This is a genomic window from Massilia sp. CFBP9012 (assembly GCF_034045115.1).
Classification (GTDB): Bacteria; Pseudomonadota; Gammaproteobacteria; order Burkholderiales; family Burkholderiaceae_D; genus Telluria.
On sequence record NZ_JAXCWM010000009.1, the window covers coordinates 1 to 57,671 of the forward strand.

46 protein-coding genes (1 of these 46 running past the window's edge) are annotated in these 57,671 nt (G+C 66.9%); 23 read left to right on the forward strand and 23 right to left on the reverse strand.

The features are described 5' to 3' along the window. Positions 1-488: 488 nt before the first annotated feature. Positions 489-2,966, reverse strand: coding sequence for a PAS domain-containing protein (locus SOM61_RS15965; RefSeq protein WP_320474992.1), 2,478 nt, complete (start codon positions 2,964-2,966; stop codon positions 489-491). Positions 2,967-3,392: 426 nt separating this feature from the next. Between SOM61_RS15965 and SOM61_RS15970 the strand changes: the two genes are divergently transcribed. The 17 genes from SOM61_RS15970 (at position 3,393) to SOM61_RS16050 (ending at position 22,568) form a co-directional block, all read left to right on the forward strand. After that, positions 3,393-4,997, forward strand: coding sequence for a methyl-accepting chemotaxis protein (locus tag SOM61_RS15970; RefSeq protein WP_320474993.1), 1,605 nt, complete (start codon positions 3,393-3,395; stop codon positions 4,995-4,997). Between the two features lie 2 nt (positions 4,998-4,999). Beyond that, positions 5,000-5,353, forward strand: a complete 354-nt coding sequence (locus SOM61_RS15975) for a hypothetical protein (RefSeq protein ID WP_320474994.1) — start codon at positions 5,000-5,002, stop codon at positions 5,351-5,353. Between the two features lie 247 nt (positions 5,354-5,600). After that, a complete protein-coding gene (locus SOM61_RS15980; RefSeq protein WP_123070176.1) occupies positions 5,601-5,810 on the forward strand; it encodes a cold-shock protein in 210 nt (69 codons plus the stop codon). A 303-nt stretch (positions 5,811-6,113) separates the two neighbouring features. Then, positions 6,114-7,385: an MFS transporter gene (locus SOM61_RS15985; protein WP_320474995.1), complete on the forward strand. Its 1,272-nt coding sequence runs from the start codon at positions 6,114-6,116 to the stop codon at positions 7,383-7,385. Between the two features lie 32 nt (positions 7,386-7,417). Then, positions 7,418-8,794, forward strand: a complete 1,377-nt coding sequence (locus tag SOM61_RS15990) for a NarK family nitrate/nitrite MFS transporter (protein ID WP_320474996.1) — start codon at positions 7,418-7,420, stop codon at positions 8,792-8,794. A 130-nt stretch (positions 8,795-8,924) separates the two neighbouring features. Next, positions 8,925-12,680, forward strand: coding sequence for a nitrate reductase subunit alpha (locus SOM61_RS15995; RefSeq protein ID WP_320474997.1), 3,756 nt, complete (start codon positions 8,925-8,927; stop codon positions 12,678-12,680). Continuing rightward, positions 12,677-14,233, forward strand: coding sequence for a nitrate reductase subunit beta (gene narH / locus SOM61_RS16000; RefSeq protein WP_320474998.1), 1,557 nt, complete (start codon positions 12,677-12,679; stop codon positions 14,231-14,233). Before SOM61_RS15995 ends, narH begins: the two co-directional genes overlap by 4 nt. A 20-nt stretch (positions 14,234-14,253) precedes the next feature. Beyond that, on the forward strand, positions 14,254-14,913 hold the full coding sequence (narJ, locus tag SOM61_RS16005; RefSeq protein ID WP_320474999.1) for a nitrate reductase molybdenum cofactor assembly chaperone: 660 nt from the start codon (positions 14,254-14,256) through the stop codon (positions 14,911-14,913). A gap of 13 nt (positions 14,914-14,926) precedes the next feature. Continuing rightward, positions 14,927-15,610 carry a respiratory nitrate reductase subunit gamma gene (gene narI, locus SOM61_RS16010; protein WP_320475000.1) on the forward strand — a complete coding sequence of 228 codons (684 nt, stop codon included), beginning with the start codon at positions 14,927-14,929 and terminating at the stop codon, positions 15,608-15,610. 11 nt (positions 15,611-15,621) lie between these two features. After that, complete coding sequence (locus SOM61_RS16015) at positions 15,622-16,374, forward strand: peptidylprolyl isomerase (protein ID WP_320475001.1); 753 nt, start codon at positions 15,622-15,624, stop codon at positions 16,372-16,374. A gap of 15 nt (positions 16,375-16,389) precedes the next feature. Then, positions 16,390-16,794, forward strand: a complete 405-nt coding sequence (locus SOM61_RS16020; RefSeq protein ID WP_320475189.1) for a ribonucleotide reductase subunit alpha — start codon at positions 16,390-16,392, stop codon at positions 16,792-16,794. 75 nt (positions 16,795-16,869) lie between these two features. Further along, complete coding sequence (gene ubiU / locus SOM61_RS16025; protein ID WP_320475002.1) at positions 16,870-17,907, forward strand: ubiquinone anaerobic biosynthesis protein UbiU; 1,038 nt, start codon at positions 16,870-16,872, stop codon at positions 17,905-17,907. 5 nt (positions 17,908-17,912) lie between these two features. Continuing rightward, a complete protein-coding gene (locus tag SOM61_RS16030; RefSeq protein WP_320475003.1) occupies positions 17,913-18,812 on the forward strand; it encodes a U32 family peptidase in 900 nt (299 codons plus the stop codon). A gap of 32 nt (positions 18,813-18,844) precedes the next feature. Then, complete coding sequence (gene ubiT / locus SOM61_RS16035) at positions 18,845-19,333, forward strand: ubiquinone anaerobic biosynthesis accessory factor UbiT (RefSeq protein WP_320475004.1); 489 nt, start codon at positions 18,845-18,847, stop codon at positions 19,331-19,333. A 9-nt stretch (positions 19,334-19,342) separates the two neighbouring features. After that, a complete protein-coding gene (locus SOM61_RS16040; protein ID WP_320475005.1) occupies positions 19,343-19,714 on the forward strand; it encodes a putative zinc-binding protein in 372 nt (123 codons plus the stop codon). 89 nt (positions 19,715-19,803) lie between these two features. Beyond that, the gene (locus tag SOM61_RS16045) at positions 19,804-22,293 is read left to right on the forward strand and encodes an adenosylcobalamin-dependent ribonucleoside-diphosphate reductase (RefSeq protein ID WP_320475006.1); all 2,490 of its coding nucleotides are present in this window, start codon (positions 19,804-19,806) and stop codon (positions 22,291-22,293) included. 29 nt (positions 22,294-22,322) lie between these two features. Then, on the forward strand, positions 22,323-22,568 hold the full coding sequence (locus tag SOM61_RS16050) for a hypothetical protein (RefSeq protein ID WP_320475007.1): 246 nt from the start codon (positions 22,323-22,325) through the stop codon (positions 22,566-22,568). 12 nt (positions 22,569-22,580) lie between these two features. On the opposite strand, the gene SOM61_RS16055 is transcribed toward SOM61_RS16050, so the two are convergent. Beyond that, complete coding sequence (locus SOM61_RS16055; protein ID WP_320475008.1) at positions 22,581-23,171, reverse strand: nitroreductase family protein; 591 nt, start codon at positions 23,169-23,171, stop codon at positions 22,581-22,583. A gap of 267 nt (positions 23,172-23,438) precedes the next feature. Here SOM61_RS16055 and SOM61_RS16060 point away from each other — a divergent pair, with 267 nt between their 5' ends. Next, positions 23,439-24,230 (forward strand): cysteine hydrolase family protein, encoded by a 792-nt coding sequence (locus SOM61_RS16060; RefSeq protein WP_475439530.1) that lies wholly within the window; start codon positions 23,439-23,441, stop codon positions 24,228-24,230. 3 nt (positions 24,231-24,233) lie between these two features. On the opposite strand, the gene SOM61_RS16065 is transcribed toward SOM61_RS16060, so the two are convergent. The 3 genes from SOM61_RS16065 to ilvB form a co-directional block, all read right to left on the reverse strand. Next, entirely contained in the window at positions 24,234-26,624 is a 2,391-nt protein-coding gene (locus SOM61_RS16065) for a sulfite reductase flavoprotein subunit alpha (RefSeq protein WP_320475009.1), read from the reverse strand. Further along, the gene (locus SOM61_RS16070) at positions 26,621-28,726 is read right to left on the reverse strand and encodes a TonB-dependent siderophore receptor (protein ID WP_320475010.1); all 2,106 of its coding nucleotides are present in this window, start codon (positions 28,724-28,726) and stop codon (positions 26,621-26,623) included. Before SOM61_RS16070 ends, SOM61_RS16065 begins: the two co-directional genes overlap by 4 nt. Before the next feature lie 66 nt (positions 28,727-28,792). Next, positions 28,793-30,559 (reverse strand): biosynthetic-type acetolactate synthase large subunit, encoded by a 1,767-nt coding sequence (ilvB, locus tag SOM61_RS16075; RefSeq protein ID WP_320475011.1) that lies wholly within the window; start codon positions 30,557-30,559, stop codon positions 28,793-28,795. 86 nt (positions 30,560-30,645) lie between these two features. Here ilvB and SOM61_RS16080 point away from each other — a divergent pair, with 86 nt between their 5' ends. Further along, positions 30,646-31,122 carry an Lrp/AsnC family transcriptional regulator gene (locus tag SOM61_RS16080; protein WP_320475012.1) on the forward strand — a complete coding sequence of 159 codons (477 nt, stop codon included), beginning with the start codon at positions 30,646-30,648 and terminating at the stop codon, positions 31,120-31,122. Between the two features lie 154 nt (positions 31,123-31,276). Here the strand turns inward: SOM61_RS16080 and SOM61_RS16085 are convergent, their stop codons facing one another. Next, entirely contained in the window at positions 31,277-32,422 is a 1,146-nt protein-coding gene (locus SOM61_RS16085) for a glycerate kinase (RefSeq protein ID WP_320475013.1), read from the reverse strand. A 10-nt stretch (positions 32,423-32,432) separates the two neighbouring features. Further along, positions 32,433-33,767, reverse strand: coding sequence for an MFS transporter (locus tag SOM61_RS16090; protein ID WP_320475014.1), 1,335 nt, complete (start codon positions 33,765-33,767; stop codon positions 32,433-32,435). A 213-nt stretch (positions 33,768-33,980) separates the two neighbouring features. Between SOM61_RS16090 and SOM61_RS16095 the strand changes: the two genes are divergently transcribed. Beyond that, positions 33,981-35,135, forward strand: coding sequence for a sugar diacid recognition domain-containing protein (locus SOM61_RS16095; protein ID WP_320475015.1), 1,155 nt, complete (start codon positions 33,981-33,983; stop codon positions 35,133-35,135). Between the two features lie 54 nt (positions 35,136-35,189). Here SOM61_RS16095 and SOM61_RS16100 read toward each other — a convergent pair whose 3' ends face one another. The 4 genes from SOM61_RS16100 to SOM61_RS16115 form a co-directional block, all read right to left on the reverse strand. Next, positions 35,190-36,524 (reverse strand): MFS transporter, encoded by a 1,335-nt coding sequence (locus SOM61_RS16100; protein WP_414675010.1) that lies wholly within the window; start codon positions 36,522-36,524, stop codon positions 35,190-35,192. Between the two features lie 112 nt (positions 36,525-36,636). Next, positions 36,637-38,184 carry an aminomethyl-transferring glycine dehydrogenase subunit GcvPB gene (gene gcvPB, locus SOM61_RS16105; RefSeq protein ID WP_320475016.1) on the reverse strand — a complete coding sequence of 516 codons (1,548 nt, stop codon included), beginning with the start codon at positions 38,182-38,184 and terminating at the stop codon, positions 36,637-36,639. Further along, positions 38,174-39,580 carry an aminomethyl-transferring glycine dehydrogenase subunit GcvPA gene (gcvPA, locus tag SOM61_RS16110; RefSeq protein WP_320475017.1) on the reverse strand — a complete coding sequence of 469 codons (1,407 nt, stop codon included), beginning with the start codon at positions 39,578-39,580 and terminating at the stop codon, positions 38,174-38,176. Before gcvPA ends, gcvPB begins: the two co-directional genes overlap by 11 nt. Before the next feature lie 36 nt (positions 39,581-39,616). Next, positions 39,617-40,753, reverse strand: coding sequence for an ATP-NAD kinase family protein (locus tag SOM61_RS16115; RefSeq protein ID WP_320475018.1), 1,137 nt, complete (start codon positions 40,751-40,753; stop codon positions 39,617-39,619). A gap of 147 nt (positions 40,754-40,900) precedes the next feature. Here SOM61_RS16115 and SOM61_RS16120 point away from each other — a divergent pair, with 147 nt between their 5' ends. After that, positions 40,901-41,575 (forward strand): TetR/AcrR family transcriptional regulator, encoded by a 675-nt coding sequence (locus SOM61_RS16120; RefSeq protein WP_320475019.1) that lies wholly within the window; start codon positions 40,901-40,903, stop codon positions 41,573-41,575. Positions 41,576-41,626: 51 nt separating this feature from the next. On the opposite strand, the gene SOM61_RS16125 is transcribed toward SOM61_RS16120, so the two are convergent. Beyond that, positions 41,627-41,998, reverse strand: coding sequence for a DsrE family protein (locus SOM61_RS16125; protein ID WP_147934131.1), 372 nt, complete (start codon positions 41,996-41,998; stop codon positions 41,627-41,629). Positions 41,999-42,138: 140 nt separating this feature from the next. Further along, entirely contained in the window at positions 42,139-43,038 is a 900-nt protein-coding gene (locus SOM61_RS16130; RefSeq protein WP_320475020.1) for a LysR family transcriptional regulator, read from the reverse strand. A gap of 118 nt (positions 43,039-43,156) precedes the next feature. Here SOM61_RS16130 and SOM61_RS16135 point away from each other — a divergent pair, with 118 nt between their 5' ends. Continuing rightward, positions 43,157-43,507 carry a hypothetical protein gene (locus tag SOM61_RS16135; protein ID WP_320475021.1) on the forward strand — a complete coding sequence of 117 codons (351 nt, stop codon included), beginning with the start codon at positions 43,157-43,159 and terminating at the stop codon, positions 43,505-43,507. A gap of 3 nt (positions 43,508-43,510) precedes the next feature. On the opposite strand, the gene SOM61_RS16140 is transcribed toward SOM61_RS16135, so the two are convergent. The 4 genes from SOM61_RS16140 to SOM61_RS16155 form a co-directional block, all read right to left on the reverse strand. Beyond that, positions 43,511-43,843 (reverse strand): winged helix-turn-helix domain-containing protein, encoded by a 333-nt coding sequence (locus SOM61_RS16140; RefSeq protein ID WP_320475022.1) that lies wholly within the window; start codon positions 43,841-43,843, stop codon positions 43,511-43,513. A 223-nt stretch (positions 43,844-44,066) separates the two neighbouring features. After that, entirely contained in the window at positions 44,067-44,546 is a 480-nt protein-coding gene (locus SOM61_RS16145) for a nuclear transport factor 2 family protein (protein WP_320475023.1), read from the reverse strand. A gap of 31 nt (positions 44,547-44,577) precedes the next feature. Beyond that, a complete protein-coding gene (locus tag SOM61_RS16150; protein ID WP_320475024.1) occupies positions 44,578-45,513 on the reverse strand; it encodes a PDR/VanB family oxidoreductase in 936 nt (311 codons plus the stop codon). A gap of 2 nt (positions 45,514-45,515) precedes the next feature. Then, a complete protein-coding gene (locus tag SOM61_RS16155) occupies positions 45,516-46,442 on the reverse strand; it encodes a pyridoxamine 5'-phosphate oxidase family protein (protein WP_320475025.1) in 927 nt (308 codons plus the stop codon). 250 nt (positions 46,443-46,692) lie between these two features. On the opposite strand from SOM61_RS16155, the gene SOM61_RS16160 reads away from it, so the two are divergent. Continuing rightward, positions 46,693-49,455 carry a TonB-dependent receptor gene (locus SOM61_RS16160; RefSeq protein WP_320475026.1) on the forward strand — a complete coding sequence of 921 codons (2,763 nt, stop codon included), beginning with the start codon at positions 46,693-46,695 and terminating at the stop codon, positions 49,453-49,455. Between the two features lie 74 nt (positions 49,456-49,529). Here SOM61_RS16160 and SOM61_RS16165 read toward each other — a convergent pair whose 3' ends face one another. The 6 genes from SOM61_RS16165 to SOM61_RS16190 all read right to left on the reverse strand — a co-directional run. Further along, entirely contained in the window at positions 49,530-51,305 is a 1,776-nt protein-coding gene (locus SOM61_RS16165) for a serine hydrolase domain-containing protein (RefSeq protein WP_320475027.1), read from the reverse strand. 121 nt (positions 51,306-51,426) lie between these two features. Then, positions 51,427-52,707: a sugar MFS transporter gene (locus SOM61_RS16170; RefSeq protein ID WP_414675012.1), complete on the reverse strand. Its 1,281-nt coding sequence runs from the start codon at positions 52,705-52,707 to the stop codon at positions 51,427-51,429. Between the two features lie 31 nt (positions 52,708-52,738). Continuing rightward, the gene (locus SOM61_RS16175; RefSeq protein ID WP_320475028.1) at positions 52,739-55,219 is read right to left on the reverse strand and encodes a GH92 family glycosyl hydrolase; all 2,481 of its coding nucleotides are present in this window, start codon (positions 55,217-55,219) and stop codon (positions 52,739-52,741) included. Further along, positions 55,219-56,124, reverse strand: a complete 906-nt coding sequence (locus SOM61_RS16180) for a carbohydrate kinase family protein (protein ID WP_414675017.1) — start codon at positions 56,122-56,124, stop codon at positions 55,219-55,221. The genes SOM61_RS16175 and SOM61_RS16180 overlap by 1 nt, the downstream gene beginning before the upstream one ends. A 10-nt stretch (positions 56,125-56,134) precedes the next feature. Further along, entirely contained in the window at positions 56,135-57,352 is a 1,218-nt protein-coding gene (locus SOM61_RS16185) for an AGE family epimerase/isomerase (protein ID WP_320475030.1), read from the reverse strand. A gap of 22 nt (positions 57,353-57,374) precedes the next feature. After that, a protein-coding gene (locus tag SOM61_RS16190) for a LacI family DNA-binding transcriptional regulator (protein ID WP_123069310.1) crosses the window boundary here: on the reverse strand, positions 57,375-57,671 show its final stretch. The gene runs 690 nt beyond the window's last position; 297 of the gene's 987 nt are visible here — the last part of the coding sequence; its start codon lies beyond the right edge, outside the window; it ends in the stop codon at positions 57,375-57,377.

The following is a 57,671-nucleotide window of genomic DNA, read 5'->3' on the forward strand; positions in this document are numbered from 1 at the left end:
GCCGGGCACACTTGGGTTCCCGCCTCCGCGGGAACGACGTGGTTTTTCCTATGAAGCGGGCTTATTCAAGCGCCCGAAATTATTCCGGACACCAGAGCGCGAAGGCGGGAATCTAAGTCTTATGCTTCACTGCCGCCCTTCCACGGAGCGGCTGCGCTACGAACTTGGATTCCCGCCTTCGCGCACTAGCGTCCGGAATATTTATACGCAACGTATGCATCGTCATCCCCGCGGAGGCGGGGATCCAAGTGAAGTCACAGAATGTTCATGCTCTTGCGCGACCCGAACGTTCATCGGAGGTCGATTTTTAGGCCACTGGCCGTGCACACTTGGGTTCCCGCCAAGGCGCCCGGCGAGGGCGGGAACGACGTGGTTTTTCCTATACAGCGGCCTTTTTCAAGCGGCCGAAATTATTCCGGACACCAGTGCGCCTTCGCGGGAATGACTTGCTGAGGCGACGCGACTGAGCGGGGCCGGGTCGGCCCGTCTCACTCGCCGTCGAGCGCCGTCCTCGCCTGGCTCGCCAACTGGGCCAGCGTAAACGGCTTGGCCAAGGTCCGCGCCCGCTCCGGCATGCCCTCGACCGCCTCCACGTCGCGGGTATGCCCGCTGGTGAACAGCACCGGCAGGCCGGGGCGGCGCTGCAGGGCGCGGGCGGCGAGCTGGCGACCGTCGAGTTCGGGCATCAGCACGTCGGTGAACAGCAAGTCGATCTCGGGATGCGCGTCGAGCAGGCGCAAGGCCGCCGCGGCGCCATCCGCCATGTGCACCGTGTAGCCCAGCATCTGCAGCATCTCGGCCGACAGGCTGCGCACCGCCGCCTCGTCGTCCACCACCAGGACCACTTCGCCGTCGCGCGCGCGGACGATCTCCGGCGCCGCCGCCGGCTGCACGGCCGTGCTGGCTGCCTCCAAGTGGCGCGGCAGGTACAGTTCGACCCGCGTGCCCGCGCCGGGCGTGGACACGATGCGCACCTGGCCGCCGGACTGCTTGACGAAGCCATACACCTGGCTCAGGCCGAGCCCCGTGCCACGCCCCACTTCCTTGGTGGTGAAGAAGGGCTCGAAGGCCTTGTCCAACACCTCGCGCGGCATGCCGGCGCCGGTGTCGGCCACCACGATCATCACGTAGTCGGCCGGGGCGGCATCGCCCAGCTCCACGAAGTCGAACCGGTCGAGCACGCGGTTGGCGGTCTGGATCAGCAACTGGCCACCATGCTCCATCGCATCGCGCGCGTTCACCGCCAGGTTCAGGATCGCATGCTCCAGCTGGTTATGGTCGGCGTGCAGCAGCCAGGGGGCGCCGCCCAGCTCCAGCTCGACGCGGATGCTGCCGCCGAGCGAATGCCGGATCAGCTCGGACATGCCGGCCACCAAGTCGTTGGCGGAGAACGATTCAGGCTGCAGCGGCTGCTGGCGCGCGAAGGCCAGCAGCCGCTGCGTCAGCTGGGCCGCGCGCCGCACGCCGCCCTTGGCGATGGCCACGTAATGCTGGGCGCGTTCGTCGCCCTCGCCCAGGCGCCGGCCGAGCAGCTCCATCGCGTTCGACACCACCGCCAGCATATTGTTGAAATCATGCGCGATGCCGCCGGTGAGCTGGCCGACCGCCTCCATCTTCTGCGACTGGCGCAGCGCTTCTTCCATGCGCGCGTGGCGTTCCAGTTCGCTCGCCACGCGGCGCTCGAGGGTGTCGTTCATGTCGCGCAGCGCCACCTCGGCGCGGTGCCGCTGCGTGATGTCCTGGAACAGCACGGCGACCTGGCGCCGCTCGGGCGGCTCGATGCGCAACGCCGCCAGCTCGAGGAAGCGTCCGGTGTGTTCGAGCTCGCGCTCGAAGCGGATCGGCTGGCCTTCGAGCAGCACCTGGCGGTAGATCTCGATCCAGCCCTCGGCCTCCAGCGGCACCATGTCCCGGACCCGTTGCCCGACCACGTCATCGATGCCGGCATTGGCCGCATAGGCGGGGTTGGCCAGCACGTGCACATAGTCGCTCATCGGGCCATGGGGGCCGTCCAGGAACTCGATCACGCAGAAGCCCTCGTCGATCGATTCGAACAGCGTGCGGAACAGGCGCTCGCTTTCCTGCAGCGCCGCCCGGGTCGCCCGCTGCTCGCTCAGGTCGAGCATGGCGCCGATCATGCGCCGCGCGCGGCCTTCGGCGTCGCGCAGCACGGTGCCGCGGTCGAAGATCTCGGCATAGCTGCCGTCCGCGCGCCGGAAGCGGTATTCGCCCGACCAGCTGCTGCCCTGGCTGTCGATCACCGCGTGGATGGTGCTGTCGATACGCGGCCGGTCCTCGGGGTGGATGTGCTCGAGCCACCAGTCGGCGCTGCTCGCGTCGAACTGGTGGCCGAACAGCGTCTGCACCGCCTGGTTCCAGATGACGTGGCCGTCGGCCATATTCCAGTCCCAGATGGCGTCATTGGTCGACAGCAGGGCAAGCCGGTAACGCTCCGCCGTCTCCTGCGTCTGCGCGGTGCCGCGCGCGGCGGCCGCCTCGCTCTCGCGCAGGCTGCGCCGGGCGGCCACCGTCGCGCTCACGTCCTGCACCGTACACAGCAGGCCGTGCACGCGACCGGCATCGTCGCGTAGCGGCGCGAACGCGAACGTCGCCCAGGCCGGCGCGGCGCCACCGGCGCCGCGCAGTTCCAGTTCATCGATGCGGCCGCCCTGGCCATCGAGCGCCCGCAAGGCCGCAGGCCTCAGCGCATCCCAGGCGTCGCCCCAGGCTTCGGCGGCGGGCGCGCCGGGCCGCCGGTCGCCGGGCGACGGCAGCAAGGCGCCGCAGGCGTCGTTGGCGAGCAGCGCCAGCGCATCGCCCCAGGCCAGCCACATCGGCGCCGGGGATTCGAGGACCAGCGCCGCGGCCAGGCGCAGTGCGGGAGGCCATTCGCACGGGTCGCCCAGCGGCGAATCACGCCATTGCTGCTCGCTCATCCCTGCCTGGCGTAATACGGATGTGTTCATTCAATCGGTGCGGAAGTTAAGAGAACGGCTCAATGGCGAATACCGCGAAGAATAGTACAGGAAGAGGATACAGTTGTCGCTCGGGAAAGTATGCACCTGCGCCGCCAGACGCCGGCCCGATATCGCAACGCGCTACCTCTTCGCGTAAGATATTTCCATAAAGCATCTTAATTTGATCTAGATCAACTTTTTATCCGGATGCCGTTTGCTACACTGCGAGCACGCAGCCAAGCCCCCGCTGCCACTCCTCGTCGACGGGATCCGCGCATTGCAACGATGCGCACAAGCCATGCGAACCGACCGTCCGCGCCTCTCCCGGCAGCACACGACATGTCGTTCCACATCCCGGCCGCGCCGCCGCGCATGACGCATGGCGGCCCGCGTCACAACCCGTATTGCAGTACCCGAAACACGAAGAAGTCGACTATGAAACTAGCAAATTTATCGATTGGAAAACGGCTGTCCGCCGGATTCGGCCTGGTAGGCATCCTGCTCCTCATCATGATCGCGATCGGCAGCACGATGCTCGGCCGCGTCAAGGCCAGCACCGACGAGATCATCGGCCAGCGCATGCCGCGCATCGAGGCCACGCAGCAGCTGCTGTCCGACGTGAACGATATCGCGATCGCCCTGCGCAACCAGATCCTCACCGACCACGCCGACGACCGCGCGGCCCAGTCCCGCGCCATCCTCGCCGCCCGCGACGCGGCCGAGCGCACCTTGCAGTATTTCGACCGCACGCTCGACCGCGCCCGCGGCCGCGAGCTGCTGGCGCAGATCCGCAAGGAGAACGCCCTGTACGTTGCGGGCCAGGACAAGCTGATGCGCACCGTGGAAGGGGGCGACCTGCCTGGCGCGCGCGCGATCCTGACCGACGAGCTGCGTCCCATCCTGGCGCGCCTGAAGGGTGCGGCCACGGCGCTGATCGATTACCAGAAGACGCTCACCACGCAGTCGGCGGCGGCGGCCGACGCGGCCTATACACAATCGATGCTGCTGTCCTGGTCGATCGGCGCCGCGGCGCTGCTGCTGTCGGCGCTCACCGCATGGTGGATCACGGCATCGATCGTGACACCGGTGCGGCGCGCGCTGGAGGTGGCCAATACCGTGGCCGCGGGCGACCTGACCAGCACAATCGACGTCTGCGGCCAGGACGAGACGGGCCAGTTGCTGGCCGCGCTGGGGGCGATGAACGACAGCCTGGCGCGCACCGTCGGCACGGTCCGCGCCGGCACCGAGACCATCGCCGTGGCGGCGGGAGAAGTGGCGGCCGGCAGCCAGGACCTGTCGAGCCGCACCGAACAGCAGGCCAGCGCGCTGGAAGAAACCGCGTCGTCGATGGAAGAGCTGACGTCGACCGTGCGCCAGAGCGCCGACAATGCGCGCCAGGCCAATGCGCTGGCCCAGAGCGCGTCCGGCATCGCGAAACAGGGCGGCGCCGTGGTCGGCCAGGTGGTGGCGACCATGGACGCCATCCGCGCCTCGGCCGAGCGTATCGGCGCCATCATCAACGTCATCGACGGCATCGCCTTCCAGACCAATATCCTGGCGCTCAACGCGTCGGTGGAGGCGGCGCGCGCCGGCGAACAGGGACGCGGCTTCGCCGTCGTTGCCAGCGAGGTGCGCAACCTGGCGCACCGCTCGGCCTCGGCCGCCAGGGAAATAAAGGGCCTGATCGGCGACTCGTCGGCGCGCGTGGCCGACGGCTCGGCCCTGGTCGCGCAGGCCGGCGCCACCATGGACGAGCTCCTGCGCAGCGTGGAGCGGGTCACCGACATCATGGGCGAGATCACCAGCGCTGCGATCGAGCAGTCGGCCGGCATCGAGCAGATCAGCGAAGCGGTGGGCCAGATGGATGCGGTCACCCAGCAGAACGCGGCGCTGGTCGAGCAGTCGGCGGCGGCGTCGGAGACGATGCGCGAACAGGCGGCGGGGCTGGCGCAGGCGGTGGCGGTGTTCCGTCTCGGGGACGCCGCCAACGGGGCGCTCGCGCGGCGCGCGCTCACGCGATCTGGCGTCGCGGCAGCGTGAGAGTGAAGGTCGTGCCGTTGTCCGCGGTCGAGGCGCGCTTCGGCGTGGACTTCGGCTGCGGTATCGGCGCGCTCGCGCTTGCCATGGCCGCGCGATCTGGCGCTGCGTTCGGCCTTGTTCTGCGGCTGAGCCAGGTATTTGGCAAAGGCCTGCAGCATCTAATTGGCGTGGTCGCGCAGTTCAACATCGTCCATGGTCAGTGCGGGCGGCTCGATGGTGCGCGCAAAATCTTCCCAGGCTTGCAGGATAGGTTCCAGATTATCCCGGATAAAATCCCCAAGGCGATTTTTTGTCATTATTATTTTCCCATTTCCCGACGTTGCGCCAATCGCATCGCACCAGATTTTTCATCATAACAGCCACCCTTGATTTGCGTAAAAACCACTCATCATTTACGGCCAATTAAATTCAGAAACAATTAGGACATTCCACCGAAGTCGTGTATCTTTCATTTCTGCACTACATCAAGTCGTTGTTATTGTTGGATTTTCTCTCCAGTCTCGCCGTTTGGCATTCGCGTTTGATTCCCTCCCGTTACACCTTTTCTTGGTCGAATGTGCATCCGAGCAATCTTGCTCAATTTAATGCAAAAGGAAATATCAAATGACTACCCAAACCGGCACCGTAAAATGGTTCAACGATTCCAAGGGCTTCGGCTTCATCGCTCCTGATGCAGGCGGCGCCGATTTATTCGCGCATTTCCAGGATATTCAATCCGAAGGTTTCAAGAGCCTGTCCGAAAACCAGCGCGTGTCCTTCGTGCGCTCGACCGGACCTAAAGGCGATAAAGCAGGAAACATTCTCGCCATCTGATCTGAAAAGCCCGGCGGCGGCGCGCACCACGCAGATAGCGTGGGCGAGGCTGCCGCAGGCTGCAAGCACCTGAGAGCCCGCCATTTTGGCGGGCTTTTTGCTTGGCGCCGCCCATCGCACTGTTGCTTCAGACGCAAACCGCATCTACGCCCAAGTATCTAGCCTCCCTCCCGCCTTATAGTCCATCCGGCCGACCTTCCCTAGGTCGTTGTTGCTCCCGCCAGCCGACCTCCGGCGAATGGCCGCGCACGTCCGCAATCCCTAACCTTGGTGGTAATCGTCCCACCACCCAAGGAGAAAAACATGGGAACCAATAACCATCGTGACAGGCGGCCGCTCGCGGTCCTGGTCAGCAGCACCTTCGCCTTCACGATCTGCTTCGCCATCTGGATGATGTTCGCCGTGCTGGGCATCCCGATCAAGGCCCAGCTCGGCCTCAATGAAACCGAATTCGGCCTGCTGGTCGCCACGCCCGTCCTCACCGGCTCCCTGATCCGCGTCCCGCTCGGGATCTGGACCGACCGACATGGCGGGCGCATCGTGTTCTTCCTGCTGATGCTGGCTTCCGTACTGCCGATCTGGATGATCGGCTACGCCACCGAATTCTGGCACTTCCTCGTCTGCGGCCTGTTCGTCGGACTGGCCGGCGGCTCGTTCTCGGTCGGCACGCCCTATGTGGCGCGCTGGTTCAAGCAGGAGCGGCGCGGCTTCGCGATGGGCGTGTTCGGCGCCGGCAACTCCGGCTCGGCCCTGACCAAGTTCGTGGCCCCGGCCATCATCGCGGCCTGGGGCTGGCAGGCGCTGCCTCACGCCTACGCCGCCCTGATGCTCGGCACCGCCCTGCTGTTCTGGTTCTGCTCCTACTCCGATCCGGCCCACAAGGCGCCCACCGGCGTCAGCTTCGCCCAGCAGATGCAGGTCCTGAAAGACCCGCGCGTGTGGCGCTACTGCCAGTACTACTCGGTGGTGTTCGGCGGCTACGTGGCCCTGGCCCTGTGGATGACCAAGTACTACGTGGGCGAATACGGCTTCGACCTCAAGCTGGCCGCCCTGCTGGCCGCCTGCTTCTCGCTGCCGGGCGGCGTGCTGCGCGCGCTGGGCGGCTGGATCTCGGATAAATACGGCGCCTATAAAGTCACCTGGTGGGTGATGTGGGTGTGCTGGGTGTGCTTCTTCATCCTCTCGTATCCGCAGACCAGCATGACCATCCAGACTGTCGAGGGCGCGATGGGCCTAGACATCGGCCTCGGCCCGGTCATGTTCACCGTGCTGCTGTTCGTGGTCGGCGTCGCCATGGCCATCGGCAAGGCCTCGGTCTTCAAGTTCATCTCGGACGACTTCACCGACAACATCGGCGCCGTCTCGGGCGTGGTCGGCCTGGCCGGCGGCCTGGGCGGCTTCATCCTGCCGATCATGTTCGGCGCCGTGGTCGACCTCACCGGCATCCGCTCCAGCTCCTTCATGCTGCTCTACGGGACCGTCTGCGTCTCGCTGGTCTGGATGCACTTCTCGTTCAAGCCCGGCCGCCAGGACACCCCGGCAGCCCAGGCGGCAGCGCTCGGGCGCGCGGCCTGACATCACCCTACTAAAACCATCTGGAGAACAATGTGAGCCGCTATCTCATCTCGACCTGGGAACCCGAGGTTCCCGCCTTCTGGCAAAGCCAGGGCAAGGCCACCGCCAACCGCAACCTCTGGATCTCGATCCCGGCCCTGATGCTGGCCTTCGCGGTCTGGATGGTGTGGAGCGTGGTCGTGGTCAACCTGCCGAACATCGGCTTCACCTACAGCACCAACCAGCTGTTCTGGCTGGCCGCCGTGCCCGGCCTGTCGGGCGCCACGCTGCGCATCTTCTATTCCTTCATGGTGCCGATCTTCGGCGGACGCAAATGGACCGCCATCTCGACCGCCTCGCTGCTGCTGCCGGCGATCGGCATCGGCTATGCGGTCCAGGACCCGACCACCGGCTACCCCACCATGCTGGTGCTGGCCCTGCTGTGCGGCTTCGGTGGCGGCAACTTCGCCTCGTCGATGGCGAACATCAGCTTCTTCTTCCCCAAGGCGCAGAAAGGCTACGCCCTCGGCATGAACGCGGGTCTCGGCAACCTGGGCGTGTCGGCGGTGCAGTTCGTGGTGCCGCTGGTGATCACCGCCGCCGTCTTCGGCGGCGACCCGCAGACCTGGACCAAGGCCGGCGTGGTCAAGGAGATGTGGCTGCAGAACGCCGGCTTCATCTGGGTGCCCTTCATCGCCCTGACCGCGCTGGCCGCATGGTTCGGGATGAACGACCTGGCATCAAGCAAGGCCTCGTTCGCCGAGCAGGCCGTGATCTTCCGGCGCAAGCACAACTGGCTGATGTGCTGGCTGTACGTCGGCACCTTCGGTTCCTTCATCGGCTATTCGGCCGCATTCCCGCTGCTGACGACCACCCTGTTCCCGCAAGTCGACCCGCTGCAGTACGCCTTCCTCGGCCCGCTGGTCGGCGCCCTGGCGCGCGTGGCCGGCGGCTGGATCTCGGACAAACTGGGTGGTGCGGTGGTCACCCTGTGGACCTTCGTGGCCATGATCGCGGCCGTGATCGGCGTGCTGCAGTTCCTGCCGCTGCAGGGCAATGCGGGGAACTTCTGGGGCTTCTTCTGGATGTTCATGGCGCTGTTCGCCTGCACCGGCGTCGGCAACGCCTCGACCTTCCGCATGATCCCGGTGATCTTCCTGACCCTGCACCAGCGCGCCGCCAAGGGCAAGCCCGAGGCCGTGCAGCAGCAGGCGGTCGTCAACGCCAACAAGGAAGCCGCCGCCGTGCTGGGGTTCACCTCGGCGGTGGCGGCCTATGGCGCCTTCTTCATCCCCAAGAGCTACGGCACCTCGATCGCCCTCACCGGCAGCCCGGGCGCGGCCCTGTGGTGCTTTATCGGCTTCTACGCGACCTGCATCGCGATCACCTGGTGGTACTACTCGCGCAAGGGCGCAGAGATGCCTTGCTAGTTTTTCATTAGATCGAAAGGACTAGTCGGTCTAGTCCCGATGCGACGGCACCGACCGACTTCCTGCGAATACCCGGCGTCGCAGCGCAAACCTACACTGGTTCCAGGCTGTACGCACCAATGGAGAAATCATGAGTCACTTTCTGGACCGCCTGAATTTTTTCGGCAAACCGAAGCAAACCTTCTCGAACGGCCATGGGGCCGTGGTCGAGGAAGACCGCACCTGGGAAAACGCCTATCGGCAGCGCTGGCAGCATGATAAGATCGTGCGCTCGACGCACGGCGTCAACTGCACCGGCTCGTGCAGCTGGAAGGTCTATGTCAAGAACGGCCTGATCACCTGGGAAACCCAGCAGACCGACTACCCGCGCACCCGTCCCGACCTGCCCAACCATGAGCCACGCGGCTGCCCGCGCGGCGCCAGCTACTCGTGGTATGTGTACTCGGCCCAGCGCGTCAAGCACCCGATGGTGCGCGGCCGCCTGATGCAGATGTGGCGCGAAGCGCGCCAGACCATGGATCCTGTCCAGGCCTGGGCCTGGGTCAGCCAGGACCCGGAGCGTGCGCGCAGCTACAAGTCGATCCGCGGCCAGGGCGGCTTCGTGCGCGCCAAATGGGACGACGTCAACGAGATGATCGCCGCCGCCAACGCCCACACCATCAAGGAATACGGGCCTGACCGCATCATCGGCTTCTCGCCGATCCCGGCCATGTCGATGGTGAGCTATGCCGCCGGCACCCGCTACCTGAGCCTGATCGGCGGCGTGGCCATGAGCTTCTACGACTGGTACTGCGACCTGCCGCCGGCCAGCCCGCAAGTCTGGGGCGAACAGACCGACGTGCCGGAATCGGCCGACTGGTACAACTCGACCTACCTGATGGTGTGGGGTTCCAACGTGCCGATGACCCGCACCCCGGACGCCCACTTCTATACCGAGGTACGCTACAAGGGCGCCAAGACCGTGGCCGTGTCCTCGGACTTTGGCGAAATGGCCAAGTTCGGCGACATCTGGCTGGCGCCGAAACAGGGCACCGATGCCGCGCTGGCGATGGCCATGGGCCACGTCATCATGAAGGAATACCACGCCACCGGCAAATCGGCGTACTTCAATGAATACGCCAAGCAGTACACCGACTTCCCGATGCTGGTCATGCTCAAGGAAAAAGACGGCCGGCTCGTGCCCGACTACTTCCTGCGCGCCTCGCACCTAGCCAACAACCTCGACGAGACCAATAACCCGGAGTGGAAAACCCTGGTGCTCGACGGGGCTACCGGCAAGATCGTCGCCCCGAGTGGGTCGATCGGCTTCCGCTGGGGCGAAACCGGCAAGTGGAACCTGGAGCAGAAGGATGGCAGCTCGCGCGCCGCCATCGATCCGCAGCTGTCGCTGCTGGACGCGCACGACGACATCGTCAGCGTCGGCTTCCCCTACTTCGGCGGCAAGGATGCCGACGACCTCCTCGTGCGCAAGGTGCCGGTGAAAAAGGTCACCCTGGCCGACGGCCAGCAAGCCCTGGTCACCACCGTGTTCGACCTGTCGATGGCCAACTACGGCGTGGACCGCGGCATCTGCCCGAATACCCCGAAGAGCTATGACGAAGACCTGCCCTATACCCCGGCGTGGCAGGTCAAGCATACCGGCGTCAAAGCGCTTGATGTGATCACCGTGGCGCGCGAGTTCGCCGACAACGCCGACCGCACCCGCGGCAAGTCGATGGTGATCGTGGGCGCCGCCCTGAACCACTGGTATCACATGGACATGACCTACCGCGGCATCATCAATATGCTGATGATGTGCGGCTGCATCGGCCAGAGCGGCGGCGGCTGGTCGCACTACGTGGGCCAGGAAAAGCTGCGTCCACAGACCGGCTGGACCCCGCTCGCCTTCGCGCTGGACTGGAACCGGCCGTCGCGCCAGATGAACTCGACCTCGTTCTTCTACGCCCACACCAGCCAGTGGCGCCACGAGAAGCTCAATACCTCCGAGATCCTGTGCCCGACCGCAGACGGCGAACGGGCCGAGATGTCCCTGCTCGACTACAACGCCAAGGCCGAGCGCATGGGCTGGTTGCCATCGGCGCCGCAGCTCGAGACCAATCCGCTCGACGTCGTCAGGGCCGCCGAAAGCGCGGGCGAGGATCCCGTCAAGTACGCCGTCGACCAGATCAAGGCTGGCAAGCTGAACCTGTCCTGCGACGACCCGGACAATCCAAAGAACTTCCCGCGCAATATGTTCGTGTGGCGCTCCAACATCCTGGGCAGCTCGGGCAAGGGCCACGAGTACTTCCTGAAGTACCTGCTCGGCACCCAGAACGCCCTGATGAGCGATGAAGACGATTGCGTCAAGCCGCGCGACGTCAAGGTGCGCCCTGCCGCGGAAGGAAAGCTCGACCTGCTGGTGGTGCTCGACTTCCGCATGTCCACCACCTGCCTGTACGGCGACATCGTGCTGCCGACCGCCACCTGGTACGAGAAGGACGACCTGAACACCTCGGACATGCACCCCTTCATCCACCCGCTGTCCGAAGCCGTGCAGCCGCTGTGGGAATCGAAGTCGGACTGGGAGATCTACAAGGGCATCGCCGCCAAGTTCTCCGAGATCGGCGGCGCCTACCTGGGTACGCAAAAAGACCTGGTGCTCACGCCACTGATGCACGACACCCCGGGCGAACTGGGCCAACCCTTCGATCCGAAGGACTGGCGCGCCGGCGAGTGCGAACCGATTCCGGGCAAGACCATGCCAAGCATGACGGTGGTCGAGCGCAACTACGCGGACGTCTATAAAAAATTCACCTCGATCGGACCGCTGCTCGAGAAAGTGGGCAACGGCGGCAAGGGCATCGGCTGGAAGACCGGCCACGAAGTCGACGTCCTGCGCGGCATCAACCGCACCGTGCTGGCCGATGGCGTCTCGAAGGGCCAGCCGCGCCTGGACACCGCGATCGACGCCGCCGAGATGATCCTGTCGCTGGCGCCCGAGACCAATGGCCACGTGGCGGTGAAAGCCTGGGATGCGCTGTCGAAGATGACGGGGCGCGACCACACCCACCTGGCCATCCCGCGCGAGCACGACAGCATCCGCTTCCGCGACATCCAGGCGCAGCCGCGCAAGATCATCTCGTCGCCCACCTGGTCGGGCCTGGAAAGCGAGGAAGTGAGCTACAACGCCTGCTACACCAACGTGCATGAACTGATCCCATGGCGCACCCTCACCGGTCGCCAGCAGTTCTACCAGGACCACGCCTGGATGCGCGACTTCGGCGAGGGACTGTGCGTGTACAAGGCCGCGATCGATACCAAGACCACCGACGCGCTGCTGAATGCACGTCCGAACGGCAACAAGGAGATCGCGCTGAACTTCATCACGCCGCACCAGAAGTGGGGCATCCACTCCACCTATTCGGACAATATGCGGATGCTGACCCTGTCGCGCGGCGGCCCCCACGTGTGGCTGTCCGAGATCGACGCGAAAAATGCCGGGATCGAGGACAACGACTGGATCGAGGTGTTCAACGTCAACGGCACCCTGACCGCGCGCGCCGTGGTGAGCCAGCGCGTCCCCGAGGGCATGACCCTGATGTACCACGCCCAGGAAAAGATCGTGAACGTGCCGGGCGCCGAACTCTCCAAGAAGCGCGGCGGCATCCACAACTCGGTCACCCGCGCCGTCACCAAGCCGACCCACATGATCGGCGGCTATGCCCAGCTGTCGTACGGTTTCAACTACTACGGCACGGTCGGCTCGAACCGCGACGAATTCGTCCTGGTGCGCAAGATGCGCGACGTGGAGTGGATGGAAGGCGCGCGCGACGAGTCGCGTCCGAACGGCGATCCCGGCATCAAGGCACGGCCAGGGGCGGTTGAGAACAACAGGAGTCAAGCATGAAGATCAGAGCACAAATCGGGATGGTCCTGAACCTGGACAAATGTATCGGTTGCCACACCTGCTCGGTGACCTGCAAGAACGTCTGGACCAGCCGCGACGGCGTCGAATACGCCTGGTTCAACAACGTCGAGACCAAGCCGGGCATCGGCTATCCGAAGGAATGGGAAAACCAGGACAAGTGGAACGGCGGCTGGAAGCGTAACGCAGCGGGCAAGATCGAACCGCGCCAGGGCTCGCGCCTGAAAATCCTGGCGAACATCTTCGCCAACCCCAACCTGCCGGCGATCGACGAATACTACGAGCCGTTCACCTATGACTACGAGCGCCTGCAGAACGCGCCCCTGAGCGAAACCCCGCCCACCGCGCGTCCGGTGTCGGTCCTGACCGGCAAGAAGATGGACAAGATCGAGTGGGGCCCGAACTGGGAAGATGACCTGGGCGGCGAGTTCGCCAAGCGCAGCAAGGACAAGCTGTTCGACAATGTGCAGAAAGAGATGTACTCGACCTTCGAGAACACCTTCATGATGTACCTGCCGCGCCTGTGCGAGCATTGCCTCAATCCGGCGTGCGTGGCATCTTGCCCATCGGGCTCGGTCTACAAGCGCGAGGACGACGGCATCGTGCTGATCGACCAGGACAAGTGCCGCGGTTGGCGCATGTGCATCTCGGGTTGCCCATACAAGAAGATCTACTACAATTGGTCGTCGGGCAAGGCCGAGAAGTGCACCTTCTGCTATCCGCGCATCGAGGCCGGCCAGCCGACCGTGTGCTCCGAAACCTGCGTGGGTCGCATCCGCTATCTGGGCGTGCTGCTGTACGACGCCGACAAGATCGAAGCCGCCGCCTCGGTGGCCGACGAACAGGACCTGTACGAATCGCAGCTCGGCCTGTTCCTCGATCCGCACGACCCCGAGGTGATCGCCGAAGCGCGGCGCCAGGGCATCCCGGACGCATGGCTGGAATCGGCCAAGCGCTCGCCGGTGTACAAGATGGCGGTCGAATGGAAGATCGCCTTCCCGCTGCACCCCGAATACCGAACCTTGCCGATGGTGTGGTACATCCCGCCACTGTCGCCTATCCAGGCCGCGGCCGAAAGCGGCAAGATGGGCATGAACGGCATCCTGCCCGACACCCGCAGCCTGCGCATCCCGGTGCGCTATCTCGCCAACCTGCTCACCGCCGGCAAGGAAGCGCCGATCGTCCACGCGCTCGACCGCATGCTGGCGATGCGCGCCTATATGCGGGCAAAGACAGTCGATGGTCAGCCCGACCTGAAGGTGCTGGGCCAGGTGGGCCTGTCCCAGGAAGTGGTCGAGGACATGTACCACATCATGGCCATCGCCAACTACGAAGACCGCTTCGTGATCCCGAGCAGTCACAAGGAGATGGCCGAGGACAGCTTCAACGACAAGGGTTCGTGCGGTTTCTCGTTCGGCAACGGCTGCTCGGACGGCGTCAGCGACGCTTCGCTGTTCGGTAAGAAGAAGCAGGGCTCGACCCACTTCGTCTCGATGCCCAAGTCGCGCAAGAAAAAAGAAGCCGAGCAGGCCTGAAACAGAGGAAACGTCACATCATGAAACACTACCGCATCCTTTCCGCCGTGCTGCTCTACCCCGAGCCGGAGCTGGTCGCTGCACTGCCCGAGGTGGAAGCCGGCCTTGACGCCAGGCCCGGCATGCGCGCCGCCCTGCGGCCGCTGCTGACCCATCTGGCGAACGAAGACCTGATCACGCTGCAGCAGTACTACGTGCAGACCTTCGATCGCACGCCTTCGCACTCGCTACACCTGTTCGAGCACATCCATGGCGAGTCGCGCGACCGGGGCCAGGCCATGGTCGACCTGATGGAGGAATACAAGAAGCACGGCCTGCAGATGGAGGGCGACGAACTGCCCGACTTCGTACCGCTGTTCCTGGAGTTCCTGTCCCAGCTCGAAGGCGAGCTTGACGCCGGCCCGCTGCTGGGCGACGCCGTCCATGTGCTGGCCCATATCGGCAACAAGCTGGCAGCCAACGGCAACGTCTACGCCTGCGTGTTCGACGTGCTGGAACAGCTCAGCCCCGTGCTGGCGGAGGAACTCTCCGAACCGCCGATCAAGGACATGGACGAGGCGCTCGAGACCTTCGGCCCTGGCGTTGACGGAGTCGAGCCACTCCTCAAGCACGCGCCAGGTGGCGCGCAACCGATCAACTTCTATCCGCAAGGCGCCCACCGCGCTCCGGTATCCGCCTGAACAGGAGACCATCATGGACTACGTGAACCAATTCTTCTTCGGGATCTATCCCTATATCGCGCTGGCGATCTTCCTGCTCGGTAGCCTGATCCGCTTCGACCGCGAGCAGTACAGCTGGAAATCCGAATCGACCCAGGTGCTGCACCGGGGCAGCCTGCGCTGGGGCAGCGCGCTATTCCACATCGGCGTCATCGGCCTGCTGTTCGGCCATGCCGTCGGCCTGCTCACCCCGGTCTGGGTATGGGACACCATGGGCATCGCCCACAGCACCAAGCAGATCGTCGCCATGGCCGGCGGCGGCGTGATGGGCCTGATCTGCCTGGTGGGCATCACCATGCTGCTGGTGCGCCGCTTCACCAGCGACCGCCTGCGCCGCGTCACCACCTTCAAGGACAAGATCGTGCTGCTGTGGATCCTGGGCACCCTGTTGCTGGGCCTGGGCTCGATCTTCACTTCCTTCGACCACCTCGACGGCGAAACCATGGTCAGCCTGATGCGCTGGGCCCAGCACATCGTGACCTTCCGCGGCGACGCCGCCTCCTACGTGATCGATGCGCCAGTAATCTTCAAGCTGCACCTGTTCATGGGCATGTCGCTGTTCGTGATCTTCCCGTTCACCCGCCTGGTGCACGTATGGAGCGGCTTCGGCGCCCTGGCTTACCTGGGCCGCGCCTTCCAGCTGGTCCGTCCACGTTAAGGAGCTGCATCATGGGACTGTCCGTCAACGGCGTCGACATCGACGACCACGTCATCGAACGCGAACTGGCGCATCACCAGCACGCCGACAACCCGCTCAAGCAGTCGGTGCACGAAGTGGTGCTGCGCACCCTGCTGCTGCAAGAGGCCGACCGCCTCGGCCTGTGCATGCTGGGCGAGGACGAGGATGCGTGCATCGAGGCGCTGCTGGCGAGCGAAGTGAAAGTACCGCAGGCCGACGATGTCGCCTGCTCTCGTTACTACGCCGCCAATCCACAGCAATTCACCAACGGCGAACTGGTCGAGGCGCGCCATATCCTGTTCCAGGTGACGCCCAACGCGCCGCTGGAACTGCTGCGCGAGACCGCCGAGTCGGTGCTGGCGGCGCTCAAGGCGGCGCCGGAGCGCTTCGACGAACTGGCGCGCCAGTACTCGAACTGCCCGTCCGGCGCCGTCGGCGGCAGCCTGGGCCAACTGGCGCGCGGCCAGTGCGTGCCCGAGTTCGACGCCGTCGTGTTCCGCCTGGAACAAGGCCAGCTGGCCGAGCGCCCGGTGGAGACCCGCTTCGGCCTGCACATCGTGCAGGTGCAGCGCCGGGTCGCGGGTCGCCTGCTGCCGTTCGAGGCGGTGCGCAAGCGGATCGCCGACTACCTGGCCACGGCGGCCTGGCAGCGCGGCGTGCACCAGTACCTGCAATTGCTGGTGGGCCGCGCCGACGTCCAGGGCGTGACGCTCGAAGGCGCCGCCACGCCGCTGGTGCAGTAAGGGGGCGACTTGACCATGCAGATCACCGACTTCAACGATTTTCTCCTGGCCGCACGCGCCCAGGACGAGCCGCAACGGCTGCTGTTCGTGTTCGCCGCGCGCGAGCTGCCACTCAACCATACACCTGGCCAGAAGAAGCGTTTCGAGGCCGGCCAGGGAGGCGCGCTGGCGCCCGTGATGTGCGTCGACAAGGCGGTCGACGAATTGCTGGACTTCGCCACGCTGGTGCGCGAATCGCAGCAGACCGGCCAGCCATGGGACATCGCCTTCGTCGCCGCCCTGCCGGGCATCGACGGCGCCCTGCCCACCGCCCCGGATGTCGAACGCGCGCTCAAGATGATGATCGATGCCGTGCACCGCGGGGCCGTCGAACGCTTCCTGGCGTTCGATGCCGATGGCAAGGTGCTGCGGCTCACGTAGTCCTTGAACCAGTTCAATGCGCCCGGAACCCCGGGTCGCTACAGTCACGGCACGCACCATCAACCTGCATCGCCCATGACACCGACACCTGCCGAACTCCCCACCACCATCCGCCCCCCCATTGAACTGGTCTGCCCCGCCGGCAGCCTGCCCGCCCTCAAGGCCGCCGTCGACAACGGCGCCGACTGCGTCTACCTCGGCTTTCGCGACGCCACCAATGCCCGCAACTTCGCCGGCCTGAACTTCTTTGATGCCGCCATCCGCGCCGGGATAGACTATGCCCACCGGCGCGGCCGCAAGGTCTTCCTGGCCCTGAACACCTATCCCCAGCCGGCCGGCTGGGATGCCTGGCGCGCCGCTATCGACCGCGCCGCCGACTTCGGCATCGACGCCGTCATCCTGGCCGATCCCGGCCTGATGGAATACGCGGCGCGGGTCCATCCCGGGCTGCGCCTGCACCTGTCGGTGCAGGGTTCGGCCACCAACCTGGAAGCCATCGATTTCTATCACCGCCACTTCGGCATCGTACGCGCGGTGCTGCCGCGCGTGCTGTCCCTGGGCCAGGTCGAGCACCTGATAGGCCGCACGCCGGTCGAGATCGAAGTGTTCGGTTTCGGCAGCCTGTGCGTGATGGTCGAGGGCCGCTGCCAGCTGTCGTCCTATGTGACGGGCGAGTCGCCAAACACCCACGGCGTCTGTTCGCCTGCCAAGGCGGTGCGCTGGCAGCACACGCCCAAGGGACTGGAGGCGCGCCTGAACGAGGTGCTGATTGACCGCTACGACGATGGCGAGCACGCCGGCTATCCGACCCTGTGCAAGGGCCGCTTCGACGTCGGCGACGAGACCTATTACGCGGTCGAGGAGCCGGCCAGCCTGAACACGCTCGAGCTCCTGCCCCAGCTGGCCGCCCTCGGCGCGCGCGCGATCAAGATCGAGGGCCGCCAGCGCAGCCCGGCCTATGTGGCCCAGGTGACGCGCGTCTGGCGCGAGGCGATCGACACCTGCCTGTCGGGCCAGCGCTTCTCGCTCAAGCCGGCCTGGATGGCGGAACTCGACAAGGTGGCCGAAGGACGCCAGCACACGCTGGGCGCCTATCACCGTCCCTGGAAATAAAGAATATGAAGATCTCTCTTGGCCCCCTCCAGTACTACTGGCCGCGCGCCACCGTGTTCGCCTTCTACGAGGCGCTCGCCACCAGCCCGGTCGACATCGTCCATCTCGGCGAGGCCGTGTGCTCGCGCCGCCACGAGCTGCGCCTGCCCGACTGGCTGGCCCTGGCCGAGCTGCTGCAGGGGGCCGGCAAGCAGGTGGTGCTGTCGACCCAGGTGCTGATCGAATCCCATTCCGACCTTGGCGCCATGCGCCGCGTCGCCGCCAACGGCCGCTTCCTGGTCGAGGCCAACGATATGGGCGCCGTCAACTGCATGAGCGGCCAACCCTTCGTGGCCGGGCCGCACCTGAACCTGTACAGCGCCCAGTCGCTCGGCATCGTGGCGCGCCTGGGCGCCACCCGCTGGGTAATGCCGCTCGAGATGTCGAAAGCCGGCCTGGCCGCGCTGCTGGCCGCGCTTCGGGCCGACTGTCCGGAAGGCCTGGAGACCGAGGTATTCGCTTATGGCCGCCTGCCGCTCGCCTTCTCGGCGCGCTGCTTCACCGCGCGCCAGCGCAACCTGCCGAAGGACGATTGCCGCTTCAGCTGCATCGAGCATCCGGACGGGCTGGTGATGCAGACCCGTGAAAAACAATCCTTCCTGGTCCTGAACGGCATCCAGACCCAGTCGGCCCTGGTCTACAACCTGGTGGGCGAGCTCGATGCCATGCGCGCCATGGGCGTGGACGTGGTGCGTCTCAGCCCGCAATCGAACAATATGCCCGCCATCGTGGCCCTGGTGCGCGCCTCCCTGGACGGCGCCATTGCCCCTGGCGATGCGGCCGCGCGCATGGCGCCCCTGATGCCGGCCGAGGCCTGCGACGGTTTCTGGCATGGCCGGCCGGGACTCGAACGCGTCGCTGCCTGAACCGCCGCCCGACCACACGACAAGGAACCGCCATGCACCCTGAATCGCAGCCCCTGCCCGCTCCCCTCAAGCGCCTGCTGTCCCTGCTGCCGGCCGCCCCCGGCTCGCGCCTGTTCGCCACCGCGCTCAACCTGGCGCTGGTGCGCCACCTGCCCGACGACGTGCGCGCCGTCCTGCGCGGCAAGCGCCTGCGCCTGTGCGCGCCGGATACCGGCCTCGCCTTCGACTTCGTCTGGAACGGCAGCGCCTTCGGTCCGGCCGCGCGCAGCCAGGCGCCCGACCTCACCATCAGCGCCAGCCTGCACGACTTTGCCCAGCTGGCTGCACGCAAGGAAGACCCGGACACCCTGTTCTTCAGCCGCCGCCTGCTGATGGAAGGCGACACCGAACTCGGGCTGACCATCAAGAACACGCTCGACGCGATCGACGGCCCGGTGTTCGACCCGGCCCGGCTGGCGCCGCACCGGGTGCTGGCGTCGCTCATCCCGCGGCGCCCCGGCGTACCGCCCCGTCCCCATTGAAAGGCCCTCATGGACAAGTCGACTTTCCCCATCGTGTATTCGTGCTCGGGCTGTTCCAGCGCCGCCCAGACCGCCAACCAGGTCGCCCTCGAACTCGACCGCATGGGCGTGGCCGAGATGTCCTGCATCGCCGGCATCGGCGGCGACGTCAAGCCGATCCTCAAGCTGGCGCGATCCGGCCGGCCGCTGGCCGTGATCGACGGCTGCCCGCTGCTGTGCGCCCGCAGCTGCCTGGCGCGGCACGGCATCGAGCCCCAGCTGCACTGGCAGCTGGCCGAACACGGCGTCAAGAAACGCTTTCACCATGACGTCGATCCGGACCAGGCGCGCACGATGACGGCGCTGATCGCACAAGACCTGGCCACGCTGTCGGAATCTTGAACCGGTTCAAGGCGCCGGGCGCCCGAAGCGCGGATAGTGGACGAACACCTAACCCACAGGATCGAACGATCCACGATCCGTAGAATTCGATGAACGCCAAAGACCACCTGTTTACCGCGGCGATGCCTCCACAAGAGGTATCGACCGACGTCCTGCGCGAAAAATACGCGCGCGGCCTGGAAACCTCGATCGAGGAAGTGCGCGCCCGCGTGGCGCATGCGCTGGCAAGCCATGAGCCGCAAGCCCTGCGCGCCGAGATGGAGCAGCGCTTCCTGTGGGCCCAGGAACACGGCTTCGTGCCGGCCGGCCGCATCAACTCCGCCGCGGGCCTGGGCATCAAGGCCACCCTGATGAACTGCTTCGTGCAGCCGGTGGGCGACTCGATCACCGGCGACGCCGACGGCCTGCCCGGCATCTACACGGCGGTAGCGGAAGCCGCCGAGACCATGCGCCGCGGCGGCGGCGTCGGCTATGACTTCAGCCCGATCCGCCCGGCCGGCAGCCTGGTCAAGGGCACGCACTCGCGCGCCTCCGGCCCGGTGTCGTATATGGAAGTGTTCGACGCCTCCTGCCGCACGGTCGAATCGGCCGGCGCCCGCCGCGGCGCCCAGATGGGCGTGCTGCGCATCGACCATCCCGATATCGAGCGCTTCATCGCCGCCAAGGACGGCGGCGCCTTCAGCAATTTCAACCTGTCGGTGGGCGTCAGCGACGCCTTCATGGAGGCGGTGCTGGCCGACGAAGCCGTCGAGCTGGTGCACCGCGCCCCGCCGGCCCAGGACGCCATCGACGCCGGCGCCTTCCAGCGCGACGACGGCCTGTGGGTATACCGCAGCGTGCCGGCCCGGACGCTGTGGGACAAGGTGGTCGGCTCGACCTACGACCACGCCGAGCCGGGCGTGCTGTTCATCGACCGCATGAACGCAGAAAACAACCTGTACTGGTGCGAGCGGCTGGCGGCCACCAATCCCTGCGGCGAGCAACCGCTGCCGCCTTATGGCTGCTGCGATCTCGGTTCGCTCAACCTGACCCGCTTCGTCAGCCAGCCCTTCACCCCCGGCGCCGCCTTCGACTTCGACACCATGCGCGAAGTCGCCGCGATCGGCGTGCGCATGCTCGACCTGGTTCTCGACGCCAACCAGTGGCCGCTGCCGCAGCAGGCCGAGGAAGGCGCCAGCAAGCGCCGCATCGGCGTGGGCTTCATGGGCCTGGGCAGCGCCCTGGTGATGCTCGGCCTGCGCTACGACGCGCCGGAAGGTCGCGCCATGGCGGCCTGCATCGCGCGCGAGCTGCGCAACGCCGCCTATGCGGCCTCGATCGCGCTGGCCCGCGAGAAGGGTCCGTTCCCGCTGTTCGACGCCGAGCGCTACCTGGCCGGACAGTTCGTCGCCCGCCTGCCGGATGCGCTGCGCGAAGACATCGCGCGCCACGGCATCCGCAATTCGCACCTGCTGTCGATCGCGCCGACCGGGACCATCTCGCTGGCCTTCGCCGACAATGCCTCGAACGGCATCGAGCCGGCTTTTTCGTGGGTGTACCAGCGCAGGAAGCGCATGCCGGACGACTCCATCCGCACCTATGAGGTCGCGGACCACGCCTGGCGCCTGTATCGTCACCTCGGTCTCCAGGCCGACGGTGAGCCGCTGCCGCCGCAGTTCGTCACCGCGCTCGAGATGGCGGCGCTCGACCACCTGCGCATGATGGAGGCGGTGCAGCCCTATGTCGACACGGCGATCTCGAAGACCGTCAACGTGCCGGCCGATTATCCCTATGCCGAATTCAAGGACCTGTACACCGAGGCCTGGCGCGCCGGCCTGAAAGGCCTGGCCACCTACCGTCCGAACAGCGTCACCGGCAGCGTGCTGAGCGTGGAAACGCCGGCGCCGGCCCCGGCATCGACTTCGCCCGCGCCGTCGGACGACGATCCGCTGCGCAAGCGCTTTGAATCTCGCCCGCTGGGCGAGCTGGAGTCGCTCACCTCCAAGGTCGAGTACACGACCCAGGAAGGCAAGAAGGCGGTCTACCTGACCATCAGTTTCCTGCGCGTGGAGGGCCTGCACGACGGGCGAGCGGTGACCATCGAGCGGCCCTTCGAATTCTTCATGCCGGCCAACCAGCGCAGCGACGGCCACCAATGGATCACCTCGACCATGCGCCTGCTGTCGCTGGCGGCGCGCGCCGGCAGCCCGGTGGCCAAGGCCCTGGCCGACATGCGCGAAGTGGTGTGGGAAAAAGGTCCGGTGCGCTGCGGCCACCTGATCCGCGAGGATGGCGTCCAGGTACCGGTCTACCACGATTCCGAAGTGGCGGCGATCGCCTTCATGCTGCAGCGGATGCTGATCCGGCGCGGCTTCCTGGACACCTGGGGCAACCAGGTTCCGGTCGATCAGCTCGACCGCGCACTGGCGGCGCGCGCGGCGGACCATGAAGAAGCCATGCCGGCGCCGCATGCTGAAAGCATCTCCGTCGAGCCGCGCACGGCCGCCGCCAAGTGCCCGGAATGCGGCGCCCGCGCCCTGCACAAGGTCGATGGCTGCGCGCACTGCGCCGAATGCCATTACATCGGCAGCTGCGGCTGACCGTTCATCACCACCGAAAGGATCCAATCATGGAACACCGACTGCAACTGGACGCCGCGCTGGACCAGCCCGGCGCCGACCACATCCTGTACTGGCTGCGCGCCATCCCCGGCGTGAACGCGGTCGAAGCCAATGCCGGCGCCAGCCAGGTAAGGGTGCTGTACGACGGCGAGCTGACCTCGTCGCGCGAGATCGACATCACGGCCACGCGCGCGGGCTTCCCGGTGCGCCAAGCGCGCGCTGGCGGCTGCTGCGGCGCCTGCGGCGGGGCCTAGCGCCGCAGGAGTCTAGATGCTGCTCAGGTAATCCGCCGCGTCCGGCCTCGGGCGCGGCGGTTTTTCAATTCCCGCCGTACCCACGCCGATGAAGCAGATCGCGCGCTCGTGCGCTTCCAGGCGCAACAGGCGCCTCATGCCCGGCGCGTCCATGGCGGCGCCGCTGGCCAGGCCGGTCGCGAAGCCCGCCGCGCCGGCCGCTAGCAGCAGGTTCTGCAAGGCGCAGCCGAGCGAAACCAGCTTTTCGGACACGGGAATCACCTTGGCCGCCGCATCGTCGCGCAGCACCGCCACCAGCAGGCAAGGCGCACGCTGCGCCTTGTCGCGCGCGGTGGCCAGCGCTTCTTCGCCGCAGCCGGGGTCGCGCTCGGCCAGGGCTTCGGCGAACACCTCGCCCAGGTCGGCGCGCCGATCTTGCGGGATGAGCACGAAGCGCCACGGCCGCAGCAGGCCATGGTCGGGCGCATGCGCCGCCGCTTCGACCATGCGTTCCAGCGCTTGCGCATCTGGCCCCGGCGCGTGCAGGCGCCGCAGCGTGAAATTGCGGCGCGCCGCCACGAGGGCCTGGAAATCGCCGCCGGCGTCGGATTGGGGAATGTTCATGCGCGCAGTATAACGAGAGCGGCGCCAGCCTGCAGATGCCGTATGGCGTAGTTCGAATGGCTACCGTCGCCATGCGCGCCCAGCCTGCGGAATGCGGGCGTTGGGTCAGTTTCCGGCGCCATCTGAAGTCACGTCCGAAAACTTATTTTTACCACGTTTTCGGCCACAAATGCCATCCAGAATCAGGGGGACGCCAGGCTCGCCAAATATGGGCTGGCGAGCCAGGCGCCGCAGGGATGTAATGGAGCTCCATCCACAAGGAGAACCATGATGACCACCAAACCATCCACCATCGGCCGCGCACTCGCCTGCGTCCTCGCCGGCGCCCTTTTCGCCACCGGCGCCGCCGCCCAGATCCCCGCGAAATACGCCGATCCCGCCAAGCCGGCCCTGCCCGATCCGGGCATGCAGCTCGACCTGAAGCGCACGGCGCTGGTCGTGATCGATCCGCAGATCGACTTCATGAGCGCCAAGGGCGCGGCCTGGGGCGTGGTCGGCGAAAGCGTCACCGAGCAGAACCTGGTGCCGAACCTGACCAAGCTGTTCAAGGCCTCGAAGGCGGCCGGCATCGTGGTGTCGATCTCGCCGCACTATTACTACCCGCACGACCACGCCTGGAAGCACGGCGGCCCGGCCGAGATCTTCCAGCACAAGATCAAGATCTTCGACCGCCCCAGCGCCCTGAGCCTGGATGGCTTTCGCGGCTCCGGCGCCGACTTCATGCCCGAGTTCAAACAGTTTATCGAGGACGGCAAGACCGTCGTCGCCTCGCCGCACAAGCTGTACGGCCCGCAGTCGAACGACCTGATGCTCCAGCTACGCAAGCAGGGCGTGGACAAGATCATCCTGGCCGGCATGCTGTCGAACCTGTGCGTGGAGTCGCACCTGCGCGAATTCCTCGAGCGCGGTTTCGAGGTGGCCGTGGTGCGCGATGCGGTCGCCGGCCCCAAGACGCCGGAAGGCGACGGCTACGCCAGCGCGCTGGTCAACTACCGCTACATCGCCAACGCGCTGTGGACCACCGACCAGACTGTACAAAAGCTCCAGGGCGGCAAGTAAGGCTCAGTAGACGTCGCGCCGGTAGCGCCCCGTGTCCATCAGGCGCTCGACTTCCAGGCGGCCGAGGATCGCGGCCAGCGCTTCGTCCACGGCACCGGCCATGCCTTGCAGGCTGCCGCAGACGTGGATCGTAGCGCCGTCATCGATCCACTTGCGCAGCACGTCGGCGCGCGCATGCAGGCGGTCCTGGACGTATTCGGGCCCCGGGTCGCGCGAAAATACCAGGTCGAGTTCGGGCAGCATGCCTTCTGCCCGCAGGACCGCGAGTTCGGCGTCGCATACGCTGTCGAAGGCGCGCTGGCGCTCGCCGAACAGCAGCCAGTTGCGGCCCCGCCCCATGCCGGCGCGGCTGCGCAGATGGCCGCGCAAGCCGGCCATGCCCGAGCCGTTGCCGATATAGATGCAGGGCCGGTCGTCGCCAGGTGCATGAAAGCCCGGATTGGCGACCAGGCGCGCGCGCACCGACCCGCCGACCGCCAGGTGCTCGGTCAGCCAGCCAGAGGCCAGGCCGAGGCCGTGTTCGTGACGCTGCTGGCGCACCAGCAGTTCGACCGCGCCGTCTTCCTGCACGCTGGCGATCGAGTAGCGGCGCGGCGCCGTCGGCGCTGCGGGAACGGCAACCTCGAGCAAGTCGCCCGCCTGCCAGCTGGCCTCGAGGCCTGGCCGCAGGGCGATTTCGTACAGCGGCGCGCCCTGGCTGCCCGGATTGAGCAGGCGCCTTGAATGAAGTACCCAGTCCGACAACGGTGCGGCCTCGCCGGCTGGCGGCAGCTCGCCCGCGCTGGCGCCAAGCCCACCCAGCGCATGCATCCAGCTTCCCAGCGCCGTTTCGTCGCCCTGGTCCACTTCGATCAGCGGGAACAGCGGCGTGCTGCCCAGCGCCTGCAGGCGGCGGTCCAGTGCATGCCCATAGCCGCAGAAGCGCGCGTAGTTGCGGTCGCCCAGCGCCAGCACGGCGAAGCGGCAGCCCTCGAACATGGACTCCCACGCCTCGAGCTCGCGGCTGAAGCGCCGTGCGGAATCGGGCGCCTCGCCCTCGCCGAAGGTACTGGCCACGAACAGCGCCTGCCCGTAGCCGGCCAGGTCGCCCGGCGCCAGCGCCGACACGGCGCGCAGGTCGACCGCGCGGCCGCCGGCGCGCAATGCTCCGGCGCTGTGCAGCGCGATCCGTTCGGCCTGGCCGCCCTGGGTCGCAAAGGCCACCAGTACCGGTGCGCCGCTGGTGTCCGCGGCGGCCTGCGCCGCCAGGCTGCGCTCACGCGCCAGCGCACGCTTCTGTCGCCGGCGGCCAAGATAGAGCATCCATCCGGTGATCGCGAAGCCAGGCAAGGCCAGGCTGGCGAGCATCATGACGATCCGCCCCGGCAAGCCGAAATACGTCCCGGTGTGCAGCGGACGGATGGTGGTCAGGGCACGCTGCCCGGCGTCCTTGTCGGCATGGCGTTCGTCCTGGCGCACCGCGCCATTGCCGCCAACGGTCATCCGGTTGCGCGCGCGGTCGTGCGGCGCATCCTGTGCAAGCCAGGTCAGTTGATAGGCGCCATTCCCGCGCTCGGGCAGGCGAACGGTTGCGCTCGACCAGTCGGGCGCCATCGACACGAAGGTGCGCCAGGCAGGCGCAAGGCTTGCGTCGCCACGCGTCGTGGCAGCGGACCTGGCCTCGCGCTGCTGCGCCGACGGTGTCCCGGCCCAGTCCTGCAAGGTGCCGCGCACGATATCGAAACTCCAGTAAAGTCCTGTGCCGGCCACCACCAGGTAGGCGACCAGGGCCCAGGTGCCGGCGATCGCATGCAGCGCCCACAGGAACGATCGGCCGCGCAGCGAGGTGTTGAAGGTCAGCCAGCTGCGCCAGTCTTTCTTGCGCGGCCAGCGCAGGTACAGGCCGCTGAGCGCCAGCCCGACCAGGCACAGGGCCAGGATGCCGAGCACGATGCGGCCCGGCGCGCGCGGCAGCAGCAGCCAGCGGTGCGTCGAATCGACGAACTGGAAAAAGGCCGCGCCGCGCACGGCGGGCAGCACGCTGCCGCTATAGGGGTGAATGTGGATCTCCAGGCCGCGCCGCTCTCCGCGCGGCGGGGCGAAGCGTACGCCGATGGTGCTGCCGGGCTGCGCCTCGAACGTGAGACTGGCGACCCGTTCGCCGGGATGGGCCTGGCGGGCCGCGCTCAGGATCTGGCCCGGCTCCAGGCGCGGCTGCTCCTGCACCGGCACGGCGAACACGCCGGGATTGATGCTTTCTACGATCTCGTCCTCGAAAGCGAGGATGGCGCCGGTCAGCCCGATCACGGCCAGCAAGGTGCCGGCCGTGATGCCGACGAACCAGTGCAGCTGGAACCAGACCTCGCGCATGGTCGGCAGGCGCCAGCGTCGTGGCGAATTGGGCGCCGCCTTCACAGGTCCACCTTCACCGACAGCTTGACCAGGCGCGGCAGGCCGGCCGAGAGGCGCGTACCGGCGCCCGCCCAGTACTGCTTGTCAGCCGCATTATCGATATTGAGCTGCCAGGTGGTGCGCTTGCCGAAAGCGTGCGTGGCATAGCGCCCGCCGGCGCTGAACAGCGTGACGCCGCCCAGCCAGGCCTGGTTCAGGTCATTCACCGGGCGCTTGCCCGTATAGTATGCGCCCAGGGTCAGCGACAGGCCGGGCACCGCGTCCAGGTCGTAGGCCAGGAAGCTGCTGGCGGTGCGGCGCGCCGCGTTCTCGGGCAGCTTGCCGTCATAGGCGGCGCCGATGTCGCGGAATTCGGGATCGAGCACCTGGGCCGAACCCTGCCAGGACAGGCGGCGCGTGAGGCGCCCTTGCCCCGACAGCTCGACGCCGCGATAGCGCTGCTCGCCGTCGGCGGTGAACACGTTGGCGGCATTGGTGTAATAGCCGGGACGCTCGATGTCGAACAGCGCCAACTGGGTCAGCAAGCCACCGCTGCTCCTCCAGCGTGCGCCGATCTCCTTCTGCTTGCTCACGCCCGGCGCCATGCGGGTGCCCTCGTTGGCGCTGCCGGCGGGGGCGGCCTCGCCTTCCTCGAGCCCTTCGGCCATCGAGGCATACAGCGAGAAGTCGTCGCGGGCGCGCCAGGTCACGGCCGCCATTGGCGTGGTCTCGCTCACGTCGTAGCGATTGGCGCCCTGGCTGCTCTGGTAGTCGACCCGGCGCACGCCGGCGATCAGCTGCCACTGGCCCAGCTGGATGCGGTCGACCAGGTACAGGCCCTTGTCGCGGCTGTCCAGCGCGGCCGTGGTGGGCCGCGTCGGCACCGCGCCGAAGGTGGCGTTGCGGATCGGGACCGGGTCATACAGGTTTTGAAAGGGGATCGTGTAGTTGGACTGGTAGACCGGCGCCTGGCCCTTGTCGGTGCCGCTCACGCCGAGCGTCAGGTCGTGACTCAGCGCACCGGTCGAGAAACGCCCGGCCAGCTCGGCGCGCAGCATGTCGGAATCGACGTCGGCGAACTGGGAGTTGCCGGTGATGCGGCCGGCGCCGGTGGCGACGCTGGCCGCGCTGTCGAAGCGGAAGATCGGCAGATTGCGCTCGCGTTTGGTCTCGGCGTGGCCGGCCTCCAGGGTCAGGGCCCAGTCCGGGTTCAGCGCGAGGTCGGCGCGCAGCTGGACGTTGCGTGCATGCGTCTCGAAGCGCGCCCAGTCCGGGCCGACCAGGCGGCGCGGGTCGACCGGCCGCGGCAACCCGACGGCGCCGCCGACGACCGGCGGCAGGTTGATGCCGGCCTGCTCGGTCACGCGGCGCTTGTCGTATTCGAGGTCGGCGCGCAGGCGCAGGCGCTCGCTCACGCGCCAGTCGAGCGCGGCGGAGGCGAAACCGCGGTTGCCGTTGCCGACGCCGTCGAGGTGGGAGCCGAGCGTGCCGCCGGCCGCATTGACGCGCACGCCGAATTCGTGGCGCTGCCCGAAGCGGCGCGCCACATCGGCGGTGGCGACGGCGGAACCGTTGTCGTCCAGGGTCAGCCCGACCGTGTTCACCGGCACGCTGCCGGCGCGCTTGGTGACGAAGTTGACGACGCCGGCCGGCGAGGTAAAGCCGTAGTACAGGGCGGTGGCGCCCTTGAGCACCTCGACCCGTTCCTTGTTCTCCATCGAGACCTGGCCGAAGTTCATCAGCGGCAGCGAGCCGTTGAGGCGGTAGTTGGTGCGGTTCTCGACGGCGATGCCGCGGATGACCAGCTGGTCCCAGGTGTCGCCGCCGTTTTGCTGGCGGGTGACGCCGGCCGTGTTGCGCAGCGCGTCGTACAGGCCGGCCGCGGCCTGCAGCTCGAGCACCTCGCGCGTGATCACGTTGACGGTCGAGGGCACGTCCATGACGTCCGACCCGCGGAAGCTGCCCGCCTCCACGGTATTCGGCATGAAGCCCTGGGCGCGGGTGGCGGTGACGCGCACCGCCTGCATGTCCTGTTCGTCAGTCTCCTGCGGCGCCGCGAAGACAGGGACAGCGTGAGACAGGGCAAGGGCGATCAGGAGCGGACGACGGGACACGGGCGTGGGCATGGCATGCGGGATTCATGAACAAACCGGCATCCTATCGTGAATGAGAATCATTTTCAATACGAGCAATTACTTAGTAGCCCGATACCAGCGATCCTTGCCCAGCATGATCTCGTGGTGCCCCCGCCCGCCCGGCATCATCGGGAAGCAGTTCTCGGCCTGGGCCACCCTGACATCGAGCAGGAAGGGCCGGTTCGACGCCAGGCAGGCATCCAGCCCCGCTTCCAGTTCGCCGGCCTGCTCCACCCTCCCCGCGTCCCACCCGAAGGCGCGCGCCAGCGCCACGAAGTCAGGCAAGGCTTCGGTATAACTGTGGCTATAGCGCCCGCCGTGATGCAGTTCCTGCCACTGGCGCACCATGCCCATGCAGCCGTTGTTCGACAGGACCAGCTTGACCGGACAGCGGTGCTGCACGGCGGTCGACAGTTCCTGGATATTCATCAGCACCGACGCATCGCCGCTCACGCATACGACCAGCGCGTCCGGATGCGCGACTTGGGCGCCGATCGCCGCCGGCAAGCCATAGCCCATGGTGCCGGCGCCGCCCGAGGTCAGCCAGCGCCGCGGCGCCTCGAAACCCAGGTATTGCGCGGCCCACATCTGGTGCTGGCCGACGTCGGTCGAGACGATCGCGTTGCTGCCCGCGAGGCGCCCGGCCAGGGTGGACATCAGCTGCTGCGGGACGATCGTGCCATCCTGCGCGACGAAGTCCAGGCAGCGCTCGGCGCGCCAGGTGTCGATCGTGCGCCACCAGTCCCCGAGCAGGGCCGGATCTGCGCACAGGCCGCCAAGGCGATCCAGCAGGCCGCGCAGCACCGCGCCGCAATCGCCGCGCAGGCCGACGTCGGCCTGCACCACCTTGCCGATCGAACGGGGATCGATGTCGACATGGACGATCTTCGCGCCCGGGCAGAAGTCGGCCAGCCGTCCCGTCACCCGATCGTCGAAGCGCGCGCCGACGCACACGACCAGGTCGGCGTGGTGCATCGCCAGATTCGCTTCCAGCGTGCCGTGCATGCCCAGCATGCCCAGCCAGCGCCGGTCCGAGGCCGGGAAGGCGCCGAGGCCCATCAGGGTCAGCGTGCACGGCGCATCCTTCCAGCGCACCAGGCGCGTGAAGGCGGCGCAGGCGTCGAGGCCCGCGTTGATCAAGCCACCGCCACCGTAGAACACGGGGCGCCGCGCCTGGCGGATGAGCAGCGCCGCCGCATCCAGGCCTGCCAGGTCGTCGCCCGCGGCCGGCAGTTGCGGGGCGGGTTTCACCTGGCGTCCGAAGTCGGCCGCGTCCACCGCGCGCGCCTGGATATCCTTGGGCACATCCACCAGCACCGGACCGGGCCGGCCCTCGAGCGCCTCTTGCACCGCGCGCCGGACCGTGGCGACGATGTCCCGCGTGGCCCGGACCTGCGTATTCCACTTGGTGACCGTGCGCGAAATGCCCAGCGCGTCGCATTCCTGGAAGGCATCCGTGCCGATCGACGTGGTCGCTACCTGGCCGCTGATGCACAGGATGGGGATCGAATCGCTCAGGGCGTCGAGCAGGCCCGACGTGGTGTTGGCGATGCCCGGCCCGGACGTCACGAACACGACGCCCAGCCGGCCGGTGGAGCGCGCATAGCCTTGCGCCGCATGGACGGCGGCCTGCTCGTGGCGCACCAGCACGTGGCGCAGCCGCCCGTCCTGGGCCAGCGCATCGTATAGCGGCAGCACGGCGCCGCCGGGATAGCCGAACACGGTGTCGACGCCGCAGGCGACCAGGGTGTCGAGCAGCAGGCCGGCGCCGGTCAGGGCGACCTTGGCGGCTGGCGGCGGGAGGAATTCGGGATGTGGTTTCATGCCTTGAAGTCTATCGACTCAGGACATGAAAGTGCTTCATAATTTCAGCTAGAATTAGCTCCTGACCTGAATATTTTTCACCAGATATGAGCCAAGATAAAAAATCTTTCGACGCGACCGATCTGACCATCCTGGGTATCCTGCTGCGCGACTCGCGCACCCCGTTGCAGGAGATCAGCGCGACGGTGGGCCTGTCGACCACCTCGTGCTGGAACCGCATCAAACGGATGACGGATAGCGGGGCCCTGCAGGGCTATACGGTCAAGGTCGACCTGCCCAGCCTCGGCTACCACGACCAGTTGATCGTGCAGGTCACGCTGGACAGCCACAGCGAAGAGACGCTGTATGAATTCGGGCGCGCGCTCGAATCGATTCCCGAGGTGCTGGAAGCCTCGCTGATCTCGGGCGACTACGATTATTTCCTGCGCATCGCGGTGAAAGACACGCGCGACTACGAACGCCTGCTGCGCGAACGCCTGTACAAGATCCCCGGCATCCGCCACAGCAAGTCGAGCTTCGTGCTGCGCACCCTCAAGAAGGTCGATACGCCGCTGATTGGCTAGTGTCCTGAATTGGAGGTTCGTTGAATAATAATGTGGCGAAATCGGCCCGAGACAAGGAGCAAAGCACAGCAAGGCCGGGGCCTTGCGCGCATTTGCGACGCTGTATCGGGGCGATTCTCGCCGCATTTATTCAACGAATCTTCAATTCAGGACACTAGCGCCGCAAGTCCATGCCCAGCTTGAGCGCGGCCGCGATATTGCGCGCCGTGCACTGCAGGTTGAACTGCGCGCCCGCCAGCACCTCGGCCACCGTCCCCGCCTTCATGACGGTGCTGAAGGTCGCCGCGATGCCGTGCGCATGCACCGCATGGGCGTCGTTCGCCAGGCAGCCGCCGATGGCGATCACCGGCTTGCCGTGGCGCTGGGCCACGCGCGCCACGCCGATCGGCGTCTTGCCGTTGACGGTCTGGCTATCGATGCGGCCCTCGCCGGTGACCACCAGGTCGGCGTCGCGCACGAAGGCGTCGAGGCCCACCGCGTCGGCCACGATCTCGCTGCCGGGACGCAGGCGCCCTTTGAGGAACACCAGCATCGCCGCGGCGATGCCGCCGCCGGCGCCGGCGCCGGGAATATCGGCCACCTCCTGGCCCAGGTCGCGCGCGATCACGCCCGCGTAGTGGCGCAGGTTGGCGTCGAGCTGCTCGACCATCTCCGGCGTGGCGCCCTTCTGCGGCCCGAAGATCGCGGACGCGCCTTTCGGCCCCACCAGGGGATTGCTGACGTCGCAGGCCACCTCGAACACGCAGTCCCCGATGCGCGGGTCGAGCCCGGAGACGTCGATGCGCGAAAGCAGGGCCAGCGCGCCGCCGCCCGGCGCCAGTTGGGCTCCTCGCGCATCGAGCAGTTGGACACCCAGCGCCTGCAGCATGCCGGCCCCGCCATCGTTGGTGGCGCTGCCGCCCACGCCGAGGATGAAGCGGCGCGCGCCACGATCCAGCGCGGCGCGGATCAGTTCACCGGTGCCGCGGCTGGTGGCCACCAGCGGATCGCGCTCGGCGGGCGCCACCAGTTCGAGGCCGCTGGCGGCAGCCATCTCGATCACGGCCGTGGATTCGTCGCCGGTCAGGCCATAGAAGGCCTCGACCGGCCGCCCCAGCGGACCGGTGGCCTGCAACGCGACCTGGCGGCCGCCGGTGGCGGCGACCATGGCCTCGACCGTGCCTTCGCCGCCGTCGGCCACCGGCACCTTGACGTAGACCGCTTCCGGGAAGATCTCCCGAAAGCCGGTCTCGATGGCGGTGGCGGCTTCCAGCGCCGACAGGCTCTCCTTGAACGAATCTGGAGCGATGACGATGTTCATTGCATCTCCTTTAGCGATTGACCAAACGGGCAGGCACGACCAGCACCAGCATGGCGCCGATGAACAGGACGGTGGACAGGATGTACAGCGCGACGTCGGTGCTGCCGGTGGCGTCCTTGATCCAGCCGACCAGGAAGGGGCTGACGAAACCTGCCACCTGCCCCATCGAATTGATCAGGGCCAGGCCGCCGGCCGCCGCCGCACTGCCCAGGAAAGCCGCCGGCAAGGGCCAGAACATCGGCAGGCCGGTCAGCGCGCCCATCGTGGCCAGGGAGAGGCCCACCAGCACGATCACCGCGTTATCCGAGAAATTGGCGGCAATGAGCAGGCCCACCAGCGCCATCAGCAGTGGCGCCGACAGGTGCCAGCGGCGCTCGCGCCGGCGGTCGGCCGAGCGGCCCACCAGCACCATGAACACGCCGGCGAACAGGTAGGGAATGGCGCTCAGCCAGCCGACCGTGGTCGCGTTCTCGAAGCCCAGCGACTTGATGATCGAGGGCAGCCAGAAATTGATCGCGTAGACGCCCATCTGGATGCTGAAATAGATGAAGCCCAGCATCCACACATGCCAGTCGCGCAGCACGGCGCCGAAGGAGTGCACCGCATGCACGCCTTTCGAGCGCTGCTGCTCGTCCTGGTCGAGCGCGTCCTGCATCGCCGTTTTCTCGGCATCGCTCAGCCAGCCGGCCTGCCTGATGCCGTCGTTCAGGTAGAAGAACACGGCCACGCCCAGGAACACGGTGGGCAGGCCCTGCAGCAGGAACAGCCACTGCCAGCCGTCCATGCCGCCCTGGCCGTGCGCGAAGTGGCTCAGCATCCAGCCCGAGAGCGGGCCGCCGATCAGGCCCGAGACGGGGATCGCCGACATGAACAGCGCCATCACCTGGCCGCGCTTGTGCGAGGGGAACCACTTGGTGAAGTACAGGACCATGCCGGGGAAGAAGCCGGCTTCGGCCACGCCGGTGAAGAAGCGCAGCACGTAGAATTCGGTCGGCGTGGTCACGAACAGCATGCAGGCCGACAGCGCGCCCCAGGCCATCATCATGATGGCGATCCAGCGCCGCGCGCCCAGCCGGTGCAGGATCAGGTTGCTCGGCACCCCGAAGGTCACATAACCGATGAAGAAGATACCGGCGCCCAGGCCGTACACGGTTTCGCTGAGCTGGAGCGCGTCGAGCATCTCGAGCTTGGCGAAGCCGACGTTGACCCGGTCAAGGTAGTTGAACAGGTAGCAGACGAAGATGAAGGGGATCAGGCGCCAGGTGGCCTTGCGGTAGGCGCCATCCAACAGGGCCGCGCCGGCGCCCCCGTCCTGGATGCCGGATGTGCTTGGGGTGGTGCTCATGCTGTCTCCGAATTTCTAATAAGGGTGATCGACAAGATTATCGGCCAAACAAGGGATATCGGGCGTCGGCGACACGCACAAGTCAGAGGGCGAAATAGCAGGCATTTTTCGTGCATATTCACAATCCGCACAACAGATCATCAAATTCCGCCACCTCTGCGAGACCGGTTTTGTGCATAATCACAAGGGTCGCTCCCTCACTCACTCCCGCCCATGTATATCCTCGACACCCGGCTCGCCCAGGAAATCGTCACCCGCACCATGCGGATCATCCCGTTCAACGTCAATGTGATGGATGCCAGCGGCGTGATCCTCGCCAGCGGCAACCGCGAGCGGGTGGGCGAACTGCATGCGGGCGCCCTGCTCGCGCTGGCCAAGAAGCTGACCGTGGAGATCGATGCGGCGGCCGCACGCAAGCTGCACGGCGCCCAGCCGGGCACCAACCTGCCCCTCTCCGTCGGCGGCCAGCTATGCGGCGCGGTGGGCCTCTCCGGCGCGCCGGATGAGGTGCGCCAGTTCGGCGAACTGGTGCGCCTGACGGCCGAGATGATCCTGGAACAGGCGGCGCTGGCGAACGAATTGCAGAACAACTCGCGCTACCGCGAAGCCTTCGTGCTGAACCTGATCCGTAATGACAGCACGCAGCGGCCCGGGCTCGAAGGCTGGGCGCGGCGCCTGGGGCTGGACCTCGAGCGCATGCAGCTGGTATTCCTGCTCGAGCTGCAGCCGCGCCCGGACGGCGCCGACGCCGGAGCCGCCCTGCACGACATCCAGCGCCTGCAGATGCGCCTGCTGGCGCGGCGCGAGGATGCGCTGACCGCCACCGTCGGCCCGTCCGAAATGGTGCTGCTCGACTCCTGGGACCCGGCGCGCAAGGGCTATGAGACGACGCCGCAGCGGCGCCTGGACCTGCTGGCCCAACTGGTGCGCGAGGAATGCGAGCTGCCCTTCACGCTGGCGATGGGCATCGCCCTGCCCGGCCTGGAAGGCGCCGCCGTCTCTTACCAGAGCGCGCGCAGCGCCAGCCGGCTGGGCCGCATGCGCATGCCGCAGCAGCAGGTGTTCAGCTATTACGACCTGGCCCTGCCGGTGCTGCTGTCCGGCCTGGACAGCGGCTGGCAGGCGCACCAGCTGCGCATGCCCATCGCGCGCCTGGCCGGCGACAAAAGCCGCGCCATGCTGCGCACCACGCTCGACACCTGGTTCGCCCAGAACGAGAACTCGGCGGCCACCGCGGCGACGCTCGGCATCCACCGCAACACGCTCGACTACCGCCTGCGCCGCATCGGCGAGCTGACGGGGCTCGACCTGGCGCGCAGCGAGGACAAGCTGCTGCTGTACGTGTCGGCGCTGCTCAGCCCCGCCTGAGCGCCCGCCCCTTCAGCGCGCAGTTCTCACCTCGCAGTTCTTACCTCGCAGTTCTTACCTATTCACCAGCCGCGCCGGCACGGTCAGCACCAGCAAGGCCCCGACCAGCATCACGCTCGACAGGATGTACAGGGCGAGGTCGGTGCTGCCGGTGAGATCCTTGATCCAGCCGACCAGGAAAGGACTGGCGAAGCCGGCCACCTGTCCCATCGAATTGATCAGGGCCAGGCCGCCGGCCGCGGCCGCGCTGCTGAGAAAAGCAGCCGGCAAGGGCCAGAACATCGGCAGGCCGGCGAGCGCGCCCATCGTCGCCAGGCACAGGCCGATCATGGCGAGAATGGCGTTGTCCGAGAAGTGCGCGGCCATCGCCAGGCCCGCCAGCGCCATCAGCAACGGCGCCGACAGGTGCCAGCGGCGCTCGCGCAGCCGGTCGGCCGAGCGGCCCACCAGCACCATGAACACGCAGGCGAACAGGTAGGGAATCGCGCTCAGCCAGCCGACCGTGCCGACGTCGTCGAAGCCGAGCTCCCGGATGATCGACGGCAGCCAGAAGTTGATCGCATACGCTCCCATCTTGATGCTGAAGTAGATAAAGCCGAGCATCCACACATGGCGGTCGAGCAGCAGCGCGCGCAGCGAGTGCACGGCGGTCGCGCCGGGCGGGCGTTCGCGCTCGTCGCGCGCGAGTTCTTCTTGCAGGGCGGCCTTCTCATGGGCGCCGAGCCAGTTGGCCTGGGTCACGCCGTCGTTCAGGTAGAACAGCGCCGCCAGGCCCAGGAACACGGTGGGTAGCCCCTGCAGCAGGAACAGCCACTGCCAGGCCGCCATGCCGCCCTGGCCGTCGGCGAAATGGCTCAGCATCCACCCCGAGAGCGGGCCGCCGACCAGGCCCGAGACGGGGATCGCCGACATGAACAAGGCCATCACCTGGCCGCGCTTGTGCGACGGGAACCACTTGGTGAAGTACAGGACCATGCCGGGGAAGAAGCCGGCTTCGGCCACCCCGGTGAAGAAGCGCAGCAGGTAGAACTCCAGCGGCGTGGTCACGAACAGCATGCAGGCCGACAGCGAGCCCCAGGCCATCATCATGATGGCGATCCAGCGCCGCGCGCCCAGCCGGTGCAGGATCAGGTTGCTTGGCACCCCGAAGCTCACGTAGCCGATGAAGAAGATGCCGGCGCCCAGGCCATAGATGGTCTCGCTGAACTGCAGGGCGTCGAGCATCTCGAGCTTGGCGAAACCGACGTTGACCCGGTCCAGGTAGTTGAACAGGTAGCAGACGAAGATGAAGGGGATCAGGCGCCAGGTGGCCTTGCGGTACGCCCCTTCCAACGTGGCCGGGCCGGCCTCTTGCACGGACATGCCGGGCCGGCTTGCGGTGTCGCTCATGCTGTCTCCGAGATTCTTGAACAGGTAAAGTTCGACATTATCTGCTGAACCGGAGACATCGGGGGCGCCCACGCACATGGCCGTCGGGCGCGTGGGCGTGGCGCCGGGTGGATCAACTGCGCTTGCGCTTCCAGGCGCGCCAGGTCATGGCCCACCGGGCAGGATCGTCGAGATGGCCTTTCAGGCGGTGGATGGCCCCGTTGTGCGGGGCGCTCTTGACCAGCTCGGGGGTGGCATAGGCTTCATCCGAAATCTTCGCCAGCACCGCGACCCAGGTGTCGAGCGCCTCCTTGCCGTACATCTCGCCGGCTTCCGGCGTAAACGGCTCGGGGAGCAGCCAGGGGTGGTGGCTGGTCCACATCGGGTCGATGCCGAAGTCGCTCATCCGGTTCTGGACGTCTTGCACATCGACGCCGGTATCTTCCTTGAGCTGCTGCAGGCTGTAGCGCGTCATCTCCACGCGCGGGGCGGTATGGTCGGGGTGCGAGCGCGTCACGCCGCGAATCGCCAGCAAGCCCTTCTCCATGTAGTTATTGGCCAGCACCGAGAGGTCGGCGGCTTCGGCCATGCCGGCCTCTCCCATCGCACGGGCCCAGGCATAGGCCTTGATGACCACCGGGACGTTGCCCCAGAATTCGCGGATCTTGCCGATGCTGAGCGGACGGTCGTCGTCGAGACGATAACGGTCGCCCTCGCGCACGACGATCGGCTTGGGCAGGAACGGGGAGAGTTCGGCCGAACAGCCGTAGGCGCCAACCGCCGGTCCGCCCACGCCGCTCTTGGGTGCGCCGAAGGTCTTGTGCAGCATGAACATGCAGGCGTCGAAGCCCAGTTCTCGGGCGCGCAGGCGGGTGATCACGCCGTTGAAGTTGGCGGAGTCATAGAACGACAGGCCGCCGGCTTCGCGCACGATGCGGGTCCATTCCTTGATCTCGGGGTTATACACGCCCATGTCGTCGGGATTGTTCACCATCAGCGCCGCCGTCCGGTGCGACACCGCGGCCTTGAGCGCATCCAGCGACGGGTAGCCGGTGTCCTCGTCGATCATCAGGGTGATGACCTTGAAGCCGGCGGCGGCGGCGGTGGCCGCGCTGCTCGGGTGGGTCTGGATCGTGGTGATGATCTCGTTGCGCTGTTCCAGCTCGCCGCGCGCGGCGTGGTAGCCGCGCGTGACCGCGGCGCTGGTATAGGCGGCATCGGCGCCGCCGCCAGCCTGGAACACGAACTGGTCCATACCCGACAGCTCGCGCAGGATCAGGTCCATGCCATGCACGATTTCCAGCGCGCCCTGCAGCGTGCTCTCGTCCTGGAGCGGGTGCACATGGGTCACCTCGGGACGCCAGGCCAGCGCCTCGTTGATCTGTGCGTTGTACTTCATGGTGCAGGTGCCAAACAGGCTGATGTTCATCATCCCCAGGGTCTGCTGCGACAGGCGCAGGTAGTGATACAATACTTCGGGCTCGGACATCTCGGGCAGCGCCGCCTTGCGCTTGCGCCGCATCGCCGCCGGCACCAGGCTGGCGCCGCTGCCGACTGCCGCGAGCACATCGTCTTCGGCTTGCGGAAACAGCACGCCGCGGCGGCCAGGATAGCCCATCTCCATGATGACGGGTTCGTTCCACACCGGGGCATGGTATTCCTTGACTGGTTTATTCATCATTGATCACCTTGTTGATTGCGGCGGCCAGGCGGTCGATATCGGCCTGGGTATGCACTTCAGTCACGCAATACAGTGCGCTCGCCCCGAGTTCCGGGAAGTCGCGGCTGAGGTCCTTGCCACCGAAGATGCCTTGCGCCAGCAGGCGCTTGTTGATCTCGGCCACGCCCACGGCGGCGCCGTCGAAATTGACCACGAACTCCTTGAAGAAACCACCCGCAAAAGTCACCCGCACGCCGGCAATGGCAGCCAGCTTGTGCGCCGCGTAATGCGCCCGCTGCAGGATCAGTTCTCCCACCTCTTCGAAGCCCCGCGGCCCCATCATCGCCATATAGGTCGCGTTGGCGATGGCCCACATATAGACCGAGTGGCCGGTCCAGTCGTTGCCCTTGTCGCGCAGTCCATAGGAGGTCTGGTCGAACAGGCTGAGGCCAAAGCCGTATTCACCGGGGCTGATGGTCTCGGCGATGCTGATGAACAGGGTCGGATACTGGTGCGCATAACGCTCTTCGTCGCGCGACGCCATGAAGCCGCCGACGCCACCGCCGATATTGAGGTGCACGCCCATTGGCTGCATGGGGCCGACCACGATGTCTGCGCCATAGTTCACCGGCGCCTCGAGCACGCCGAGCGAGATCGGATCGACACCGACGATCACTTCCGCGCCGCTCGCATGGGCGATGGCGGCGATCTCGGCGCCCTGTGTTTCGATGACGCCAAAGTACGATGGCGTCTCGAAGTACACGGCGGCGGTGGCCGGGCCCACCAGGCTGCGCAGGTGGTCGAGGTCAATCAGGCCGGTGGCCGGGTCGAAGTCGACGGGCCGGATCGCGATATGGCCCGCCATCTGCACCGGTTCGCAGAAGTTCTCGATCACGGCCAGGCGCTCGGGATCGATGGCGCGCACCACCACGACTTCGCCGCGCTCCGTCAGGCGCGCTGCCATGCGGATTGCGAAGCCGGCGGCGACGCCCCAGCTACGCACCGGCAGCGCGACCAGGTCGAGCTCGAGCAATTCGCCGAGCTGGCTGCAGAACTCGAACCAGGCCTGGTTGCGGCCATGGTCCGAGCTGGGTTCGCCGAACACGGACGTCAGCCATTCGTTGCGGCGCACGACCTCGTCGACGGCGGCGGGAATGTGGTGCTGCCAGACGCCGGCGCCAAGAAAATTCAGGTTGTCCTCGACCGTCCGATTCCTGGACAGGATGCCGGTCAGGTGACGTCGCAACTCGCTTTCGGTCAGCGCCGGCGGCAGGTCGAACCGATGGGTGGTGCGGTGATCGTGCGGGATCTGGGCGAACAATTCCTCGATGCTGCCGGCGCCGATCGCATCGAGCATTTCCTGCTTGATTGCCGGCACCGAGTTGGCCATATAGGGATGGGCGGTGTGGTCACGCATGTGGACCTCCTGGTTGTCACTGCGGAAGAAACCGGATCACGACTCGACCCGGAAGAGAATGGAACGATCGGGTGCGGTCCGCACCGCCAGGTGGCCGACGAGCGTGGCGTCGAGCGCCTCGTCGCCGGTATCCACGTGCAGGGACCGGGGCGAAAGCTGGAGCAGCTTGTCCATCGAGGCCACGACGATGATGTCCGAACGCCGGATGCGACGGATCACCGCGCTGCTGATCTGCTGGTTGCCGCGCCCGAACAGGCTGCCATGGCCGCCCAGCACGCCGACGATGAGCGACGCCTCCCTTCCCTCCATCAGGCGCAGCAGGTCGGCTTCGGCCAGGTCGACGCCGGCCAGCTTGCCGTCGACGACGGCGTCGACCCCGAGCAGGGTCGCCGGCAACGCCAGCGCCGACATGACGCGTCGCGTGGTGGTGCCCGGCCCCAGGATGTACAGACGGCCGGCTTGCATCTCGCGTGCGATCTGCCGGCACACGGCTTCCAGCGCCACGTCCGCGCGCTGGCCCGAGCCAGCCTTGGCGTTCTGCACCAGCGCCGCCGCGTACGGGCTGCGGGCGTAGCCGTACAGGCGGGTGGAAACGCGGTCGCCGCGCATGGCGTCCTCGTCGATGTCCATCACCTCGGCGTCGCGCACGCGCACCGCCGGGTCGCCGGCCAGCAGGCGCGCGGCCAGCATGCCGACATTGCCGGGCGTGGTGCCGAAAACCGCCGACACCATCTTGACGCCAGCCGGTATCCCGAGGATCGGAATCCGGTCCTGGACGACGTCGAGTATGTCGCGCGCGGTGCCGTCGCCGCCGGCAAACAGCAGCAGGTCGACCTCGAGCGCCAGCATGGCGCGCGCCGCAGCCCGGGTATCGTCGGCGCTACTGGCCGCTGGCGCCAACGTATGCACCACCGTCGGCGCCAGCCCGGCCTGGCGTGCCGCCTCCTCGCCCATCGGGCCGGCTGCGGTGAACACGGCCAATGGCGAACAGGAGGCGGCCAGCCGCACCAGAGCCTTCAGCACGCGTTCGTGCGACGCGGGGAGCGCGCCGCGACGGCGGGCCTCGGCCAGCGCCGCGGCGCCATCGGTGCCCTTCAGGCCTACCCGGCCGCCCATGCCGGCGATCGGGTTGACGATCAGGCCGATCGTCTTTTGTTGCGGGGCTGGGAACATGACGCATCCTTTCCTGGCATTGACGATGGGGATGGGCGCGGCGCCAATCACATACATTCCGTATGTGAGAAATACTAGTCACATACATGGCGTATGTCAATTGACATTCGCGGCGTATGTGTATTTATTAAGAGGGGGGAAAGACAAATGGCAGTAAGACGTGCGGAGATGATCGCGCAGACGCGGGAAAAGCTGATCAAGGCGGCACGGGAAGCCTTTGCCACGAAAGGATTCGCCGACAGCTCGATGGACGACCTCACGGCCAGGGCCGGCCTGACCCGGGGCGCCCTGTACCACCATTTTGGCGACAAGAAAGGCTTGTTGCGGGCCGTGATAGCCCAGATCGACGCCGAAATCATGGCGCGACTGGACGCGTCCCTGAAGAACGCGCCGACTGCCTGGGAAGGCTTCATCGACGAGAGCGTTACCTACATCATGATGGCGACCGAACCCGAGATCCAGCGCATCGTGCTGCTCGACGGCCCCGCCGCGCTGGGAGATCCGTCGCGCTTCCAGGTGCAGAATGCCTGTATCGTCAGCACGCAGCGCACGCTGGAAAGGCTGATGGAAGAAGGAACCATCCGCAAGGTCGATACGCTGGCTACCTCGCGCCTGCTCAACGGCGCACTGCTCAGCGCCTCGCTGTGGATCGCCCAGGCCGAAGACCAGCAGGCCGTATCGAAGCAGGCCGTCGACAGTTTCGTGATGCTGATCGAAGGCCTGCTGCTCAAGCGCCGGCCAGCGCCGGGAACGGCGGCGTCACGCACTCGCCCGATTCCCGCACCGCCTCGTGCCTCGCGCGCACCCCGCACATCGGGTTGACCCGTCCGCCCCCCTTCTGGCCGATCGGCACGGATCCACCGTTGAACACGTTCAGAACGTGAACACCGTATAGCCGTCGGCCGCGATCTGCGCGATGCTCGGCAGGCCGGAGGTGCCCGGCACGCTGTTATCGGTGATCATGTCGAAACCTGCCTTCTCGGCTTCTTCGCGTGCGCCGAACACGTCGGCGCAGCCGCAGGAAATGCCCACCACCTTGTCTTCGACCGCCTTGTACAGGGCGTGGATCGGGTGCTTCCCGTCGGCCAGTACGCCGGGCCAGCGGGTGCCGGTGCCCTGGAAGTAGATGCCGACCTCGGTGTTCTTCTGCTTGAAGTCGTAGGCGGCGGCCAGGCCGTTGAACATGCGACCCAGCGCGTCTTCGCCGGCTTTGGGATCGGACAGGATGATGATGGCTGCTTTCATGGTTTTCTCCTAGTGTCGTTGGTGGGCTTGTGTTCGCCGCGCCGTGCAGCGAATGAGGCCATTCTAGGAACCGGAGACGCCAAGAGAAATCCCGCCCAGGACAATACATCGTTGCGCCTGCCGAAATGCCGAACGGGACGCTAGTTGAGGTGCGGGTTTGCGCGCAGGTGGTCGGCCAGCAGGTCGATGAAGTTGCGCACCTTGGACGAGCCGAACTTGCTCTCGCGGTGCACCAGGTGCACCGGCCATGGGGCTTCCTCGTACTCGGACAGCACGATCTTCAGGCGGCCGGTGGTCAGCTGGTCGGCGATCTGGTAGGACAGAAGCCGGCAGATCCCCAGCCCGGCGCAGGCGGCCTCGATGGCGGCGTCGTTGCTGGTCACCGTCAGGCGCGGCCGCAGGCGCACCATGGTCGGATCGTCGACCGCGCCGAATTTCCACTCGACCCGCGGCGAAATGCCGGTGGCGGCGATGATCGTATGGCGCAGCAGATCGGCTGGATGCTGTGGCAAGGGCTGCCGCGCCAGGTACTCGGGCGAGGCGCACAGCACGCGCCGCACCTGGCCCACGCGCAGCGCCTTCAGGCTCGAATCGGGCAGGTGGCCGATGCGCACCGCGACATCGATGCCCTCGTCGACCAGGTTCACGATCCGGTCGAGGAACAGCGCCGACACCTCGACTTCGGGATACTCGTTCAGGAACTGCACGATACAGGGCATGACGAAGGTCTTGCCGAACAGGACCGAGGCCGTCACCGACAGATTGCCCTTGGGCGCCGCGTTGACCCCGGCCGCCGCCTCGTTGGCTTCATCGATGCTGGCCAGGATGGCGCGCGTGTCGTCCAGGTAGCGCCGGCCCGCTTCGGTCAGGCGCACATTGCGCGTGGTGCGCAGCAGCAGCTTGACACCCAGATTTTCCTCGAGACCGGCGATGGCGCGCGTGACGGCGGCCGGCGACAGGTCCAGTCGCCGCGCCGCCGCGGCAAAGCCCTCCTCTTCGCCCACGGCCACGAAGACGTTCATCAGATGGATCTGATCCACTCATTACTCCCTGCGAAATAGTGCCTTGCGTAGCACGCCGATTCCAATGGCCTTCATTATTTCGCAGAATGGCAGTCTCAGCAATCACCTGCCGTCGCAATCACCACCATGATCGACCATGAGTTCACATGACGGGCGCCCCGCCGGCTCGGGACTCGACCTGCGCACCCGCATCCGCATCGACCTGTTCCTGGCCCGCCGCCGCGCCGGGAAAGGAGCAACCACGCCGCGGATCCTGGCCCTGCGCACGCGCGGCCGGGCAGCCGGCATGAACACCGCCGAAATGATGGCCAACGAGCAAGGCGGAAGCCATGAGGCCAGGGCGACCGCCTGCCTGGCCTTCGTCGCCACGCTGCTGGCGCAAGCGGGCGCGCCGTCGTCCGAGGCGCTGCGGCGCATGCACGACGCCGGCTATGGGCCGGACGGGATCGACGCGGCGATCGCCAGGGTCAGGAGGGACGCAAACTGACGGTCAGCGGCGCACCACCGGCGCCGTCAGGAGGTAACCGCGCCCTGGCACATTGAGGATGTAGCGTTCCACCCCCTGGACATCGAGGGCGCGGCGCAGGGCGGCGATCTGCACCCGCAGGTTGGCCTCGCCGACGACACGCCCGGCCCAGGCCCGCTCGAGCAGGTAGCGGTGCTCGAGCACCTGCCCCGGCGCCTCGGCCAGCAGCCACAGGATGTCGAAGGCGCGCGCGCCGATGCGCACGACGGCGCCGCCGCGGCTAAGCCGGCGCAGGCGCGGCTCGATGTCGAATTCTGCGAACGACAGCGTGTAGCTGGCGCGGTTGTCCCCGGTCATAGTTCCCATCATGGTTCACCGATAGTGCACTGCGCCGCCAGCCACCCTGGCCAGCCAGGCGCACACCATCATTGTCGTAAATACTGACCATTTAGGGAATGGATACCGCTTGAAATTCATCGTTTCGCTAAAAGCAACACTCGGATCGGTATTGGAGCAGTGCCTGCAAGCCGCCGGCATGATCGAGCGCGGACCGGGAGCGCGCTGAAACGCTGGCGCGCCCTTACAGCCCCAGGTCGGACAGGCCCGGATGATCGTCCGGTCGGCGTCCCAGCGGCCAGCGGAACTTGCGCTCTTCTTCCGTGATCGGCAAGTCGTTGATGCAGGCGAATCGATTGACCATCAGGCCGTCCGGGCCGAATTCCCAGTTCTCGTTGCCATACGAGCGGTACCAGTTGCCCGAGTCGTCGCGGCTCTCGTAGGCGTAGCGCACCGCGATGCGGTTGTCGGTGAAGGCCCACAGCTCCTTGATCAGGCGATACTCGAGCTCCTTGTTCCATTTACGCTCGAGGAAGGCGCGCGCTTCGTCGCGGCCGTTGGCGAATTCGGCACGGTTGCGCCAGCGGGTGTCGAGGCTGTAGGCCAGCGACACCTTGGCGGCGTCGCGCGTATTCCAGCCGTCTTCGGCCAGGCGCACTTTTTCGATCGCGGATTCGCGGGTGAACGGCGGCAGCGGCGGACGCACTGCGGTGGGCGTTGTCATCGTGGGACCTCTCGGTTGGTGGTGGTGAAAACTACAGATCGAGTTCCAGCAGCGGGCCCCTGGCCCAGGAGACGCAGGGCGTCATGCCCATGGCCCGCTGCTGCGCGTTAAGGCAGACGTCGCGGTGCAGCGGCTCGCCCGACACCACGCCAGCATAGCAGTTGCCGCATTCGCCGCGCTTGCACTCGTAGGAGACGAAGACGTCGGCCTCGATCATCGCATCGAGGATCGACTTGCCCGGCGCGACATCGAGGATCATCCCCGTCTGGCGCAGGACGACCTGCAGCGGACTATCTTCATCGTGGGCGCGTGCGCCGAAGCTCTCGAAGCGGATGTGCTGCTGCGGCCAGCCCTGCGCCGTCGCGGCCGCGCGGATTGCTTCCAGCAGCATCGACGGCCCGCAGGCGTGCAGCTCGCAGCCCTCTTCCCACGGCCCGATCAGGCCTGCCAGGTCGGGACGACCCTGGGTAGCGGTGACGTGGGTCTGCACGCGCTGCGGACCCAGCCCGGTCCAGTCGTCGGCCAGGACCAGGCGTTCGGCGTCGCGCGCAAGATAGTGCAGTTGGTAGCTGGCGCCAGCCGACTCGAGCGCGCGCGCCATCGGCAGCATCGGGGTGATGCCGATGCCGCCCGCGATCAGCACCGTGCGGGTGCGGCCCGCATGCAGCTTGAACGCGCCCAGCGGCGGGTTGACCTCGAGCGTCATGCCGGGCTCGAATTCGTCGTGCAGCACGCGCGAGCCGCCACGCCCGCCCTCCTCGCGTTGAACCGCGATGCGCAGCATTCCGCCCTGTTCGCCGACCACCGAATAGGCGTTGCGGTGGCTGGCGCCGGCACGCGAGGTGAATTCCAGTTCGACGTGGGCACCCGGTTGCCACGGCGGCAGCGGCGCGCCACCTTCCGGCGCCAGGCGGAATTCCTTGACCACGGGACCATGGCGGATGATGGCGTCGATCAGATATCGCATGATCAGGCCTCCACCGCCGGATTGAAGGGCGAAGCGTCCAGGTATTCCCAGTCCAGGCGCTGCGGCGCGCGACGCAGCAGCCAGCGGTCGATCGCGACTTCCCAGAAGCGCCCGGTGCCGCCGGTCAGGCCGTGCGGATCGTCCTGGCCATGCAGGATGCGCGCGCGGCCGCTCAGCTGCAGCAGGCGCTGGCCGTCGAAGTCAGGAATGCACAGGCCCACGCGCGGATCGAGCGTCAGGTTGCCGAAGGTGTTGAACAGGCTGTTGCCGCTGTAGTCGGGAATGCGCAGCAGCGTGTCGTCCACCACCTGGACGAAGCCGGGGCTTCCGCCACGATGCGAGGCGTCGGCGCCGCGCTCCTGGTGATGACTGGCCACAAAGACGGTGTCGGCGCGGCGCACGATGGCGCGGGCATCTTCGTCGAGCGCGCGGCCCTCGCCCAGCAGGGCCGGCGCCGCGTCGCCTTCGATGCGGCGCAGCTGCCGGCGCTGGATGTATTTGGGGCAGTTCGGATAGGCCTCGCGCACGGCCAGGTCGAAGCCGCCGTCGTCGAGGCGCTCCAGGGCCCCATTGATGCGGTAGCGGCGGCGCGAGCCGAGCTCGATGAACAGGCTGCCGACCGCCGGATTGGCGGCGACGTTGCGCCAGAACGGCTCCTCTGGGTCGCGCAGCGCCACCGGCAGGTCGACCGTCACCTGGGCCGCGCTGGCGGTATGGGCGAAGCCGGGCTGCCCGAACAGGATGGTGGACCAGGGAGCACCGTCAGCGTCCACGCTGGCCAGCACCACCATCGACTGCTTGCCGATGAAGGGCCGGGCGCCGCCGAGGATGGTGTCGGCGATGACCACGCCGTTGCGGTCGGCGATGCCGACCTCCCCGGCGCTGCGCTGCACGGCGCGTTCGCCGTCATGGTAAACAGAGGTCGTCATGCTGCGTTCTCCAAGGCTGGCGGCCCGGTGTGGCCGCGTTCGTCATGGCAGTATTTTCATGAATTATGCGAACGCAGGGAATCGGTGCAACCCGCAATACATTATTTCTCCAAAGGGAATACCGGGCCGAATCTTCAGCTCCCGCGTATCGGATTCGCAACATCCCTCGTTTCCGGCATCGATTGTTGTCTTTACGGCTCGCCGCGCGTTTACACTCGTCGATTATTGCGTAGTTTCACAAGGACAATTGATGAATATGAAGTTGAAGGCGGCGGCACGCGCCGTGCGCGGTGCGCTGCTGGCGGGCGCCTGGATGGCGGCAGGGGTATCGACGGGCACGCTGGCGCAGGAAGCGCCTGCGACTGAGGTCGCCCCGGCAGCGGTGCCGACGCCGGCCGCCATGCCGAAGGTCGAAGTCACCGGTTCCGCCATCCGCCGGGTGCTGTCCGAGACCGCGCTGCCGGTTCAGATCGTCTCGCGCGCCGAGATCGAGAAGGCCGGCGTGACCACCGCCTCCGAACTGCTGGCCCGGGTATCGAGCAACGTCGGCGGCCTGACCGACGGCGCCAGCATCAATGTCGGCGGCGACCAGCGCGGCTTCAACAGCGCCAACCTGCGCGGCATCGGCACCTCGTCGACCCTGGTGCTGCTCAATGGCCGGCGCATGGCCAACTTCGCCTCGCCCGGCGACGACAGCGGCGTCGACCTGAACAACATCCCGGCCGCCGCGCTGGAGCGGGTCGAGGTGCTGCTGGACGGCGCCTCCGCGCTGTATGGCACCGATGCGATCGGCGGCGTCATCAACTTCATCACCCGCAAGGACTTCCAGGGCCTGGAACTGAACGCCTACGGCAGCACCACCGACGAAGGCGGCGCCGGCAAGCGCACCGCCAGTATCAGCGCCGGCACGGGCGACCTCGAACGCGACGGCTACAATGTGTTCGCGGTAGCCGACTTCCAGCGCACCAACGCGCTCAATACCTCGCAGCGCAGCTTCATCCCAGGCCTCAAGGTCGAGGAACGCCTGGGCCACCTGCTGTCGGGCTATACCGGCCCGGCGAACATCCGCCTGACCTCGAACCAGCGCGACCACCTGCAGGAACGGGGCTTCACCATCAACGGCCGCCCGATCACCAACCGCCTGATCAACCTGTCGGCGCCCGATTGCGCGCCGCCGGCCAACGTCTACCTGCCCGACGGCACCGGCGGCGTCGATGCCTGCACCTATAACTATATGGGCGACACCGAGCTGTATCCGAAGACGGAAAAGGCGAGCCTGCTCAGCCGCGGTGTGCTCAAGCTGGGTGGCGGCCACCAGGCCTATGCCGAGGTCGCGCTCAGCCGCTCCAAGTCCTACTACACCGGTTCGTCGGCGCGCGTGACGGGCTATATCGACTATCGCCTGGTGCCGCAGCTGGTGGGCACCGGCCTCGAAGAGCTGGACGACGACTATCCGGGCGAGCTGGAACTGCGCATGCGCCTGTCCGAAGCCGGCCAGCGCACCAGCGAGCTGACCAGCGAAGGCATGCGCTTCGTGGTGGGCGTGAGCGGCACCGTGGGCGGCTGGGACTACGACACCGCGTACAACCACAGCGTCAACACGGTCAAGGACCGCGATACCAATGGCTATGTGCTGTACAACGAGCTGATGGAAGGGATCCTGGACGGCCGCATCAACCCCTTCGGCCCGTCCAGCGCCGAGGGCCGCGCCCTGATCGACAGCATCCAGGTCGACGACGTCGTGCGCCGTGCACGCGGCACCCTCGACGCAGTCGACTTCAAATTCTCGCGCGCGCTCATGCCGCTGGCAGGCGGCGAGCTGGCGGTCGCCATCGGCGGCGAGGTGCGGCGCGAGAAGAACAACTTCACGCCATCCGCCCTGCTCCTCTCCGACAACATCAACAACGACGCCGCGCCGGAAGGCGGCCGCGCCACCAGCGACAAGCGCGACGTCGCCGGCCTGTACGGCGAACTGCTGGTGCCGTTCGCCAAGCAGTGGGAAGCGCAGCTGTCGGCGCGCTACGACCATTACGAGAAGGTCGGCGGCGCGGCCAGCCCCAAGATCGGCCTCTCCTACCGCCCGACGGATGCCCTGCTGGTGCGGGCCTCGGCCGGCCGCGGCTTCCGTGCGCCAACGATGACGGAGCTGTTCCGCCCCACCGTCTACAGCAGCACCGCCACCCTGCCCGATCCGGTCTATTGCGCCACGGTCGAGAACAACTACGCCGACTGCGCCGACAACTGGGATACGCGCCGCTACAGCAATGCCGACCTCAAGCCCGAGCGCAGCCGCCAGTTTTCCTTCGGCGCCGTGTTCGCGGCCGGCCGCAACGTGAGCGCCTCGCTCGACTACTGGAATATCAAGCGCACCGACTTGATCAGCGAGATCGGCGACGACATCATCCTGGGCAACCTGGCCAAGTACGGGAGCCTGGTGTACCGCGATGAAGACGACGTGATCGACTACATCGAACTGCGCAAGGAAAACCGCGGCGCCCAGGTGGCCAAGGGCCTGGACCTGGCGGTCACGGTGCGCGGCGTCGACACCGCCATCGGCCGCTTCGGCGGACGCCTGAACGGCACCTATGTGCTGGCCTCAAGAATCCAGAACGCGCCGGGCGACGCCTTCGTGAGCAACCTGAACAAATTCGTCACCGACGGCGTGGTGCAGCGCTGGCGCCATACGGTGAGCTTCGACTGGGATCGCGGCCCCCTCTCGGCCAGCCTGCAGAACACCTGGTCGAGCGGCTACGACGACCAGAACACGGCGATCAATATCGACGACGGCTCGGTGGTGGCGCAGAACAAGGTCAAGTCGTACTCGCTGTGGGATCTGTCGGCGGCGTATCAGGCAACGACGCGCCTGAAGCTGCGCGCCGGCGTGCAGAACCTGTTCGACGAAAGCCCACCGTACTCGAACCAGGCCTACTTCTTCCTGTCCGGGTACGATCCGAGCTATACCGATCCGCGCGGGCGGCGTTTCTATGCCAGCGTGAACTACGCGTTCGATTAAAGCTTGAACTGACCAATGCCGACGCAAGTCGGCATTGGTCATTTACAAGGGCAGTTTTCACACAGTCGTGCTTCTCAACCCCATAAACGCAGCGGCAGCAGACCCCACCAGGCAAGCACCAGGCAGAACTGCAATACCGCCAGCGTCGCGGCGGTCTCCATGCGGTGGATGGACGGCTGGCGCAGTGACTGCCACAGCCCGATCAGCATCGCGGCCGGCAGCGCGGCCGTCACGGCCGCCAGCAGGCCGCTGGCCAGGGTGAGGTCACCCAGCTCAAGGAAAGACTGCTGGTAGAACAAGGGGATCGGCAGCAGCAGCGCCAGGACGCCGGCACATGGCGCCCACAGGGGATCGCGACGCGACAGGCGCCCCGTGGCCACCTTCAGCAGCGATTTGACCACGATACAGGAAAGCCCCAGCAGGCCGGCGGCGACACTCAGCCATACCGCCAGCAGGTAGGCGAGTGACACCTGCTCGTAGCTCTGGGTGCCGGTACTGATGACCCGAACTCCTTCTGCCGACACGACGAGGGCGTGCGACGCGCGTCGCTTGCCCTCAGCCCTGAACAGCCCTCCTCCCGCATGGTGCAGCGTCACGGGCGCGGACTGAAGCGATGCGAGCGCGAGCGACTCCCCGTCCTTTCTGACGTGGAGCGCGTTGAACACGATATCAAGGAATCGAAAACTTTCGAACCGGCTTGGCGCCAGGACGTACCACCCTTCCCAGGCCTCGGCGGCAGGATATGGGGAAAGGACGGGCGCCGGGGGAGACTGCGCCGGCTGGAGCGATCGGAACAACACCTCGTCGAAGCGTGAATAGTCGGCGGTTTCGCTGTCAGCATTGATTGCGATGAAAAATGCCTGCCGCGTCTCGGGAAGAAGGCAGAGCATCGCCCGGAAACCGACCGTGCTCCCGCCGTGGCATTTGGCGACGACGCCATGCCGGTCGATCGTGCGCAGGCCCAGGCCATAGCCCACGGTGAGTCCGGCAATGGCGGCTTCGGTACCGGCCGATTCCCCCATCTCTCGCAGCAAGTCCATATCGATGAACGTCTTCCCGCCAAGCCGGCCATCGCTCATCACGAACCGTGCAAGCCGGGCCATGTCGGCAGCAGTCGTCGTGAACTGGCCACCGGGCCGCACATACGTAGGCGAAGCAGGCTGGGTCACCCCATCTTCGAGGTGTCCCATCGCCAGGCGTGGCTCGCGTTCCTGCGTGACGAACGCAAAGCTGCTGTCACGCATGCCAAGTGGCGCGAGCAAGGCGGTGTCGAGGTAAGTTTCATAAGCTTGCCCGGTGATGGTTTCGATCACCATCCCGAGCAAGGTGTAGCCGATGTTCGAGTATGAGGTGCGGCTGCCTGGACGCTGGCGCACGCGCAGCACCGGGCTTCCCGCGGGAACGGCTGCGGCGAGGGGCGCGCGCGCGCCAGCCCGCATGCTGAAGACATGCCATAGATGCGCGTCATCCAGCCCTGCCGTATGGTCCAGCAGGTGCCGGATACGCACCGGGTCGCCCGGCTCCCAGGGATTGTCGATCGCCACATGCGGCAGCAGCGTCGCGACCGGCGTGTCCAGGGACAGGCGCCCTTCGCTGACCATGCGCAGCACGCCGACGGCGAGCAGGGTCTTGGCGATGGAGCCGACGTGCACGCGGTGGTCCACGCGCATCGCAGCGCCGGTACGGGCATTGCTTGCGCCGGCGGCGCCCTGGCTGTCGAGCGTGGTCCAGACCGCCCCTTGCAAGCCCTGCGCGTGCAGCAGGTGGCCGATCTGCGATTCAATATTTGGTGCGGCCTGTAGCGGCGCCGCAATCAGCAGCAGGCCCAGTAACTTCATCAGGTTCTTCAATTTCCGGATCAAGAAAGTAGAGGAACCGTGAAGATACGAGGCTGGCGGTGAAATCCTGGTGAAATCCGGAAGCCGGTTTCACCAGGATGCGCCACGGGCTCCGCCCGCGACGCTGCGACCGTCACTTCGTCGTGTACATCGACGCGTACTTGATGCCGAAGAACAGGACGAAGGCGTAGCAGGCCGCCGGCAGCAGGAACGACACCTGCACATTGAACGAATCGGCCAGCGCCCCCTGCGCGAACGGCACCAGCGCCCCACCCACGATCGCCATGCACAGGATGCCCGAGGCCTGGCCCGTATGTTTGCCCAAGCCGTGCAACGCCATGCTGAAGATGGTCGGGAACATGATGGAGTTGCACAGGCCGACGGCCAGGATCGCCCACATCGCCAGGTCGCCCTGGGTGAAGGTCGCCACCAGCACCAGCACGATCGCCGCCAGCGAGTTGAAGGCCAGCGTCTTGCCCGGGCTGACCACGCGCATCACGGCGAAGCCGATGAAGCGCCCGATCATCGCCCCGCCCCAGTAGATGCTGACATAGTGGGCGGCGTCGGCATGCGACAGGCCGGCGATGTGCGGCTCGCCGATGAAGTTGATCAGGAAGCTGCCGATGCTCACCTCAGCGCCCACGTACAGGAAGATGCCGATAGCGCCCTGCACCAGATGGCGGTGCGACAGCGCCGAGCCCTGGGCCTCGCCTGCCAGCGGCACGTCATCGGTGTCGGCGATCGCCGGCAGGCGGGCCAGCCAGAACAGCACGGCCAGGAGCACCAGCACACCGGCCAGCACCAGGTAGGGACCGCGCACCGACGCCGCTTCGGCCGCCGCCTCGGCGACCGTATCGCTGCCCGCTACCGCCCCCGCCGCCGACAGGATCAACAGGCCGCCGACGGCCGGCCCGATCGTCGTGCCCAGCGAATTGAAGGCCTGGGTCAGGGTCAGGCGGCTCGAGGCCGTGCGCGCCGGGCCGAGCACCGCCACGTAGGGATTGGCCGCCACCTGCAGCACCGTGATGCCCGAGGCCAGCACGAACAGCGCCAGCAGGAACAGGCCGTAGCCGCCGAACGAGGCCGGATAGAACAGCGTGCAGCCGACGGCGGCCACCAGCAGGCCGGCCACCGCCCCCTTCTGGTAGCCGATGCGGCGGATCAGCGCGCCGGCCGGCAGTGACACGATGGCGTAGGCCCCGAAGAAGCAGAACTGCACCAGCATGGCCTGCACATAGGTCAGGGTGTAGACCGCCTTCAGGTGCGGGATCAGGACGTCGTTGAGCGACGTGATGAGGCCCCACATGAAGAACAGGATCGTCACGATGACGAGCGCGCTCGTGTTGTTGTCGAGCTGCGTCGCCGCGCCCTGGTTGGGGGCGGCAGGCGCCGCCTTGTATGGCATATTGGCCATGCTGTCTCCTGATTATTTTTTGGATGCGCGCTTAGTTGGCTACGCCGGCCGGCGCCCGCGGCAGGTCACGCCCGCGCGTGCCCCAGCCCTTGGTGTCCGGCTGCGTCGTCAGCTGGTATTTCAGCGTGCCCGCCGACTGCAGCTGCTCCCAGTCCAGCCACACGCGCTCCACCGCACGCCCGCCGTAGTTCACCGACTTGACGAAACGGCGCTCGCCCGGTTTGGCGCCCGGCGCCTCGATGCGCAGGATGCGGCCTTGCGGCAGGTCGATCTCGGCCTTGGCGAAGCGTGGCGCATGCAGCAGGAAGCGGCCGCTGCCCGGCATGTCCGGGTAGATGCCCAGCGCGCTGAACAGGTACCAGGACGACATGGTGCCCAGGTCGTCGTTGCCGGTCACGCCGCCGGGACCGTTGGTGAACAGCGTCTCGGCCGCGCGCACCACGGTGGTGGTCTTCCACGGCTGGCCCATCAGCGTGTACATCCATGGCGCGTGCAGGTCGGGTTCGTTGTTCGGGTTGTAGCGGAACTGGGCGTAGTAGCTGTACGGTCCCACCACCCACGACTTGCGCACCGCGTTCGGGTCGGCCAGCACCGCCGGGTAGTCAAAGAACTGGTCCAGGCGGCCCAGGGCCGGCGTCACGCCGCCCATCGCCGCGGCCAGGCCCGGCACGTCCTGCGGCACCAGCCACTGGTATTGCCAGGCCGTGCCTTCATGGAAACCGTGGTCGCCGCGCGGATCGTAGCCGCTGCCGACGTCGCCGAACCAGCTGCCGTCCAGCAGGCGCGGACGCGGGAAGCCTTTCTGGCCGGTCTCGGCGTCGACCACGCTCGGATCCCAGACTGCCTTCCAGTTGAGGGCGCGCTGCGCCAGCGCCTTCGCATCGTCGGCGTGGCCGAGCGCCTGGGCCATGCCGGCCAGCGCGCCGTCGGCAGCCGCGTATTCGAGCGTCGCCGAGGCGCCGTGGTGCGGGTCGGTGTCCATGCCCTTCGAAATGAAGCTGCGGTCGTACTGCACGAAGCCCTGCTTGATGTAGCTCGGGTTGCCCGAACGGCCTTGCGGACGGATGCCGTGGGCCGGCACGCCGAACGCGTTTTCGCGCAGCGCCGCATAGGCCTCGGCCTCGCGGCCCTTCAGGGCGCCGAAGCGCCACAGGTCGACCAGGAACGGCGTCACCGGATCGCCGGTCATGATATTGGTCTCGAAGTTGGCATAGCCCCAGCGCGGCAGCCAGCCGCCCTGCTCGCGGATCTTGAGCACCGAGGTCGCGATATCGCTCGCGCGCTCAGGACGCAGCAGCGCCAGCATCTGGTTCTGGGCGCGGTAGGTGTCCCACAGCGAGAAGAACTCGTAATAGGTCCAGTCCTTGGCTGTATGGATGGCGTCGTCGTAGCCGCGGTAGCGGCCGTCGGCGTCGTTGCCGGTCAGCGGCTGCAGCAGGGTGTGATAGAGCGCGGTGTAGAACACGGTGCGGTCATCCTTGCTGCCGCCCTCGATGCGCACACTGGCCAGCTCGCGCTGCCAGTTGGCCTGGGCCTTGGCCTTCATGGCGTCGAAGCGCATCGGGCGACCAGCCTCCATGCCCTCGGCCTTCAGGTTGATACGCGCGCCTTCGGCATCGACGTGCGAGATCGCGCTGACGGCGGTCACCGCCTGGCCATCCTTCAGGTCGAAGCTCAGCCACACGCCGTGCGGCTTGGCCTCGCCCTGCTGGCTCGGGCCGTCGACGTCCGGCCAGCCGGCGCGGTCGTCCCAGATTCCGCGCTTGGCGAAAGGCTGGTCGAACTCCATGCGGAACCAGGTCGTGTACTTGGCGCCGCCACAGAAGCTCTTGGTGACGATCTGGCCCTCGACGCTGCGGTCGCCCACAATCCTGACTTCGCTGCCGATCACGGAATGGCGCTCGTTGGCCTGGCCCAGGTTGAGCAGCACGTGGCCAGTCTTCGTTCCCGGCGCATAGGTATAGCGCTCGGCGGCGGCGCGGGTCAGCGCGGTCGCCTCGGCGGTGATGCCGCCATAGCTGGTCAGCTTGACCTTGTAGTAGCCAGCCTGGCCGACTTCGCCATCATGCGTGTAGTCGGCGGCGTACTGCTTGTGGTCGAACGCGCCCTTCTTGGCGGTGTCGAAGTCGCCGCCGGGGCCGATGGTGCCGGTGACCGGCAGCACCGACAGCTGGCCGCCCTGCTCCCAGCAGCCGGCGCCGGACAGGAAGGAGTGGCCGAAGCCGCGGATCTTCTTGTCGGTGTAGCGGTAGCCGGCGTAGTGGTCGGCGATCGGGCTGACCTGGATCATGCCGAACGGGGCCGAGGCGCCGGGGAAGGTGTTGCCTTCGTCCTGCGTGCCGATGAAGGTGTTGACTGGCATCGTGCCAACGGCGACGGCGGCTTTGGCCGCATTGGCCGACCCGCCAGCCGCCGTTGCATCAACCGCGGACAGCGGCAGCAGGCAGGCGGCCAGGGCGAAGCAGATGCCTCGAATCGCAGGCTGGAATGGGGTGGTTCGGTGTTGACTCATCACGCTGCGTCTCCTTCGAGCTGTTCGAACAGTTGGTGCATGGCCGCGGGTGGCGGCGGCGTGGCGCCGGCTTGCAGGCAGGCGGCGGAACCGGCGGCCAGCGCCGCGTGCAGATGCGCTTGCAGGCGGCGTTCCGGATGGCGCGTCAGGCTGGTCAACAGGCCGGCTGCGCTGGCGTCGCCGGCGCCGACGGTGTCCACCACCGCCACTTTCGGGGCCTGCGCGTCGCAGCGCTCGGCGCCGTGGAACAGGCTCGCGCCCTGGCCCCCGCGCGTCAGCAGGCAATACGCCGCCGGATTGAAGGCGCGCAGGCGCGCCAGCGCTTCGTCCAGTTCAAGGCCGGGGAACAGGCCGCGCAAGTCGTCGTCCGATACCTTCACCAGGTCGGCGATCGAGGCCATGGCGTCGAGCGTCGGCGCATAGCGCTCGTCCATCACGTTGCGGTAGTTGGGGTCAAAGCTGATCGCGACACCCTGCGCCTTGAGCTGGCGCGCCAGTTCCACCAGCTTCGAGGCCAGCGGCTCGCGTGCCAGGCTGATGCCGCCGAAGTGGGCCCAGCGCAGGCCGTCGGCCCAGCCGGCCGGGAACAATGCCGGCTCGAAGTGCAGGTCGGCGGAATCGTCACCGATGAAGAAGTAGCGCGGCGGCTCGCCCTGCTCGACCACGGCCAGCAGCGGCGAACGGTCGACCCGCTGCAGCAGCCGCGTGTCCAGGCCGACGGCCTCGCTGGCGCTGTACAGCGCGTCGCCGAAGCGGTCCAGGCTGATGGCGCCGGCGAAGGCGGTCGCCTCGCCCAGCGCCGCCAGCGCGCGCGCCACGTTCCAGGTCGATCCGCCCACGCGGCTCACCCATTGTTCGTCGCCCTGGTGGATCATGTCGGTCAGCGCCTCGCCGGCGCACAGCATGAGCGGAGGATTAAGCACGCGCGCCCCCCTTCAGCACCGCCACGATGTCGTAGGCGGCGCCCATGGTGTGATAGTCGACCTTGCCGGCAGGGCTCTTCTCGTCGCTGAGCTTGCGGTTCTCGCGGTCGAGGATGCGGTACCAGGCGCCGTGCTGGTGGTCGACGAAATAGGTCCAGCTGTATTCCCACAGGCGGTCGTACCAGGTCCAGTACTCGGCGTTGCCGGTGCGCGCGGCCAGCATCGCCGCCGCCGCGGCGCTTTCGGCCTGCACCCAGAAGTATTTGTGGAAGTCGCACACGGTCAGGTCCGGCGCCAGCGAGTAGCACAGGCCACCGTGTTCCGGGTCCCAGCCCTTCTCCACCGCCACCTTGAACAGCTTTTCCGCGGTCGGCATCAGCCAGCCCAGATCGTGCTCCAGCACGTCCTTGCCGCGCGCTTCCAGCTGCAGCAGCAGCTTGGCCCATTCGGTGAAGTGGCCCGGCTGGTAGCCCCAGGGACGGAACAGGTTTTCCGGGTCGTCGATATTGAACGTCCAGTCGGGCTGCCAATTGGTGTCGTAGTGTTCCCAGACCAGGCCACCGCAACGCTCGGCCTGGCGCTGGGTGATGTTGTAGGCCACCGTGTAGGCGCGTTCGATGTAGCGCCGTTCGCCGGTCGCGGCATGGGCCGCCAGCAGCGCCTCGCAGGCGTGCATATTGGCGTTCTGGCCGCGGTAGGTCGACAGCTCGCGCCAGTCCCGGCTCGCCTCGTCGGCATACAGGCCGTCGGCCGCGTTCCAGAAGCGTTTTTCCATCAGCTCGAAGGCTTCGGCGATCCAGGGACGCGCCTCTTCCAGGCCGCCCATCGTGGCGTGCGCATAGGCCAGCAGCACGAAGGCCTCGCCATACGCATGCTGGGTGCCGTCCTCGATGGTGCGACCGTCCAGCATCCAGGCATAACCGTCGCCATCCGGTGCCCGGTGCGCCTCGCGAAGGAAGCGCACCGCATGCTCCAGTCCTTCGCGATAGGCCGTGTCCCCGAAGTGGCGGTAAGCCATGGCATAGGTGAACACGAAGCGCGTGCTGCTGACCAGGTGGCGGTGATGCGCGTCGTAGACCTCGCCGTCGTCCTTGAAGTAGTGGTACATGCCCCCGGCGGGATCGATCGCGCGCGGATGGTAGAAGCGCATCGTGTGGCGCGCGTGGTCTAGCAGCACGTCCGGGCTGCGAAAGTTCGGGAAAGTGGTCATGGTGGCTTGGGGTGGGTGTGCGCTAGTCGTCGTAGCTGCTCTCGCGCACGATCATCTCGACTGGCAGGGTTATCTGGGATGGGGTTTCGTCGGGTTTGTGCAGCAGGGAGTCGACCCCGGCCCGCCCCAGCGCTTCCTTGTCCACGTGGACGGTGGACAGCGGCGGGATGGCGGCGGCGGAGGCGGCGATATCGTCGAAGCCGACGATCGCGAGGTCGTAGGGGATCTTGAGCCCCTCGGCCAGGCAGTACTTCATGGCGACCAGGGCGGTGCTGTCGTTGTAGCAGAACAGCGCATCCGGCCGCTTCGGCAGCTCCAG

What these genes read in the sequence shown, in the direction of transcription:
- SOM61_RS16045 (WP_320475006.1), top strand. Translation starts at nt 19,804, where the DNA reads ATGAACGCCAAAGACCACCTGTTTACCGCGGCGATGCCTCCACAAGAG.
- narH (WP_320474998.1), top strand. Translation starts at nt 12,677, where the DNA reads ATGAAGATCAGAGCACAAATCGGGATGGTCCTGAACCTGGACAAATGT.
- SOM61_RS16115 (WP_320475018.1), bottom strand. Translation starts at nt 40,753, where the DNA reads ATGTTCCCAGCCCCGCAACAAAAGACGATCGGCCTGATCGTCAACCCG.
- SOM61_RS15965 (WP_320474992.1), bottom strand. Translation starts at nt 2,966, where the DNA reads ATGAACACATCCGTATTACGCCAGGCAGGGATGAGCGAGCAGCAATGG.
- SOM61_RS16120 (WP_320475019.1), top strand. Translation starts at nt 40,901, where the DNA reads ATGGCAGTAAGACGTGCGGAGATGATCGCGCAGACGCGGGAAAAGCTG.
- SOM61_RS16060 (WP_475439530.1), top strand. Translation starts at nt 23,439, where the DNA reads ATGATGACCACCAAACCATCCACCATCGGCCGCGCACTCGCCTGCGTC.
- gcvPA (WP_320475017.1), bottom strand. Translation starts at nt 39,580, where the DNA reads ATGCGTGACCACACCGCCCATCCCTATATGGCCAACTCGGTGCCGGCA.
- SOM61_RS16040 (WP_320475005.1), top strand. Translation starts at nt 19,343, where the DNA reads ATGGACAAGTCGACTTTCCCCATCGTGTATTCGTGCTCGGGCTGTTCC.
- SOM61_RS15985 (WP_320474995.1), top strand. Translation starts at nt 6,114, where the DNA reads ATGGGAACCAATAACCATCGTGACAGGCGGCCGCTCGCGGTCCTGGTC.
- SOM61_RS16020 (WP_320475189.1), top strand. Translation starts at nt 16,390, where the DNA reads ATGCAGATCACCGACTTCAACGATTTTCTCCTGGCCGCACGCGCCCAG.
- SOM61_RS16095 (WP_320475015.1), top strand. Translation starts at nt 33,981, where the DNA reads ATGTATATCCTCGACACCCGGCTCGCCCAGGAAATCGTCACCCGCACC.
- SOM61_RS16070 (WP_320475010.1), bottom strand. Translation starts at nt 28,726, where the DNA reads ATGCCCACGCCCGTGTCCCGTCGTCCGCTCCTGATCGCCCTTGCCCTG.
- SOM61_RS16185 (WP_320475030.1), bottom strand. Translation starts at nt 57,352, where the DNA reads ATGACCACTTTCCCGAACTTTCGCAGCCCGGACGTGCTGCTAGACCAC.
- SOM61_RS16160 (WP_320475026.1), top strand. Translation starts at nt 46,693, where the DNA reads ATGAATATGAAGTTGAAGGCGGCGGCACGCGCCGTGCGCGGTGCGCTG.
- SOM61_RS15995 (WP_320474997.1), top strand. Translation starts at nt 8,925, where the DNA reads ATGAGTCACTTTCTGGACCGCCTGAATTTTTTCGGCAAACCGAAGCAA.
- ubiT (WP_320475004.1), top strand. Translation starts at nt 18,845, where the DNA reads ATGCACCCTGAATCGCAGCCCCTGCCCGCTCCCCTCAAGCGCCTGCTG.
- narI (WP_320475000.1), top strand. Translation starts at nt 14,927, where the DNA reads ATGGACTACGTGAACCAATTCTTCTTCGGGATCTATCCCTATATCGCG.
- SOM61_RS16180 (WP_414675017.1), bottom strand. Translation starts at nt 56,124, where the DNA reads ATGCTGTGCGCCGGCGAGGCGCTGACCGACATGATCCACCAGGGCGAC.
- SOM61_RS16050 (WP_320475007.1), top strand. Translation starts at nt 22,323, where the DNA reads ATGGAACACCGACTGCAACTGGACGCCGCGCTGGACCAGCCCGGCGCC.
- gcvPB (WP_320475016.1), bottom strand. Translation starts at nt 38,184, where the DNA reads ATGATGAATAAACCAGTCAAGGAATACCATGCCCCGGTGTGGAACGAA.
- SOM61_RS16080 (WP_320475012.1), top strand. Translation starts at nt 30,646, where the DNA reads ATGAGCCAAGATAAAAAATCTTTCGACGCGACCGATCTGACCATCCTG.
- SOM61_RS16055 (WP_320475008.1), bottom strand. Translation starts at nt 23,171, where the DNA reads ATGAACATTCCCCAATCCGACGCCGGCGGCGATTTCCAGGCCCTCGTG.
- SOM61_RS16100 (WP_414675010.1), bottom strand. Translation starts at nt 36,524, where the DNA reads ATGAGCGACACCGCAAGCCGGCCCGGCATGTCCGTGCAAGAGGCCGGC.
- narJ (WP_320474999.1), top strand. Translation starts at nt 14,254, where the DNA reads ATGAAACACTACCGCATCCTTTCCGCCGTGCTGCTCTACCCCGAGCCG.
- SOM61_RS16135 (WP_320475021.1), top strand. Translation starts at nt 43,157, where the DNA reads ATGAGTTCACATGACGGGCGCCCCGCCGGCTCGGGACTCGACCTGCGC.
- SOM61_RS16150 (WP_320475024.1), bottom strand. Translation starts at nt 45,513, where the DNA reads ATGCGATATCTGATCGACGCCATCATCCGCCATGGTCCCGTGGTCAAG.
- SOM61_RS15970 (WP_320474993.1), top strand. Translation starts at nt 3,393, where the DNA reads ATGAAACTAGCAAATTTATCGATTGGAAAACGGCTGTCCGCCGGATTC.
- SOM61_RS16085 (WP_320475013.1), bottom strand. Translation starts at nt 32,422, where the DNA reads ATGAACATCGTCATCGCTCCAGATTCGTTCAAGGAGAGCCTGTCGGCG.
- SOM61_RS16090 (WP_320475014.1), bottom strand. Translation starts at nt 33,767, where the DNA reads ATGAGCACCACCCCAAGCACATCCGGCATCCAGGACGGGGGCGCCGGC.
- ubiU (WP_320475002.1), top strand. Translation starts at nt 16,870, where the DNA reads ATGACACCGACACCTGCCGAACTCCCCACCACCATCCGCCCCCCCATT.
- SOM61_RS16015 (WP_320475001.1), top strand. Translation starts at nt 15,622, where the DNA reads ATGGGACTGTCCGTCAACGGCGTCGACATCGACGACCACGTCATCGAA.
- SOM61_RS16155 (WP_320475025.1), bottom strand. Translation starts at nt 46,442, where the DNA reads ATGACGACCTCTGTTTACCATGACGGCGAACGCGCCGTGCAGCGCAGC.
- SOM61_RS16175 (WP_320475028.1), bottom strand. Translation starts at nt 55,219, where the DNA reads ATGAGTCAACACCGAACCACCCCATTCCAGCCTGCGATTCGAGGCATC.
- SOM61_RS15980 (WP_123070176.1), top strand. Translation starts at nt 5,601, where the DNA reads ATGACTACCCAAACCGGCACCGTAAAATGGTTCAACGATTCCAAGGGC.
- SOM61_RS16030 (WP_320475003.1), top strand. Translation starts at nt 17,913, where the DNA reads ATGAAGATCTCTCTTGGCCCCCTCCAGTACTACTGGCCGCGCGCCACC.
- SOM61_RS16145 (WP_320475023.1), bottom strand. Translation starts at nt 44,546, where the DNA reads ATGACAACGCCCACCGCAGTGCGTCCGCCGCTGCCGCCGTTCACCCGC.
- SOM61_RS16125 (WP_147934131.1), bottom strand. Translation starts at nt 41,998, where the DNA reads ATGAAAGCAGCCATCATCATCCTGTCCGATCCCAAAGCCGGCGAAGAC.
- SOM61_RS16140 (WP_320475022.1), bottom strand. Translation starts at nt 43,843, where the DNA reads ATGACCGGGGACAACCGCGCCAGCTACACGCTGTCGTTCGCAGAATTC.
- ilvB (WP_320475011.1), bottom strand. Translation starts at nt 30,559, where the DNA reads ATGAAACCACATCCCGAATTCCTCCCGCCGCCAGCCGCCAAGGTCGCC.
- SOM61_RS16170 (WP_414675012.1), bottom strand. Translation starts at nt 52,707, where the DNA reads ATGGCCAATATGCCATACAAGGCGGCGCCTGCCGCCCCCAACCAGGGC.